Genomic DNA, 54,713 nt, shown 5'->3' on the forward strand with positions numbered 1-54,713 from the left:
CGCCATCCACTGGTCGACGCCGCAGGCGACGCGGCTGGTCAACGCCGCCACCGGCCGCGACGACGGCATGGAAATCGTCACCAGCCATATCGGCCGCTGGCTCGCAGAACGGGCGGCGGCGGAAACCGGCCGCGACGTGCCGCTGACGATCACCGAGGCCGGGCGGCCCGCCCTGCAATTGTCCTTCCTCGGCGCCATGGGGCCGGATGAATTCCTCTTCCGCCTCACCGCCGCCAATGAGAAATCCGGCGACCACCTGCTGCGCGAGCATTTTTCCCTCACCGCCCGGGAATCGGAAGTGCTGCTGTGGATCGCCAGGGGCAAGTCCAACCGCGATATCGGCGATATCCTCGGCCTTTCCGCAAGAACCGTGAACAAGCATCTGGAGCAGATCTATGTGAAGCTCGGGGTGGAAAACCGGGCATCGGCGGCCGTGAAGGCGGCACATATATTGCATCAGGAGTGACGACAGCGCTGAGTGTGGTAAGGTTCGGCCAACATATATTTTCTGCTTGAGCGCAGCGTCCGCTCATTGGTCGAGCGGCGGCCCCTCGTTTCTTCTCCCCGAGGGGGAGAAGTCCGCGGCAGCGGGATGAGGGGGCAAGGGTAGCGATATCCGGCAACGTTGCCCCCTCATCCGACCCTTCGGGCCACCTTCTCCCCCTCGGGGAGAAGAAACAGGCGGCGACGCCGCACCCCATTCCCCCATACATGCCTCGCATCCCCCAACAAGAAGGACGTTCCCATGGACCGTTTCATCATCCTTTCCGGCTGCTCCGGCGGCGGAAAATCCACGCTTCTCGCCGAGCTTGCCCGACGCGGTTTCGCCACCGTGGAAGAACCCGGCCGCCGCATCGTCATTGAAGAAACCCGCAAGGGCGGCACGGCCCTTCCGTGGATCGACATCGAAGCCTTCGCCCGCCGCGCCATCGCCATGGCGCTCGAAGACCGGCAAAAGGCCCCGCCGGAAGGCCCGGTCTTCTTCGATCGCGGTCTGATCGACGCCGCCTCCGCGCTTCGCCATATAAATGGCGATGCCTTCATCGAGACGCTGGTGGCTGCACACCGCTATAATCGTCTGGTCTTCCTCACCCCGCCATGGCCGGAAATCTACAGGGGCGACAGCGAGCGCAAGCATGGCTTCGATGCGGCGGTCGAGGAATATGAGCGTTTGCTCCGCGACTATGACGAGCTTGGTTACGATATTTCCGTGCTTCCGAAATCCGGCATAGGGGAACGCGCGGACTTTATTCTGACGCGAATCGACTGAGGCGCTCTGGCAAGAGAATGGGCTTCAGCGGTTTTCGAGCAATTGCGAGACGGTGACAAACTCAAACCCGCGTTGACGCAGACCGTCGATGATCAAGGGCAAAGCGTGCCTGGATATCTCGCGGCTTCGATACATGACGTGCATGATGATTACGGAGCCGTTTCCGGTCCGCTCGATGACGTGCCTGGCGAAGGCGGCCGCATCCTCGGCGACATCGGGAAAGGATTCCGGTTCGACATCCCACATGATGGTTTTCCGGTCATGCCGGGAAAGATACCAGGGCAAGGTGAGCAGCTTCTTGCCATAGGGCGGGCGAAACATGATCTCGCCTTCGTAACCCGCAGCCCGAATGGCCGCATCGGTGCGCTCGATCTCTTGCCCGATCCGCGCCGGCCCCATCAGCATCATGTTGGAATGCGTGTAACTATGGTTGCCGATCTGATGCCCGTCGCTGACGATCATTCGCGCCTGCGGTAGAGTCTCTTCGGTCTCCTGACCGGTCAAAAAGAAAGTCGCTTTTACCCCGCGCTCCCTCAGGATCGCCAAAACATCAGGCGTGAAACGCACCGACGGCCCGTCGTCGAAAGTCAGCGCCACCATCGGCCTTGTTGTTTCGACCCTTGCGATGATGCCGCCGAATAATTGCGTCGTCCGGGATTTGCTGAAGAAATGCAGGCCGACGAGCGCTGTCGCCAGCACGGCGAGAACAAGGAAGAGCGACACGGCTCGCTTTGTCGTCATTGCCATCCCTCATTGCAGTTCCCGAGAGGATTAGTTTCCTGCCTTGTTGTCCCTAGTGTGGCCGAGACCGCAAACAAAAAGCCCGGCATCGCTGCCGGGCTTCGAGAGGGTGTCGCAGAAGGGCTTAGCTGCCCTGCTGGATGTAGGTGAACTTGCCGTCCGGACCCTTCTTCCATTCGTACATGACGTAGCCGGGAAGCTTCGGGTCGCCCTTCTCGTCGAAGGAGATCTCGCCGAGCGCGGTCGGGAAGGTGCCGGACTTCAGGGCCTCGGCAACCTTTTCCGGCTCCACGGAACCGGCGGCCTTCGCCGCACCGGCAATCGCCTGCATCGCGGCATAGGAGTAGAGCGTGTAGGCTTCCGGGTTGAAGCCGGCAGCCTTGAACTTCTCTACCAGTTCCTTGTTTTCCGGGCGCAGCGTCGGATCGGGGCCGAAGGTGTTGAGCGTGCCTTCGACGGCGTCGCCGGCGATGGAAGCAAGTTCGTTCGAGACGATACCGTCGCCCGAAACGAGCTTGGCCTTCAGGCCCTGGTCAGCCGCCTGGCGGATGATGAGGCCGGCTTCAGTGTGCAGGCCGCCCCAGTAGATGATGGAAACGCCGGCTTCCTTCATCTTGGAGATCAGCGCGGAGAAGTCCTTGTCGCCGACGTTGACGCCTTCATACATGACTTCCGTCACGCCAGCCGCATTGGCAGCCTTCTTGGTTTCATCTGCAAGGCCCTGACCGTAAGGCGTCTTGTCGTGAATGATGGCGACCTTGGCGTCCTTGAAATGATCGGCCAGGTACTTGCCGGCAATGCCGCCCTGCTGGTCGTCACGGCCGCAGGTACGGAACGTGTTCCACAGGCCGCGCTCGGTGAAGACCGGGTTGGTTGCGGCGGGTGTGATTTCGAGAATGCCGTTTTCGGCGTAAACTTCAGAAGCCGGAATGGAAACGCCGGAGTTGAAGTGACCGACAACGAATTTCACGCCGTCAGCGACGAACTTGTTGGCAACCGAAATACCCTGCTTGGGGTCGGATACGTCGTCGCCCAGCACGATCTTGATCTGCTCGCCATTGATACCGCCGGCGGCATTGATGTCTTTCGCGGCCTGTTCGGCACCCTTCTGGATCTGAGCGCCGAAAGCAGCGTTCGGGCCGGTCAGCGGTGCGCCGACAGCGATCACGACATCGGCCCAGGCCGAACCGCCAAACGCGACCATGGCGGTCAGCGCAACAGCGGAAAGAAGAGACTTCTTCATTACTTTACTCCCAGTTCCTTTGGATGGGTTGATTGCAAGGACCTGTTCAGTACCCACCTTCACTGAACAGGAAACTGTTCCACTCTGACGAGCATTGTGCAGCCGGAAAAATCCGCCTGTCAATCTTTCTTCTTGTAGGAAAATGCCGATGTCCGGTCGTAAAGCCAATAGTAGTTATTGACCATCTGGCTCGTCCGGCGCGTGCGGAAACCGACGCTGGAAAAAACCAGAAGAAGAACGACGTCAAACACGTAATAGAAGCCGTTGATGAACGGCCCGTTGAACAGCGCGTGATGCAGAAACCGCATCACCACACCCAGAGCGAGCGTGTAGATCACCACCCGCGTATAACCGCCCCAGCCATCGGCCACGGACTTGCCCGTGCGCCATGCCGTCCAGAAACCCAGAAGAACAACCAGCGCGCGCAGAACATACCGCACGCCGTTATCCGTTTCGAAAAAAAGGCCCTGCATCTCTTTCCCCATCAGTGCCGGGCTGAAACGCCCTGACCCTGCCTTGTCTGTCGTCCCGTCGTTTTCCCGCCGGGCATTTTATTGTTTGCACCCCGCCATGGTTCCTTAAGGTTTGGCCGAAAGGACGACAGGCCGCCGTTTGCAGTCTTGCGCCGCAAAATTTCCGGCGCAAGTAAAATCTTTCAGTGCCGTCCGCCTTCGAGATAGGCGGCGCGCACCTGCGGATCGGCGAGCAGTTCCCTGCCCGAACCGCTCATCGTCACCTTGCCGTTGACCATCACATAAGCGCGGTCGGAAAGCTTGAGCGCGGCAAAGGCGTTCTGCTCCACGAGGAAGACAGTCAGCCCCTCTTCCTGGTTGAGTTTCTTGATCGCCTCGAAAATGCCCTTGACGATCAAGGGTGCGAGACCGAGCGACGGCTCGTCCAGCAGCAGGAGCTTCGGCCGTGCCATCAGCGCGCGACCGATGGAGAGCATCTGCTGCTCGCCGCCGGAAAGCGTGCCGCCGCGCTGGCTCTGGCGCTCCTTCAGGCGCGGGAACATCACGAAGATCTTCTCGACGTCTTCCTTGAAATATTTCAGGTTATCGAGATTGGCGCCCATCTGCAGGTTTTCCAGCACCGTCATGCGCGGGAAAATCCGGCGGCCTTCGGGCGACTGGGCAATGCGCTTGCGCGCGATCAGATGGGTCGGCAGATGGGTAATGTCCTCGCCGTCGAAGATCACCTGGCCGGCACGCGCCTGCGGGCTGCCGCAGATCGTCATCATCAGCGTCGACTTGCCGGCGCCGTTGGCGCCGATCAGACTGACGATCTCACCCTTTTTGACCTCGACATCGACACCGGCCAGAGCACGGATATTGCCATAATAGGTTTCGACACCCTGGACTTTCAGAAGCGGTTCACCGGACATCAGGCCGCTCCTCCGTCGAGTTCTTCCGCAATCACGTCTTCCACTTCATCATCCTCGACACCCAGATAGGCGGCGATGACCTTCGGGTCGTTCTTCACATGGTCCGGCGTGCCGTCGGAAATCTTCTGGCCATATTCCAGAACCACCACATGGTCGGAAATCTGCATCACCACGGACATGTCGTGCTCGATGAGGAGCAGCGATGTGCCCTCGTCGCGGATGCCGCGCAGGAGCGCGTTGAGCGCCAGCGATTCCTTCGGGTTGAGGCCGGCGGCCGGCTCGTCGAGGCACAGCAGCTCCGGCCCCGTGCACATGGCGCGGGCGATTTCCAGACGGCGCTGCGCACCATAGGGAAGGTCGCCGGCCGGGTCGTCGGCGCGGTCGATCAGATCGGCCTTTTCCAGCCAGTATTTGGCCTTTTCGATAGAGGCATCCACCGCCCGCCGGTAAGCGGGCAGGCCGAGAAGACCGAGGATCGTGTAACCCGAGGCCTTCATCAGCGCATTGTGCTGCGCCACCAGCAGGTTTTCCAGAACCGTCAGCCCCGAAAACAGGCGGATGTTCTGGAAGGTGCGCGCCACCTTGGCCTTCTTGGTGATTTCGAAATCCGGCAGGCGCTCGAGAAGATGCGCCTCGCCGCTTTGCTGGCGCATGGTAATCATGCCCATGGTCGGCTTGTAGAAGCCGGTGATGCAGTTGAAAACCGTGGTCTTGCCCGCACCGTTGGGGCCGATCAACGCCGTGATCTCGCCGCGCTTCGCCTCGAACGAGAAGTCGTTGATGGCCATCAGGCCGCCGAAGCGCATCGAGAGATGTTCGACCTTGAGGATCGTATCGCCAGTCGTATTGGGTGTCATTGTTGCCGTTCCGGAAGCCATCAACCGTGACCTTCCTTGGTAAAGCTGCCGGAGACGGCCTTGCGTTCCTTGAGGAAGGCCGTGGGTTCACGCGAGCCGACGAAGCCGCGCGGCTTGAACAGCATGACGATGACCATGGCAAGGCCGAAGAGCAGCATACGGTAAAGTTCAGGCGTGAAGTCAGGCCCGAAGACATGCTTCAGGAACTCCATTTCGCGCAGAAGCTCGGTGCCGCCGACCATGACCAGCGCCGCAATGGCGATACCCGTCAGCGAGCCCATGCCGCCAAGAACGACGATGGCGAGAATGACGGCGGATTCGAGGAACACGAAGCTTTCCGGCGAAACGAAACCCTGGCGCGCGGCGAAGAAGGAGCCGGCGAAACCGCCGAACATCGCACCCGTCGCAAAGGCGGTGAGCTTGGTGATGACGGTATCGATGCCGAGCGAACGGCAGGCGATCTCGTCCTCGCGCAGCGCTTCCCACGCACGGCCGATTGGCATGCGGCGCAGGCGGATGGTCACATAGGCCGTCAGCATGCAAAGCAGCAGGATCACATAGAACAGAAAGATCTTGTAATAGGCCGATGACATCGACAGGCCGAAGGCCTTGGCGAAATTGTTGGACGCGCCGACATCGAAGGACCAGATGCCGAAGACGGACGCCTTGGCGATGCCCGAAATACCGAAGGTGCCCTTGGTCACATCCGTCCAGTTCAAAAGCACGAGGCGGATGATTTCACCGAAGGCGAGCGTCACGATTGCCAGATAGTCGCCGCGAAGACGAAGCACCGGAAAACCGAGAATGATGCCCCAGAAACCCGCGAGAATGCCGGCGACCGGCAGGAGCACCCAGAAGGACAGGCCGAAATGGCTGGAGAGCAGCGCATAGGAATAGGCGCCGACCGCATAAAAGGCCACGTAACCGAGATCGAGCAGGCCGGCGAGGCCGACGACGATGTTGAGGCCCCAGGCCAGCATCACATAGATCAGGATCTGGATGCCGAAATTGTCGACAAATTTCAGCGAACCCTGAAAGCCGAACAATTGCACGGCGATAACGGGATAAAGCAGCAGCAGGACCAGCGCCAGCTTCAGGAAGTGCTTGTGGAAAAAGCCCTTCTCTTCGGAAATCTCCAGCACGCCGCTCTTGGCCTTGGCCAGCTTGCGACGATCGAGCGACGGCTTGATGAAGCCGACCACGAGGAAACGGCCGACAGCGGCAATGCCGACGAAGACCGCCAGAAGCCCCCAGCGGGTGCCCCAGATCAGCTGGTTGTTGATATCCTGATAGGTGACGATGCCGACATAAAGAATGAACATGCCGAACGAGATGAGGCCCGCAATCAGGCCCTCCTTCACAGCCGCCGCCATCAGGCTCGGGCTGGAAGCAGCGTTGTCGGAAGCGATATTGGTCATGGGATCACACCTTCTCGACTTCCGGACGACCGAGAATACCGGTCGGCTTGAAGATCAGCACGAAAGCCAGGATGCCGAATGCCGCGACATCCTTGTAGGCGATGGAGAAATAGGCCGACCACAGCGATTCGATGAGGCCGATCAGGAGACCACCGAGAACAGCGCCCGGAAGCGAGCCGATGCCGCCGAGAACGGCCGCCGTAAACGCCTTGACGCCGGGAATGAAGCCATCGCTGAAAGAGGCAACGCCGTAATACATCAGATACATGGTGCCCGCGACAGCGGCGAGCGCCGCACCCATGATGAAGGTGATGGAGATCGTCTTGTCGACATCGACGCCAAGCAGCGCCGCCATCTTGCGGTCCTGTTCGGTGGCGCGCTGCGCCCGGCCGAGCGGGGTCTTGTTGACGATATACCAGAAGGCGAAGAGCAGCACCGAGGTAACGACCATGATGATCAGCTGCTTCAGCGACACGGTAATGGCGCCGAAATGATAGCTTTCCGTCACCATCGACGGGATCGGCTTGTTGCGCGGACCCTGCGTCACCTGGATGAAGTTGGACAGCGCGATCGACATGCCGATGGCCGTGATCAGCGGTGCAAGACGGAAGGAGCCTCTGAGCGGGCGATAGGCGACGCGTTCGATCACCCAGTTCCACAGGCCGGTCATCAGCATGGCGACGACCATCATCAGAAGCAGAAGAAGCGCCACCGGAATGCCGGCGACAAAGGATGTCACGATCAGGAAAACGATCAGCGCGGCGAAGCCGCCGAGCATGAAAATATCGCCATGGGCGAAGTTGATCATGCCGATGATGCCGTAAACCATCGTATAGCCGATAGCGATGAGGCCGTAGATCGATCCAAGAGTCAGCCCGTTGATGAGCTGCTGGATAAAATACTCCATGTCTTTCCCCCGGGCACGACCTCGAATGGGCCACGCCTCGTTATGTTAATTATAGGAGCGCCCTTGCAGGCAGGCCCCCACCCCCAAAATGCATATCGTGTTCGTTAAAAATGTGAAGTCAAAAACGGGCGATCCTGCACAAAATTTGGAATTTCCACATGGACTGCCGCTTTCCCGGTCAAAAGAGCCATGATTTTGGCAGGAAGTGCTGAAAAAATGACGGCTGGATGCTTATTTCAGCATTGTCCGACGCCATTATTTGACGGGCAGCGGGCAAAGGAGTAGCGAAGATCGGAACGGCGATATCCCGCAGACGGGATCAATTGGCAAAGAGATGATCGACATATTGACGAAAGCGGCGCTGGACGCCGGGCAGGCCATCATGGCGGTCCACCGTGCCGGCCCGCATGTGTCGTATAAGGACGACTGCTCGCCGGTGACCGAGGCCGATCAGCGCGCCGAGGCGATCATTCTTGCGGCGCTGGCCGCCCATTTTCCCGATATCCCCGTGGTTGCCGAAGAGGCGGTATCGAGCGGCATCCTGCCGGAAACCGGTGCGGAGTTCTTCCTCGTCGATCCGCTGGATGGCACCAAGGAATTCATTTCCGGCAAGGACGATTTCACCGTCAACATCGCGCTCATCCGCAACGGCGTTCCGGTGGCCGGCGTGGTTTACGCCCCCTGCCGCGGGCAGGCATGGACGGGCGAGGACAATGCCGCCGAAAAGCTCGCCATTTCCGGCGAAGGCGCCATCCTGTCGCGCCACCCCATCCGCGCGCGCCAGCGCGGCGCTTCCCCCGTGGCGCTGATCAGCCGCTCGCATTGCACGGCGAAAACGGAAGCCTTCGTGGCCGAACACGGGCTGAAGGACTGCATCTCCGTCGGCTCCTCGCTGAAATTCTGCATGCTGGCCGAGGGCGCCGCCGATATTTACCCCCGCTTTAGCCGCACCATGATGTGGGACACGGCGGCCGGCGACGCCGTGCTGCGCGCCGCCGGCGGCAGGACGCTCGATTGCGAGGGCAGGCCGCTTGCATATGCGGTGAGGGGCGATGGCGAGGATGCACTGGCCAATCCGGATTTCATTGCCGAAGGGGCGATGGCAGTGGAGCACGCGGGGTAGCGGGCGCTCGGCGTTTGCTGTGGCTCTTGTGACGTGCGGATCGGATTTCTGTCTCGGTAAGCTTTGGCATATGCGGCTTACCTCCCTCTGCCCTGCCGGGCATCTCCCCCTCAAGGGGGGAGATCGACTCGCGGGCGGGTTTCGCCCATCTCAACGCCCGGCGGGGCAGAGGGGGGTGAAGCGGCATACGCCGAAGCCCCCCAAAAAATAATCCCATCCCCACTCATCCCCACCCCACGCCACCGCCCCACAATGCCCCGCAACGAAACACCGCAGCGCGGAAGGCACATCATGACGGAACAGACGGCGAGACTTCGGCTTCCCTATATCCTCCCCTCTCAGGCACAGAAACACGTCACCCACAACGAAGCCCTGCAAAGGCTGGACGCGATCGTGCAACTGGTCATCAAGGCCATCATCACCGCGCCGCCCGATAACGCTGCCGAAGGGGATTGTTTCCTCCTCTCCGCCGATGCCGCGGGCGACTGGGCCGGCAAGGGCGGCAGGCTCGCTTTCCGGCAGGATGGCGCCTGGCTCTCTATCGCGCCGCAGCCGGGCTGGACGGCATGGTTTGCGGCCGAAAGCAGATATCGCATCCTGCGCGACGGCAACTGGCGCGACATGCCGCTGCCGGCCGCCGGGCGGCTGGAAAGGCTGGGCATCGGCACGGAGGCCGACGCCACCAACCGGCTGGCGCTCACCTCCCCCGCCAGCCTCTTCACCCATGCCGAAGAAGGTGGCAGCCACCGCATGACGATCAACAAGGCGGGCAAGGGCGATACCGCCTCGCTGCTGTTCCAGTCCGGCTGGAGCGGCCGGGCGGAAATGGGACTCGCCGGCACTGACGGGTTTTCGATCAAGACCAGCAAGGATGGCGCCTCATGGCACACCGCACTTCTGTGCAGCGGCGATGGCCGGGTCTCGATGCCGAACCGCCCGCTCGCCGTTGCCGGCCTGCCGGCGGGCACGACGAAACCCGCCAATGGCACGGCGGCAGGTTTTTCCGTGCTCTCCATCGCCGAGGGCGGATTTGCGCTCGGCGATGCGGTGAGCGGCGGCGGACGTGAACTCGTGGTTCCGGCAAAGGGCCCTTATCTGGCGGCCCTGACGCTCGCTGTGGCTTCCTCTTCCGGCCACCGGGTGACGCTTTTCATCAATGGCGCGGCGGCCGGCTTCGGCATCGCCGGCAATGCATCGACGTCAGGCACGTCGCAGTCGGCAACCTCCATCCTTTCCCTCGACGCCGGCGACCGCCTGCGGCTGCAGCATGAGGGAACGGCGGAATTTACCCAGGGCAGCGGGAAAACGTGCCTTTCGCTTGCGGCACTCTGACGGAAACAACCGATGAGAGAGAAAAATTGCGATTTTTGGAAAAATTTTTTCCCGGCAAAATAAGGCGACTCGAACAAATCAGGCGAAACCGTTCAAATTCTTAATAAATTGTCACGAGCTGCTTAGGCAATTTTTAAAGGTACCGGGATAGAGTTCCCGTCATATGGTCTTGAGTTTGTATAGAGTGTCCAATGACCGAAATGATACGCCCACGAGTTAAATATGTCATCGGCCCCGATGGCAGCCCTCTGACGATCGCGGATCTTCCGCCTGCCAATACCCGTCGCTGGGTCATTCGCAGAAAGGCGGAGGTGGTTGCAGCGGTACGCGGTGGACTGTTGAGCCTCGAGGAAGCCTGCGAGCGTTATACGCTCACCGTCGAAGAATTCCTGTCCTGGCAGTCCTCGATTGCCGATCATGGCCTTGCCGGCCTGCGCACCACGCGCATTCAGCAATATCGCCACTAAAACAGTGCGCCGGCGCGAAAACGCGCCCAGACCGAATTTCCAGAACACCCCGCCGGATTATCGACGGGGTTTTCGGTCTGATTTCGGATTCCCCCTGAAAACTGCCCGACAAAGCCGGCGATTGTCGCCGGTTTGTGTCCGCTGCGTTCGCTATCCCGCTGTTTCAATTCAGGCTGAAGCCGGTACAGTGGCGACAACGAACAGCAATGCGGAAGGCGCTCATCATGGACATCAAGACAACCGAAACCGGATCGCACGGCGAATATTCGGCGACCATCGACGGCCACAAGGCGGAGATGACCTATTCGCGCACCTCCCCTTCCCTCATCATCATCGACCATACCGGCGTGCCCGATGCGCTGCGCGGCAAAGGCGTCGGCCAGGCGCTCGCCGCCCATGCGATCGATGAAGCCCGCAAGGGCGGCTGGAAAATCATTCCGCTCTGCCCGTTCTTCAAGGCCCAGACATTGCGCCATGCCGAATGGGCGGATGTTATTCAGGGGTAAATGGGCAGACATAACGAGCGTTATGTCAGTTATCTACGTATCGACGGATGTTTTGGCCAAAACGGAGCATCCACACGCCGTCACCCCGGCCTTGAGCCGGGGTCCAGCAAGCTCAAGTCATTGAGCTGAAAAGACTCTTCTCGTCGCGCAGACGCGCGCCGACTGGATGCCGGATCATCCTCGGGCTTGTTCCGGGGACCGGCATGACGGCGGAGATATTCGGGTGTGCCAGCAATCACGCCACCTTCAATGGCGGCGTCCCGGCATGCATGCTCCGGCGGACTTCTTCACGGAATTCGAGCGTATCCTTTGCGCCATGCACGGCCACGGCGTGTTGCACGGCCGCTTCCATAAGCTCCTCCGGAGAATCGGCGGAGATGGCGACGGTGCATCTGCTGTCACTGGGGAATTCGCGGCAATCGATATATTGGCGGGCCATTTTTTCCTCCCTGCAAGTGCCGCCCGCACCCGCACGGGGTGCGTGCGCGTAAAAGCCTCCGGCTCACGGTCGGAACCTCCGTAAAATACGCCTTTCCCCACCTCCGGACAATCGAAATCAGGCCTGACCGTCCCGGCGGGAAACACCGGCGACGCGGCAAAACAAAAGGCCGCCCTTAAGGAGCGGCCTTTCGAAAAAATGCATGGCGTCCCGTCATTGAAAGCCGCCTCCTGATCCACCGGCAGCCGTCAATGAGGACGATCTTCGTAAATTCCTGCGCCTATAGGTCAGGCGCGGGCGCGGATGGCTCCGTCGCGGTTTTCCAGTGCGGCGGCCTTTTCATATTCGGCCTGCACTTCTTCCAGCGAAGCTTCGGCGGCTTCCTGCTGGGCCTTCAGCTCACGGATCGAGACCTGAAGATTATCCGCCCGCTGGCGCGCGGCCTTGGCGAAGGTCGGATAGGCGAAATGCGTCGGATCGGTAATGCCCGACTTGCTTTCTTCCAGAGATATCTGATGCACCAGTTCCTTTGCCATCCGCTCGAACTCGGACATCATCTGCTGCAGCTGGTTAAGCTGCCGGCGTTTTTCATTGACCTGAAATTCCTTCAGGCGAACCAGGCTGTCACGCGACTTCATACGCAATACTCCATGGATAGCGAGACCCGGATCAAAAAGGCACTATGCCACCCTGATCGGCCCGTTTAACCCGCCCGTTTTTCCGTAAGGGTTACCCCCTGTCCCGGAATGATTCCCAAAAGTTACCCGACGTTAATAAAAAACCGCCGTCGTTAACCTTTCGTTTACGGGCATCGTTAATGATAACGACGATCATTTAAGGGTCGGTAAATGCCAGGTCCAAAAAAATGGACCCGACGATGTAAGAGTCGATTGAATCACTTAACGGGATTTCCTCACGTTAAGCTTCAATTTTGGCGATGGTGGATTCACGTGCAAAAACAGCGAAATGCCTACTTTGCTTAATAAATTCGATACACCTTGCCAAAGGCAATTAGAATTTGTTAACCATTTGGTGGCAGCCTGCAAATCAGGCAACGTCTGGATCCGCATCGCGCGAGGCAATGATTTACCGGTTCGCGGGCGGCAAAGGGGATAATTATGCGGGTTCTACTTATTGAAGACGACAGCGCGACAGCGCAGAGCATTGAACTGATGCTCAAGTCGGAGAGCTTTAACGTCTACACGACCGACCTCGGTGAGGAAGGCGTGGACCTCGGCAAGCTCTATGATTACGACATTATTCTTCTCGACCTCAACCTGCCCGACATGTCGGGTTACGAGGTTCTGAGAACGCTTCGCCTCTCCAAGGTCAAGACGCCGATCCTCATCCTGTCCGGCATGGCCGGCATCGAGGACAAGGTTCGCGGCCTCGGCTTCGGCGCAGACGATTACATGACGAAGCCGTTCCACAAGGACGAGCTTGTTGCCCGCATTCACGCCATCGTCCGCCGCTCCAAGGGCCACGCGCAATCGGTCATCGCCACCGGCGAGCTGATCGTCAATCTCGATGCCAAGACGGTTGAAGTGGGCGGCCAGCGCGTTCACCTGACCGGCAAGGAATATCAGATGCTCGAGCTGCTTTCGCTGCGCAAGGGCACGACGCTGACCAAGGAAATGTTCCTGAACCACCTCTATGGCGGCATGGACGAGCCGGAACTGAAGATCATCGACGTCTTCATCTGCAAGCTGCGCAAGAAGCTCGCAAACGCCGCCGGCGGCGCAAACTACATCGAAACCGTCTGGGGCCGCGGCTATGTTCTGCGCGAGCCGGATGGCGCGACGGAATTCCTCGAAACCGCCTGATCCATTCCGGAACAGGACAGTTTTTAAAAGACCCGCTGGAAACGGCGGGTTTTTTGTTGCGATTTGAAGATTTATTCTCCCTCATTCCTGTGCTTGTCACAGGAATGAGGGGAGAAAACCTGGCTACGCACCGCCAAGGGACAACGGCAGATGAACCACCCCATCCCCACCCTCAGGACCGAACGCCTGACGCTGCGCCCGCTGGCGATCACGGATTTTCCCGCCTATCGGGATTTCATGACGTCACTGCGCTCCATCGGTGTCGGCGGTCCTTACGACCTACCCTCGACATGGGGCGTGTTCTGCCACGATCAGGCCAACTGGTATTTTTTCGGCCATGGCGCACTGATGATCGAGCTTGGCGAAACGGGACAATGCGTCGGCCAGGTCGGCATCAATCACGGTCCGCTGTTTCCGGAAAAGGAACTTGGCTGGCTGCTTTACGAAGGCCATGAAGGGCGCGGTTATGCGGCGGAAGCCGCCTCGGCACTGCGCGAATGGGCCTTCAAGACCCTGAACCTGCCCACGCTTGTCAGCTACGTCTCGCCGCAGAACCGCAAATCCGCGGCCGTCGCCGAACGAATCGGCGGCAGGCTCGACCCGGCGGCACCCCGCTCCGATCCCGAAGATCTCGTTTATCGGCACCATCCGGCAAATGCCGTTTGAAAAAGGGACGCCTCAGGACCATCCGGCCACGAGGCGTCTGGAAAACCCGACCTAGCGCATTTCCGCTTTCAGAAAGCCGAGGATAATCTCGGCAATCTGCGTATGGATGGCCGCGCGGTCCCTGCCGCCGCCATCCCGGCAGACGAAACCTTCGCCCGGTGAAAGCTCCTCCACGATCTTTTCGCCGTTCGGCCTGCAAATCTGCATGAAGCTGAAATGGCTGGCATCCGGTATTTCCCGATAAACGGTCGTCGCCTTTGGCAGATGCCGGGCGATATAGTCGGAATCGGCCTTGATGGCAGCGATCTCCGGTGTTTCCACACCCGCGGCCAGAACCAGAACCGGCACGCCGACGGCTTGCAGCGTCTCCGGCAGGAAACCGGCGGCCGGCCCGAGATCCAGCGCGATGGCGGCGCGGATGCGGGTATCCTTCAAATCCATCGAAAGCCGCGGATCGGCCTTGCCGTCACCGACTACCCCGACTTTGGCGAGCAGCCGCGGAGCCTTGCATTGCGGCGGGCGCTTCTCCCCGCTGCAATCCTTCAACGCAAGATCGGCGCTGTATCGCGCGCCAACCAGCTCCATTGCGGTCCAGCCGCCGAGGGAATGGCCGATTACGGCGATGCGCGTCGCGTCGATCCTGCCCGCGAATCGGTCATCGCCGAGCAATGCGGTCAGCGTTCTGCTGATGTCGCGCGGCCGTTCCCACAATGGAACGATCTCGGTCGCATTTTCTTCGGTGAACGATTCGCCGCCGTGATCCGGGGCAGCCACGACATAACCTTCCCGAGCAAGTTCACCGGCAATCCAGTTCAGATTGCGCCAGCTTCCGCCGAAACCGTGCGACAGCAATATGAGAGGGCGTGAGCCGTCAGGAAGGGAAGCGCCCGGTTGAACCTCAAGGCCGTAAAAGGCGGCATTTTCGCCGACGATCTCGCTTTTGCCCAACGGTGCGGCCGGGTACCACAATGAAACGGCTAGCGTTCTCGAACCGGCCTCATCCGGCAATTCGATCTGTTTAAAACCGATACCGCTTTCCGCCATTGCGGACTGGACAGTGGAGAAAATGACGATGACCGCCAGAAGAAGATAGCGCATGGGATGCTCCGGAGTTGATATGGACCAACTCCTGGTTCAATCCGCCGCCCGCCGAGACCTCGAACAGGTTTCAGGTCGTCCTGAAACGCGATTCGAGACAGCAACACCGGGCGCTGGAGAAACCCGCGTCGAACTCTTACTGGAAATGCTCTGCCTCTTTGTTTTCACGCATTTTCCGGACGTAAAACCGCTTCGCACTTTTACTGGAAATGCTCTAGATATCCGCGATCCGCTCGAAAAGCTGAACGGGGCTGTCGCGGAACGCCGTATCGCGAAATGGCCGGAAGCCGAATCGGGCGGCTATAGCCAGCGACGGGCTGTTGAGCGGATTGATCATGCAGACGGTCCGCTGCGAAATCCCGCGACCATCGAACCATCGCAGCGCCGCCTCCACCGCCTCGGTCGCGACACCCTTGCCCACCAGTGCCCCGTCGATTTTCCACATCGCCTCGGGCACGCCGTCGAAATCCTCACCGTTGCCACGGCGCATATGGGCAAAACCCACCTCGCCCACGATGCGCCCCGTGGCAAGCTCTTCCACCACGAAAGGGCCGAAGCCGAACACGGACCAATGGCCCAGAAAACGCAAAAGCCGGGCGAAGGCGAGTTCCGGGTCCAGCGGCGCAATCGATACGACCCCTTCGATCTGCGGAACATCCGCGCCCCAGAAGGCGCGATAGAGCGCTTCATCCGCGATGGCATGCGGCCGCAGGACAAGGCGAGCGGTTGTCAGACGTGTCATGAACATGCTCCCCAAACGAAAAAGGCCGGCGCGTCGGCAGACGCGGTCCCGGCCCTTTCACAAATTCAGATCGGCGATTGAACGGTCACTCGGCAACCGTCTTGGCGGTAAACACGATGCGGTCGTCATGCACCTTGTATTCCACCGCCATATTGGCCTCCTCGGCCAGAAGCAGCGTGTAGTAAGGCTGGACGGAATGGGCGTCGACCGCCTCTTCCAGCCTGCCCTCGTAAATTTCCACGAACTTGGCCGGCACGCGCATCATCCGGCCCTTGACGGTGATTTCGAACCTGGCGTCGCCGTCGGGGCTTTCCAGCAGCACATCCACATTGCCGCCGCGCGGAATGGCGCCGTAAGCCACGAGGAAGAGATTGAGCAGAAGTTTGACACGATTCTTCGCAACGATGGCGCGCGGGCCGTTCCAGCTCACCTCCGCCTTCTTTTCGGCGGCGGCGAAATCCTGGGCGGCTTTTTCGGCCTCGCCGGTGTCGATGGACGCGCCGGCGGAGCCGGAAGCGCCGAAAGCAAGGCGGGCGAACTTCAGCCGCACGGATGCGTTAAGGGCTGACGTGCGGATGAGATCGAGCGCATCGTCATCCGTGCCGCCCTCGTCCAGGAGTTCGAGGCCGTTATTGATGGCGCCGACAGGAGAAATCACATCATGGCACACACGGCTGCACAGAAGAGCCGCCAGATCGGGACCGGACAGCGTGATATTGAGTTTGCTGGTCATAAAATTCTCTCCTGCGCAAGGGAGGCGCGGACGGTGTGGAAATTGTTAAGCCATAATGACACCATATTTGGTAAACCGATTGTTAATAGGATGGTTTCAAAATGCCAAATGCCTTAACAGGCCACACTGGAGCCCCGTGTATCCGCAAGGATGCGCGAAACATGCTGTAGAACTTTGACTCTGCGTATCGGCCCTTTCGAAAACCGATTCGGATTTTCGAACCGATGCGCTAACGAAACAGACGGACGGACATGACGATGCGCCTTACGAAAACCCGCACCATTGCACGCCTCGGACTGGGAAAGATTGTCGCGCTCCTTGCGAGCCTCCTGATATGGGTCGCACCGGCCGCGGCCCAGAACAGCGATCAATATTCTTTCCAGGAAGTCGTGGATGCAGGCCACGGATTCTTCGGTGAAACCACCGGCGGCCTTGCCAAGGTGGTGGAGCGCGCCTTCCAGCAATACGGTCTTCCGAACGGTTACATTCTCGGCCAGGAAGGCTCCGGCGCCTTCGTCGCGGGCCTCACCTATGGCGAAGGCACGCTTTACACCAAGAATGCCGGCCAGCACCCCGTCTTCTGGCAGGGCCCCTCCCTCGGCCTCGATTATGGCGGCCAGGGCACCCGCGCCATGATGCTGGTCTACAACCTGCCCTCCGTCGATGCGCTTTACCGCCGTTACGGTGGTGTGAGCGGCTCCGCCTTCATCGTCGCCGGCGTGGGCATGACCTATCTGAAGAGCAGCGATGTCACGCTTGCCCCCATCCGCACCGGCATCGGCGCGCGCCTTGGCATCAATGTCGGTTACCTGAAGCTCACCCAGCAGCCGACCTGGAACCCCTTCTGATTCGCTAAAGCCGGGGCGGGAGGAAATAACGGGCCGGTTTTGACGGTGCGACACCCCTCCCCACGGTTGCAATAATAGCGTAACGTGCTTTCGCGCCCCTCTTTCCGAATGCGCGCGTATCTGAGTTTCGGAGACTGTCCCGCGTGATCGAATATGCCATTCTCTTCGGATTGGGTTTTCTCACCGCAACCCTGCTGGCCCTGCTGATCGCACCCGCGATCCACCGCCGCATCGTCGCCTATACGGAAAACCGCATACGCGCGACGATGCCCATCAGCCCGCAGGAAGTGCGCGCCCAGAAGGACATGGCGCGTGCGCTCTACGCCGCCGAAAACGCCAAGGTCCGCCAGGAACTGGATACGGAACGGGAAAAGAACACCTCGCTGCGCCTCGCCAACGAGGCCGCCTCCAGCGATGCCTATCGGCTGGGCGAGCAGAACCGCAGCTTCTCCCTGAAAATCGAGGAGCTGACGCTGGAAATCGGCGAATTGCGCGCGGCCCTCGATGCCGCCGAAGAACACGCCGGCATCATACAGGCGAACCTCGCACAGCAGGAGCAGGCCGCCAACGAGCGCGCCAGCCAGATGTCCGATCTCACCGCCCGCCTCACCAATCTGACGCGCGAGCTGGATGATTCGAAAATCCTCGCCGCCATCCGCGATCTGGAAGCCGAGCAGGCCAAGCAGAGCGCCACGCGTTTCCGCAAGGAAGGCGAGACCGCGACCCGCGAATTGCAGGATGTGGCGGCCCGCAACAAGGAGGCGATGACGGCGGTTGCGCGCGAAAGCCGCAAGGTCACCCGGCTCGAGGAACAGGTCGCGACCGTCATGGCGAAAAATGCCGATCTCGACACGATGCTGACACTGCGCAACCAGGAAGTCGCCCGCCTCAAGGAACAGCTTGCCGCAACCGGCGGCCGCGCCAACGACATGATCATCCGCCTGCCGAACCCGGCCGTGCCGGTCGAGAAAACGGTTGGCCCATCGCAACCGGCGGCCCCTGCCCCAGCCGCCGCGCCTGAAACCGCACCCGCCACCGAAGAAGAGGCGGCACCGGCGGAAGCAGCCCCCCCGGTCGTGACGGAGCCAGCGGCGTCGCAAGGTCTGGAGCAGGAAATCGAGGATATCCGCAATCAGGGCACCGCGCTCACCGAACGCCTGCTGAACGTGCGCGGCACCGGCAATGACGAACCCATCCGCCGCGAAGTCGCAAGGATCGCCGCCGAGATGATCGCGCTCACGGCCGCGCAGGAGGGCGAGAAATCGCCCATTCCGGCGCTGCTCGCCAAGGCCTCCGGCTCATCGGGGCGGGAGAGCCTTGCGAAGCGGGCGAAGGTGGTGATGGAGAAGCGGGAACATTAGGCCTTCGGTGGGTGTGGTTTACCCCCCTCTGCCCTGCCGGGCATCTCCCCCACAAGGGGGGAGATCGACAAGCGGCCAGGTTTCGGCCATCTCGACGTTTGAGAATGAAGTGATGTTAGTGCTTCTTGCCGATCTCCCCCCTTGTGGGGGAGATGCCCGGCAGGGCAGAGGGGGGTGAAACCGCATATGCTGCGGCCCCCCCTAAACCCGCCCCATAACCCCCGCCATCTGATAAAGCGCCAGCCCCGAAGCCGTCCCCGCATTCAAGCTATCCAGCTGCGGCGACTGCGCAATCCGCGCCGTATGGAACCGCGAGAGCACCGATTGCGGCAGCCCCTCGCCTTCCGTGCCGATCACCAGCGCCATGCGCTCGGACCGGGGAATATCGCGGATCTCGGTCTCACCACCAGGCGAAAGGCTCCAGATAGCAAACCCGGCCTCGGAAAGCCGCTCCAGCATCTCCACCGCCCCGCCGCCGCGGTGCCAGGGAACCGAAAGCACCGAGCCGACGGAAACGCGCAGCGCCTTGCGATAAAGCGGATCGCATGAGGTCTCGTCCAGCAGCACCGCATCGGCATAAAACGCCGCCGCATTGCGGAACATCGCCCCCAGATTATCGTGATTGGAAATGCCGCAGCCCACAAGCACCAGCGACGAGGCGGGAAGTGCCGCCGTCATCTCTTCCAGTCCGCGATCCTGAACCCGCCGCCCGAGCGCCAGAATGCCGCGATGCAGGTGAAAACCGACAATGCCATCCAGCACCGGCGCTTCAGCCACATAAACCGGCACATCCGGCGGGAAATCGGCAAGGATATCCGCGACGCCCGAAAGCCGGTTTCTGAGGATGAGGATGCTCTCGGCCGCAAAGGCGCCGCCCGCTTTATGCGCGGCGGCGAGCATGCGCAGCACCACCGTTCCTTCGGCAATGAAGCGGCCCTGACGCCCGGTCAGGTCGCGCTCGCGAATATCGCGAAAGGCGGCGATGCGCGGATCGGCCGGGTCCTCGACCGGGATCAGCGCCCGCCCGTCCAGCAGCTTATTGGCCTCACTGGCCATCGACCGTCACATCGGCGAGGAACCGGCCGGCCGCGACGTTGAAGACCAGCGCCTTGCGGGTGCCGTTGGCAAGCCGCCCGTAAAACAGCATGTCGCCGCCGGAATAGCTGACATTGTCGATCGTGAAGCCTTGCGGCAGGCTGGCGGTGACGGCAACCGGCCCGTTACCGGTGGGAACGGCGAGGTTCGGCGCTTCGCTCTGCGTCTGAACCGCCTTCGACGGTCCCATCGCCTTGTAGACAACCGCACCGAAGACGGCCATAAGGCTGATAAACATCACGGAGCCCGACACGATCTGCAAACGGATCATCTTGCGGCGAACTTTTTCCATGGCCGGATCAAGCGGCTTGTCTTCCTGTTCGTCTTGCTCGATCTGCGTCATCGGGTTCCCTGAAATGCTGATGGATCGGAAAAATAAGAATGAACGACCCCTTTAAACAAGGCGGAGACGCAAGGAAAGTCCTGATTGCCGGGGAAAACGCCGAAGGCCGTCTCGATTCCTGGCTGGCAGGCGAAGTGGGCGGCGACTTCTCCCGCAGCCGCTTGAAAGCGCTGATCGAGCAGGGCGCGGTCTCCATCAACGGCCAGCCGGTGACGGAGCCGAAAAAGAAGGTGCATCCGAAGGACCGCATCGAAATCGTCATGCCCGAGCCGGAAGACCCGGAACCCAAGGGCGAGGACATTCCGCTCGACGTGGAATATGAGGATGAAGACCTGATCGTGCTCATCAAGCCCGCCGGTCTCGTCGTGCATCCGGGCGCCGGCAACTGGACCGGCACGCTGGTCAACGCCCTCATCCACCATTGCGGCGACAGCCTCTCCGGCATTGGCGGCGTCAGGCGGCCGGGCATCGTGCACCGGCTGGACAAGGAAACCTCCGGCGTCATGGTCGTGGCGAAGAACGACAATGCCCACCGCCATCTCGCCGCGCAATTTGCCGATCATGGCCGCACCGGGCCGCTGGAGCGCGCCTACAAGGCCGTTGTCTGGGGCCGCCCGCGCACCCTGCGCGGCACCATCGACGCCGCACTCGGCCGCAGCGCCGACCGCACCAAACGCGCCGTCAAGCACGAGGATTCGGACGATGCCCGCGAGGCGATCACCCATTACGAGGTGATGGAGCGTTACCATGAACGGCCGGACGCCACCTGCCTCGCCTCCATGGTGGAATGCCGGCTGGAAACCGGCCGCACCCACCAGATCCGCGTTCACATGGCCCATATCGGCCATCCGCTGATCGGCGATCCCGAATATGGCGCGGCCTTCCGCACCAAGGCGAACCTTCTCGAAGAACCGGCAAAGAGCACCGTCCGCGGCTTTCCGCGCCAGGCCCTGCATGCCTATCTGCTCGCTTTCGAACATCCGCGCACCGGCGAGGTGATGGAATTCGAAACCGACCTGCCGGATGACATGGAAGCGCTGACCGCCGCATTGCGTGGCTGAAAACCTGCATGGCGCGGTCAAAAAAACTGCGCGATGCATTTCGCCGGAAGCCCCGGATAATAAAAAAAGATTAGCGGATAGCGATATTCCGCAGTCGGTCCTTTTTATAGACCGCCCCAATTTCGCTTCAATCGTCACACCTCCTCGGCCCCGCAAAGCCTGAAATCGCCACCGTTAAACCGTGGCGATTTCAAGCCAGCCAAATAAAGCCGCAGGGACGCCATTCGTTCGATCCGCCCCCCGAACGGAACCGGCATGATGACGGGATCTATCGCATGAATATCGAAGACCGCCGGTTTATCTTTCAGGAGTTGCGCAGCGTCGAAGGCTATATCGACCCGCCCGATGCGCTCGTCTTCAAGGCGCTGTTGCAGGCCCAGACGAAAAGCGGCCTCCACGGCGGCATGGCGGAAATCGGTGTCTATTACGGCCGCTCCTATTTCCTGCTGCGTAAATTCGCCGGGAAGCAGGAAAAGGTGCTGGGCGTCGATCTCTTCGATCTCGATCCGCCCGAAGATGGCAGCCTCGACCAATATGAACGCCTGATGGAAAACGGCCGTCGGCTGGGTTTCGCCATGGATGAGGACCTGATCATCAGGGGCGACAGCACGCAGCTGGCGCCCGCCGACATCACCTCCCGCATCGGCCCCGCGCGCTTCTTCAGCATCGATGGCGGCCACAACCTGCACCACGTGCTGGCCGATGCGAAACTGGCGATGGAGGTGATCGCGCCGCATGGCGTCATCGTCTTCGACGACACTTTCAATCCCGCCTGGCCGGAAGTGACGGTCGGCGTCGCCGATTTCCTGCGCACCCATGGCCACAGCCTCGTCTGCTTCGGCATGACGAAATACAAAACCTATGTCTGCCGCCGGGAATTTCACGCGACCTATGCGGACGCGATTGCCGCCGATCCCGATCTGCAGGCGCTTGCCCATGTGGAGACGCAGTTCCTCGGCTCGAAGGTGGTGCGCCTGCACAATCCCATGCGCCGGCGGGTAATGTATGAGCTGATGGTGCGCTCCGGCCTTGGCGGTTTTTCGGAACGAATCTACCGTTCGAAAGTTAAACAGGTCAAAGAAGGTGTCGCCTCGACATAACGCATGTGTGAACGCAGCGTTCGCTTGAAACGCGGCGCTCGCGTACATATCTGTCACATGGGTTCGTGCGGGGTCGGTAACGACCCGCAGCTTACGGTGTGCCTCCGGCGGGTCAGTCGCCGATCAAAGAGGGTGCCGTTCCAGACCATAGATAAGGGGGTGCTTTATGGCCCGCAATAGTTTGCCTACGATTACAGCCGGCGAAGCCGGTCTCAATAGATATCTCGACGAAATCCGTAAATTTCCGATGCTGGAGCCGCAGGAAGAATACATGCTTGGCAAGCGTTATGCCGAGCATGGCGACCGCGACGCCGCGCATAAGCTCGTCACCAGCCATCTGCGCCTCGTCGCCAAGATCGCCATGGGTTACCGCGGTTACGGCCTGCCGATCGGCGAAGTCGTCTCCGAAGGCAATGTCGGCCTGATGCAGGCGGTGAAGAAATTCGATCCGGAGCGCGGTTTCCGCCTGGCCACCTATGCCATGTGGTGGATCAAGGCCTCGATCCAGGAATATATCCTGCGCTCGTGGTCACTGGTGAAGATGGGCACGACCGCCAACCAGAAGCGTCTGTTCTTCAACCTGCGCCGGCTGAAAGGCCGCATCCAGGCAATCGACGATGGCGATCTGAAACCGGAACACGTCAAGGAAATCGCGACGAAGCTTCAGGTGTCGGAAGAAGAAGTCATCTCGATGAACCGCCGCCTGCATGGCGACGCCTCGCTGAATGCGCCGATCAAGGCCTCCGAAGGCGAGTCCGGCCAATGGCAGGACTGGCTGGTGGATGACCATGACAGCCAGGAAGACGTGCTGATCGAACAGGACGAGCTGGAAACCCGCCGCCGCATGCTGGCGAAAGCCATGGGCGTGCTGAACGACCGCGAACGCCGCATCTTCGAGGCTCGTCGTCTGGCGGAAGATCCGGTAACGCTGGAGGAGCTCTCCTCCGAGTTCGACATCAGCCGCGAACGCGTGCGCCAGATCGAGGTTCGCGCCTTCGAGAAGGTGCAGGAAGCGGTGCAGAAGGAAGCGCTGGAAGCTGCGCGCGCCTTACGCGTGGTGGATGCGTGAGTGGACGCGCTCCTGACGCCAATGCGCTGACCGTGAATCATCCTCGGCCTCCGGCCGGGGATTTTTTATTTGTAAAAGGCGGGCGATGGCAAATGGTCTGTCTCTGAGACCCGTGATTGTTCTGGAGGAAAAGCGGTAGGGAAAATATCCGCGCTTCGGAGTACGCCGCTTACCCCCCTCTGCCCTGCCGGGCATCTCCCCCACAAGGAGGGAGATTGGCAAGACGCTCTACCGCCGCTTCATCCTTGACCGTTGAGTTGGCCGCGACCTCGCGGCATATCGATCTCCCCACCTGTGGGGGAGATGCCCGGCAGGGCAGAGGGGGGTAAGCCACACCCACCAGCACCAACTAACCCACCCATCACCTGCCAACGCAAAAACACCGCCGCAGCCATTTAACAAAAAGGGCGGCCTGAGCCGCCCTTAAATCATCACTGCCCGGTCGCCGGCGTTGCCGCCGCCCATTCGCTGAGCGCCTTGTCGAAGGCGGCGATGCCGTCATTGCCCTTTTGCAGGGTCAGCAGCGCACGCCGGCCGTTGCGGTAGGAAACCGGAATGTCGATCCAGTTGCGGCTCTTCAGAAGCTCCAGATTGGTCTTCATCGCGTCCGGGAAGTCGTTGAGCGCGATCATGTGGAAATCGTCGGTGATCTTGGCCGGAACCGCGATCAGCGCGTTGCCGCGATCCTGCTCGGTGCTCTTCATCGCGATGCGCTGGACGCTGTCGATAGCGCCGCCTTCGAAGCCGGGCGAAACCGAGAAGACGATCTCGATAAGATGGCTGGCCGGCAGCGACGGGTCGGTATTGCGCTTGAAGGTGATCAGCGCGCTGAGGCCACGGCCGGGAACGGTGATCTGGCCCTGCACGGTCGGAGAAGGTTTGCCCTCACCGTCGTTTTCCTGCTGCAGCGACCAGGAAACACTGCCCTGAATGGCGGTCGGCACCGTCTGGCCCAGCACTTCCTCATAAAGGAACATGCGGTCGCCGGCAGCGGCGGCAGGCTGCTGCGCCGGCGGCGTGCCGGCAGGGGTTCCAGCGGGCGCACCGGCATTATTGGCCGGAGCCTCGCCAGCGGGCGGCGGCGCGACATTCTGCTCATAGACCGACTGGCCTTCGGCGGTGACCGGCTGGCCGTTCGCACCGGCGGCAGGTCCCTCGTCACGCTCGGTGCCGTCGGCCAGAAGCCGCTGGGTGAACTTGGTGCCGGTGACGGAGCCGTCATCGCCATGGGTCGGGGTCTGATGGTTGGTCGGGGTTGTCGGCTGCTGCCCCGTGGCGGGCGGCTGCTGGGTCGCCGGCGGTGTCGAGGTCTGCGCCTCACCCGTGCCGTTCGAAGCCGTCTGGCCGGTGCCACCGTTCTGTGCGGAACTGACCAGCCCGCCGACCATATCGTTCAGCGCATCGCGGTTCATCCACACGGCATAACCGCCGCCGGCAAGCAGCGCCACGCCGACAAGGGCCAGAACCAGCGACGCATAATTGCGGCGCGGCTTCTTCTTGACCATATAGGCGGGCGTTGCGGCGGCAGCGCCCACGCCATTCGTTTCGCCCGAAGCCTGACGGGTGGAGGACGACGCGCCGTCATAACCGATCAGCTCGTCCAGATCGTCCCAGGGCGTGCGTTCCTTATTGTCCTTTGCCGCTGCCTGATCGCCGAAGAGATCGTTATCCGCGCGCGGCAGCGCCGGCGCGTCCTTGGCGGGAATGGCAATATCCGCATCCTGGAAATAGGACGAGAAATCCTCGACCACGGCCGCCTTTTTCGGAGCCTGCTCTTCCGGCTGGCGATGGTCGTCAAAATCGTGCCGACCGCCAAACGCCGGAGCATGCTCCACGGCGGCGGGGCCGAAATGGTCGTCCGTCTCGCGCCGCTCATCCTTTTCGTAAGGGGCCGGCTCGAAACTTACTTCCGGCTCCTGGTAATGCTGCGCGGCATAACCGGCAACGAGCGGACGTTCGTCGGTCTCGTTGCGAACCTCTTCATATTCCTCGGCGGCGGGACGCACATCGTCGTCCTGCGCTTCATCGAGCTTGCGCCAGTCATCCTCATCCACCGGCTGCGCCCAATGGGAGGGAACGGAATCATCGGCAGCGCCGAGCGCCGTTTCAGGCTCCGGCTGGTGAGCCGGCTCTTCATCCGCCCGTGTGAAATAGGTGCCGACGGCTTCATCGGAGCCGTGTGCCGGGGCGGGAGCGGCATGAACCGTTTCCGGCGCATCATAAAGCTCTTCCGGCGCGCGGTCGCCGTGATGCTGCTCCTCATCGGCAGCGGTGTCAGCGTGCCGGGGCTCTTCCTCTTCGGCCGCTTCTTCGTAAACCGGCTCCGATTGCGCGGGCTCAGCGGATGCCGGCTCTTCGTAGGCCGGCTCGTGCCGCGCCTCTTCCCGGTCGGCATCCTCTGCCGGCTCGGCGGCGCGGGCCTCGTCTTCGTCGGCAGCATCCTGCTGGTAGTAGGATGCCACCGTCTCTTCCGCGGCGGGAGAGACAGCGTCATCATCCTCCAGCGCCGGAAGCGCCTCGGCATATTCGCTGTCCACCTCGGCTATGGCGGCGTCCAGCTTGGCGATCTGCCGGCGCAACAATTCTTCCGGCGGACGTGGCTTCATATTCTCGAGTTGGCGCACAACCGCACTGCGCGCCTTGTCGTAAACCTTCGCCCGGTTTTCGGGAGTATTGTTCGCCAAGCCATCCACGGCCTTGCGAATGACTGCTACAAAATCCGCCATAAGCACTTTCTCGTCGTGACCGGCGACGTACCGGCCCGATATGGTTTATGAATCTAGATCGCCGAGGACATTAATCCTCAAACGGATCAGTCACAAGTATGGTGTCGTCACGCTCCGGACTTGTCGACAGAAGCGCGACAGGCGCCCCGATCAATTCCTCGACCTGACGGACATATTTGATTGCCTGAGCAGGCAAATCCGCCCATTTTCGGGCACCGACGGTAGATTCCTTCCAGCCTTCCAGCGTGACATAGATCGGCTCGACGCGCGCCTGCGCGCCCTGGCTGGCCGGAAGATGGTCGATTTCCTGCCCGTCCAGCTTGTAGCCGACGCAGATTTTCAGCTCGTCGAGACCATCCAGAACATCAAGCTTGGTGAGCGCGATGCCGGTAATACCATTGGTGGCGACCGACTGGCGCACCAGTGCGGCGTCAAACCAGCCGCAGCGGCGCTTGCGGCCGGTGACGGTGCCGAATTCATGGCCCTTTTCGCCCAGGAACTGGCCGATCTCATCGTTCAGCTCGGTCGGGAACGGACCTTCGCCGACGCGGGTGGTGTAGGCCTTGGTGATGCCGAGAATATAACCCAGCGAACCCGGACCCATGCCCGAACCGGCGGCGGCCTGGCCGGCAACCGTGTTGGAAGAGGTCACATAGGGGTATGTGCCATGGTCGATATCGAGCAGCGAGCCTTGAGCACCTTCGAACAGGATGCGCGCGCCGGCGCGGCGCTTCTTGTCGAGCAGCAGCCAGACGGTTTCGCTGAACGGCAGGATGCGCTCGGCAATCGAGCCCAGCTCTTCCATGATCGTCTCATGCGAGACTTCGGTTGCACCGAAACCGCGGCGAAGCGCATTGTGATGCGTCAGGATGCGATCGACCTTGGCGGAAAGCGCCTCCATGTCGGCCAAATCCATGACGCGAATGGCGCGGCGGCCAACCTTGTCCTCATAGGCCGGGCCGATGCCGCGGCGGGTGGTGCCGATCTTGGTGCCGCTGTTGGAGGCCGCGTCTTCGCGCATGCCGTCCAGCTCGCGGTGCAGCGAAAGAATAAGCGTGGCATTATCGGCGATACGGAGGTTTTCCGGGGTAACCTTCACGCCCTGCGCTTCCAGACGGCCGATTTCGGCGATCAGCGCATGCGGATCGACCACGACGCCATTGCCGATGACGGCAAGCTTGCCGGGACGCACGACGCCGGACGGCAGAAGCGAAAGCTTGTAGCTGATGCCATCGATGACAAGCGTATGGCCGGCATTATGGCCGCCCTGATACCGCACGACGACATCTGCCCGCTCGGACAGCCAGTCGACAATCTTGCCTTTGCCTTCGTCGCCCCACTGCGAGCCGACCACCACAACATTCGTCATTTCTTGCTTTCCTGCTCATGGCGCTTGCGCGCCCGATAACCCGATGGGAAACCCAAACCCGCGAATGTATACTGTGTTGTTTTACGGAAAGCGACCCTGTTTCTTATGGAGAATTTTGCTTTTTCCGTGACAAGGCGCGGATTTCCCGCATTATCTCGCCCCGTGGGGGCCAAGCGCGGGCGCAAGACCGCCATTCACCCCTTAGCCGTTTTCCCGCCCCGTGAAGAAGCGAAACATCAGCGTGCCCTCCAAAGCCTATATCGCCCTCATCATCGCCACGCTCTGCTGGGGCGGCAACACCGTCGCCGGCAAGCTGGCGGTCGGCCACATCAGCCCCATGGCCTTCACCTTCCTGCGCTGGGTCTTCGCCGTCGCCATCATCTTCGCCATTTCCGTGCCGCAGCTCATCAAGGACTGGCCGGTGGTGAAAAAACGCCTGCCCTATTTCCTCGTGCTCGGCAGCGTCGGTTACACGGCCTTCAACGTGTTTCTCTACACGGCCCTGCAACACACCTCGGCCATCAACGCCGCCGTCATCCAGGCCGGCATTCCCATGGTCATCTTCGTGCTGAATTTCATGCTGTTCCGCACCCGCGTGCTGTTCGGCCAGATCGCCGGCTTCTGCCTCACCATCGCCGGCGTCGCGCTTCTCGCCTCGCATGGCGATCCGGTCTCGCTGCTGCAACTGGAAATGAATGTCGGCGACGCGATCATGCTGCTCGCCGTGCTGGTCTATGCCATCTACACCGTCATCCTGCGCTGGAAACCGGCGGTGGACTGGCGCACGCTGATGGCCATCCCCGCCTTCTTCGCCCTCGTTACCTCGGTGCCGCTGATCTTCTGGGAAATCTCACGCGAGAGCGTCGTCTGGCCGGATCAGAAGGGCTGGGTGCTGGTGGTCTATGCCGCCATTTTTGCCTCTCTCGTCGCGCAGATTCTGTATATCAAGGGCGTTGAACAGATCGGCGCCAACCGCGCCGGCCTCTTCATCAACCTCGTGCCCGTCTTCGGCACCCTGCTATCGGTTATCGTTCTCAGCGAGACGCTGCACACCTATCAGATCGTCGCTCTTATCATGGCGCTGGCGGGCATTGCCGTCGCGGAACGAAAAAAATCGCCGGCTTCCTGAACCAACAGGGTCAGGAAAACCGGCGCAGTCTGGCAGGCATGAAAGAATGGAGCATCGGATCGAAAATCTTTCCGATGCTCGAACGAAAGGTCAGAGCGCGGTTTCGCGCTCGGCCGGAGAAAAGACGGCGTTGCCAAGGACGATATCGCCCTTGTCGGTGGTGACGATCAGCACTTTTTCGAGCGATCCGTCATTGTTCAGCGAAAAGGCAAGGCGCAGCGCGCTGGAGGACCAGCCGGCGCCGGCAAGGGCCGTGCGCTTGATGGCGGCGCAGTCACCGCAATCGCCAAGGCTCAACGACGGCGTTGCCGGAACATCGGTTGCAAAACCGGAGAAATAATCGTCGAGCGCGCCCATGGTGGCGTTCACATCGCGGTTGACGCGCAGCAGTTCCTCACGGCGCTCGACCGTCAGCGGCGCGGCGATGGTGGAGACGCATTGGCCGGCGGAAAGAACGCAGCCATCGAAACCGCCCGGCGCGGAAACACCGATCTGCGTCACCGTAGACTTCTCGACGGCGGCAAAACCACGGGCAAAACCGGCAGCGCCAGCCGCGTCGGCATGATTGGACATGGAAGCAACGGCAATTCCGCAGATGGCGGCAGCAATAATCTTCTTCAGCATTTCATACCCCGTTTGCGATCCGCCGGCTTGTGCCGGTCTCGATTTCTGTTGTGTAGAGCGTCTCTTTAAAAGGCCGCTCCCCGTCTGTGATCCCACAATGGCACAGCACTGTTTTCAGCCGCTTTAAGCCGATTGCTACAATTTTATCGGTTTTCATTTTTGTACAGCGGACGCTTTTTTTCGAATATGCGCCGACACCGTCACCGCGAATTCCGCGGCAACGTTGGGAAGCGATATAGGGGCCGCATCGCTGCGGGGGTATCAAAGGGTATTGCAGGGTTTGCAGACGATGCGGCCCCGGCTTGAAACATATGACCCGCCCGCCAAACCGGTTTCTGTTTGGAGGATGGGCATATGCCGGCCGCCTCAACCGTGACATCGGGAAACTCCCCGGTTTCGGCCGCCTGCCCCGCCCACCTTGCGCCGCGCGCACGCCTGATGACCGGGATGAGCCAAGTATAGCCGGGCCGGCGGGACCGTGGACGTGCGGGGATGAACGCTTCTTAAAAAAGGCGCCCGGGAGGCGGCCCTGCCCCATCCCGGCCACAGGAATTTTCAGCGGGTTAACGGCCGGCCGATCGGCGGCATTTGAATTAACCTTGTCTTAAAACCCGACGTTAATGGTTAGCAATTTAAGAATAGCGGAACGAAAGGGTTCCGTTATGCGTGGCGTATTTGCCGTTGTTTTTCTGATGCTCGTTCTGGCCGGCTGCGCCACCGCACCGTCGCAGGTGACCAATGCCTGTGCGATTTTCGAGCAGCGGAACGGCATCTTCAACAATTGGCGGCGCGATGCGAAAGCGGCCGAGCGCGAATTCGGCGTACCCGTGCCTGTCATGATGGCGACGATCTACACCGAATCCGCCTTCCGCCCCTATGCGCGGCCACCGCGCACCAAGCTTCTCGGTTTCATTCCCTGGACACGCCAGTCGAGCGCGTATGGTTATGCACAGGCGCTGGACGGCACATGGAGCGTTTACCAGCGTGAAACCGGCCGCTGGTCGGCAAGCCGCACCGATTTCACCGATGCCATCCACTTCGTCGGCTGGTATCACGCCAAGAGCCGGCGCGAAAACGGCATTTCGCTGAACGACCCCTATAATCTCTACCTCGCCTATTATTCCGGCCATGCCGGTTATGCGAAGGGCAGCTGGCGCAACAATTCCGCGGTCCAGAAGGCCGCCCGCCGCTCCGCCAACATGGCGCTGCGTTACGAGGCGCAGTTGCAGCAATGCGGATATCGCTGAGGCGAAAGCACAGGCGAATGCCAGCTTAAAAGCCGACATAATGCAGACATTCAGCTAAGCGTTATAAGCCGCCAGAAAACCCCTGACCGCATCGATCTCGCCGGAGCGGATTTCATGCCCGCCCGGATGCCACACGGTTTCCACCGTGCCGCCCTGTGCCTTGAGGCTCTGTTCCAGCGCCCTCGTCAGTGGCACCGGGCAGATCGGATCGCGCTCGCCGGCCGTGATAAGCACCCGGCGCGAGGCCTTGGCGGGGGAGATCTTCGGCTCGAACGGGATGAGCGGATGCATCAGCACCGCAGCGTCGAAAAGCCCGGGTTCTTCGATCAGCACATTGGCGAGAATATTCGCGCCATTGGAAAAGCCGAGGCCGATGACCGGACCGGCCTGATAATGCTCCCGGTTCGCCCTGATGAAATCCGCCATCTTGCCGGTCGCCCGTTGAAGGTCGGCCATGTCGTAGACGCCCTCGCCCGTGCGCCGGAAAAACCGCGCCGCGCCATGTTCGGAGACATCGCCGACGGGTGAGAGAATGGTCGCCTCAGACAGCAGGCGCGAGCCGAAATCGAAGAACTGGTTTTCATCGCCGCCGGTGCCGTGCAGCAAAACGAAAAGCGGTGCACCGGCAACGCCGGCGCGGGATTTGTGGAAATAGCTGTCCCTGGTCATGGGAGGATCCTTTCTGAAAGGAAGAGGTTCAACGGCTTCCGCAAGGTCTCTTCGGCCAAGCGGAGCAGTCATATGGAGCGAACGGACGCGGCTTGTTTCTTCTCCCCGAGGGGGAGAAGTCCGCGGCAGCGGGATGAGGGGGCAAGGGCACGGTCTGTCGTGAGCGTTGCCCCCTCATCCGACCCTTCGGGCCACCTTCTCCCCGATGGGGAGAAGAAACGGGACGCCACGTCCTGCCAAACTCAATGGCCAAGCCCGGATGATCAAACCCCCTTCTCGTCCCCCAGCGGCTCCAGATGCTCTTCCAGCACGGAGCGCAGATGCGCGTGCTGGGTCGGCAGCTTCAGCGCCTCGCCGAGATGGGCGGTGTCCTCGTCGCGGTCGAAACCGGGCTCGTTGGTGGCCACTTCGAACAGCACGCCGCCCGGCGTGCGGAAATAGATCGCCCAGAAATAATCGCGGTCGATCACCGGTGTCACCTGATAGCCGGTATCCATCAGCGCCTTGCGCACCTCCAGCTGCTTTTCACGGTTTTCGACCGCAAAGGCGATGTGGTGCACGGACCCCGCACCCAGCCGCGCGCCAGAAATATTCGGCATGGTTTCGATGTCGATGAAGTCGGCACCGTTGCCGCCGGGAATGCCGAGGCGCAGAACGCCATCCTGACGATCCACTTCCTGATAGCCCATGAATTTCAAAAGCTCGGCGGTCGCACCTTCATCGCGAAGCCGCAGCGAGGCGCCCTGAAAACCATGGATTGCCTGATCCGCGCCGACGCCATTGCCGATCCATTGCGCACGGTTGTCATCCCTGACCTCGACCAGCGCAAAACCGTCGCCATCGGGGCCTGCGAAATGCAGGCGCTTGTTGCCGAAGGCTTCATCGGCCTTCAGGCCATCCACGCCGGCCTTGGAAAGGCGGTCCTGCCAGTAGCCGAGCGATCCTTCCGGAACGGAAAACAGCGTCGTGCCTACCTCACCGGTGCCGGGACGACCGCGGGCGATATGCGGGAACGGAAAATAGGTCATGACGGAGCCGGGCGTGCCGACTTCATCGCCATAATAGAGATGATAGACGTCAGGCGCATCGAAATTGACCGTCTTCTTCACCCGGCGCAGGCCGAGCGTATCGGTGAAAAAACTGTTGTTCTGGCGCGCGCTCGCCGCCATGGACGTGACGTGGTGCAGGCCCTTGATCTGGTTGAGCATGATAAACCCCTTTTGCCTGGCGGGCCTCACGGTTGGGGCCTGCCCTGTTCATGGCGTAAAGATGGGGTAACAGCGCTCTCAGGCATAGAGAGGACAACGGGAACGGATTGTTCCCGAATGATGAACGATAAAACCGACTGTTCAACGAGCCCGATAGGGCAGCTCAATGATCGTCGGCGACGCCCAGGGTCCAGTAGCCGACAGCGCGCAGCGATGCTTTCGGGAAAGCAATCTCGTCGGTAAGGAAGGATTTTGCCGCCCTCGCCTCGGATTTTTCGCAGGCGACAAAGACGTGCAGGCCGTCATGATCCGCGCTCCAGCCATGGTCGCGCAGCGCCTTTTCGATGAGGCCGGATGTGCCGGCGGGCTTGCCGCGGCGATAAAGCCATGTCCACTCGACATTTGCCGCGCAGACGATTTCCTGCCGTTCGGCTTCATCGTCGATCTCCGCATAGACGCTGAGCTTTTTCCCGGCCGGCATTTCGGCGGCCATGCGCAGCATCACCGGCAGCGCCGTCTCGTCGCCGGCAAAGACATAACGCTCGGCTTCCGGGCAAACACCGCTCGGGCCGATGATGCCGAGAACATCGCCGGGTTTCGCCGTCGCGCCGAAGGTCGCGCCCGGCATGTGGTCGCCCTCATGCATGACGAAATCGATATCGACTTCACCGCGCGCGATATCGCCGGAACGGATGGTGTAGACACGCCGTGTGAGAAGATCGTCGCCCGCCGGCCAGACGATGGCGCCGGTGGGCGCAAGATAAGGCCAGACCGGCGCGCGGGCCTGATCCGGCACCAGAAGCAGGCGCACATGCATGCCGCCGGTCAGCAGCCTTTCGATGCCGCTTTCGACGGAAACCACCAGCCGGCGCATATGCGGCGTCAGATTATAGGCGCGGGCGACCTTGCCGACGAAGAGATTGGGCAGCTCACGCTGTTGCGCGCCATGGCCGCTCCAGCGGAAATCCAGCCCCGTCTCGCCGGAAAACTCGACGATATGCTCGGCGACCATCGCCTTTACCGACATCAATATATGTTCGGAAATGCAGCTCACCCTTGCCGCGAAACGCCCGCCCTCGGCACTGAAGCTGCCATGGCCGTATTCCGTCTTGAACCGCACTGTCGCGCCTTCGCGTTCCATCTCCATATGCTCGGAAAAATGATCCTCGAAAGCATCGACGATCGAAAGCGGATCGGGCAGCGAGACGGAGGTTTCGGCAGACAGGAGAGACACGGGCATAATCCTTCACTTTGCAGTCCGGTTATCTTTAATCCCGACAACCACGAAGCGTAAAGGTATTTTATGAGTGTCTAGAGAAGGTTTTTGTCGCTTCCCACCGTTTCCGGCAATTGCCAGTCGATCGGCTGGCGGCCATGGGAGGCAAGAAAGGCGTTTGCCTTGGAAAAATGGCCATTGCCGAAAAAGCCGTTATGGGCCGAAAGCGGAGACGGATGCGGCGAGCGCAGCACGAGATGCTTGCGCTGGTCCACGAAGGCCGCCTTCTTCTGCGCATAGGAACCCCAGAGCAGGAAGACGACATGGTCGCATTCGTCGTTGACGGCGCGAATGACGGCGTCGGTGAACCTTTCCCAGCCCTGCCCCTGATGCGAGGCGGCGCGGGATTCCTCCACCGTCAGCACGCTGTTGAGCAATAGCACGCCCTGTTTCGCCCAGCTTTCCAGAAAGCCGTGACCCACCGGGCGAATGCCGAGATCGCTCTGCAATTCCTTGTAGATATTGACGAGCGAAGGCGGAATGCGCACGCCGGGCTGGACGGAAAAGCACAGCCCATGCGCCTGACCGAGCCCGTGATAGGGATCCTGGCCTAAAATGACGACCTTGACCTCATCGAGAGGCGTGAGATCCAGCGCCCGGAAATATTCTGCACCCTTCGGGAAGATACGCTTGCCGGCGGTCTTTTCGGCAAGCAGGAACTCTTTCAGCTTGAGCATATAGGGGCTGGCGAATTCGCCGGAAAGAACGCGTTTCCAGCTATCCTCGAGTTTGACGCCTGCCTCTGCCATGCCCGCCTCTCCCATAATCGCGCTTATTTGAACCGGTTGCCGCGTTGCAGCACTTCGATCTTGTAACCGTCCGGATCGCAGATGAAAAAGTATTTCGCGAAAGGCTGGCCCTTATAATCGGCCTCGATGATTTTTCCGGGGGAAAGGCCGATCTCGGTGAAGCGCTGATGCTCGCCATCCACATCGGCCACGCTGACCGCAAGGTGACCATAACCGTCGCCCAGCGCATAGGGCACTTCGCGACCCCGGTTGACGGTCAGTTCCAGCTCGAAATCGCCCTCGGCATTGCTGAGATAGATCAGCGTGAAATTCTCGAACTCGGCGCGTTCCGCCACTTCAAGCCCGAAAGCCTGTTTGTAAAATTCCACCGAACGCTTTTCGTCCAGCACCCGGACCATCGAGTGGATCAGCTTGGCCATGGTGTTTTCCTTCTTCTTAACCTTTGACGGCCCGGTTATGCTCCGGGCATCGCGGCCCAAGGGGATAAAGACTGCGTGCTTCGCTTTCAACCCTAAAGGCACTCTGCGACAGGACGTAACGGCCCGATCACGGCAAATGTGATGGCAAAAACCTCTTAGTTTTTTCGGTGCGGTTGGGACCTGCGGCAACGAGACCGCAGGGTTTTGGCTCTGCCGCTCTATCCTGAGTGGTGAACTCATGATACCGGCTAGGCATGCGCCTTTTATACCTCTGTCTTGGCTGGCTTATGGTCGCGACCGGCATTGTCGGCGCGTTTCTTCCCGTTTTGCCCACCACGCCGTTCCTGCTTCTGGCGCTCTGGTGTTTTTCCCGCTCCTCGCCAAGACTCGAGGCATGGCTGCTGGCCCACCCCAGATTCGGCCCTTCGCTGCGGCGATGGCGCGAACGCGGCGCAATCGCCCGCAATGCCAAGGTCGCAGCACTTTCTGCCATGTCCGTCAGTTACGCCGCTTTCTGGTTTCTGAGCGAGCCGCCGCCGCTGCGGGCCGCCATCGTCGCCACCGTCATGCTCGGCTCTGCGCTCTTCATCGCCACCCGGCCGGACAGCTGAGACGAAGGACAGGTCCTTAACGGTGGCGCGACTGCGGCAGCACGTAAGGAATATGCCGCGCCGGCAGCCGGCCGACGACACCGCCAATGCCATAGACCCTTGCAATCGTCTCGTCGCTGATCGTTTCCAGCGAGGGGCCGCTCGCCGTCACCCGGCCGCCATGCATGACGATAAGTTGATCGGCAAATTCCGCCGCAAGATTGAGATCGTGCAGGATGGCGAGCACCAACCCGCCGCCGCTTGCAAAATCGCGCGCCGTTTCCAGCACGGCGATCTGGTGGCCGATATCGAGACTTGCGGTGGGCTCGTCGAGGAAGAGCGCCCGCGCTTCGCCATTTTCCATCGGGTTCGGCACCTGCGCCAGCGCCCGGGCAAACTGCACCCGCTGCTGCTCGCCGCCGGAGAGCATGTTGTAGGACCGCTGCTCGAAACCGCGCAGCCCGGCCCTGGCGAGCGCGCGGCGTGCCTGCTCTTCCGGCGCGCGCGACCCCTGTGCGACAGCCCCCATCCGCACGATTTCGAGCGCGGTGAAAGGGAAAGCAAGCTGGGTGCTCTGCGGCAGCACCGCCCTGAGACGGGCGAGCTGGACCGGCGTGAAGGCCGGCAGGCCGATGTCGTTATAGGTCACCGAACCGCCCTCGGCGCGCATCTCGCCCGAGAGAACCTTCATCAGCGTGGATTTGCCCGCACCGTTGGGGCCGATGATGACGTTGACCTTGCCGGGCTTCAGATCGACGCTGACCGCATCGAGAAGCCGGCGGCCGGAGCGGATGACGGTGAGGTTTTCGGCCCGGATCATGACATGTTCCGCATGGAAAAACCGCCGCGTCCCAATAGCAGGAACAGGAAGACCGGCGCGCCGATGAGCGCCGTGACGACGCCGATGGGCAGTTCCGCCGGTGACGCGACGGTGCGGGCGAAACTATCGGCCAGAAGCAGAAGTGCTGCCCCGCCGAGTGCGGAGGCTGGCAACAGGAAGCGGTGCGACGGGCCGATGGCGAGCCGCAGAAGATGCGGCACGACGATGCCGACAAAACCGATGGAGCCGGCCGCCGCCACGCTTGCCCCGCAGGCGGCGGCAACGGCCAGAATGACGATCCGCTTCAGCCGCTGCACCGGAATGCCCATGTGAAAGGCGGCGGCATCGCCGAGAATGAGCGCATCCAGCCCGCGCGCAACGAAGGGAATGAAGGCAAGCACGATGACGATGAAGGGCAAGGTGGCGAGCACCTTGGCGGGCGTGGCTCCGCCAAGCGAACCGAGCGACCAGAAGGTAATGTCACGCAGCGCCCGGTCATCGGCCATGAAAATCATCAGCCCCGTCAAAGCACCGCTGATCGCCGCCACCGCAATGCCGGCCAGAATGAGTGTGGTGGTGGAGGTGGCGCCATCCTTCGTGGCGATCAGGTAAAGTACCCAGGTGTTCAACAAGCCGCCGAAAAACGCCATCAGCGGCAGAAAATGCGGGCCGAAAAACACGGCGACGGTGGCAAGCGCACCCTCCCCGAGAGAAATGGCCGCGACCGCAAACAGCGCCGCACCCGAGGTGACGCCGACAATGCCGGGATCGGCCAGCGGATTGCGGAACAGGCCCTGCATCATCGCCCCCGAAACGGCAAGCCCCGCGCCGATCAACATGCCGAGCGCCGTGCGCGGCAGACGAACCGCCTCGAGAATGACCCTGTCGCGCGCATCGAGCTGATCCGCGCCGCCAGTGAAATAAGCCCAGAGTTCGGACATGCCAACGCCCGTGGGTCCGCTGACCAGCGACACGCCACAGGCAAAAAGCAGGATGCCGACGAGCACGGCGAGGGTGACGACCCCCTGGCGGGATCTGTCGCCCGCAACCCTGCCTTCAGCGGAACCCAAGGCGGCAAGGCTCACGGCTTCACCACCTCAGGATAGAGCTTGGCTGCCAGCTCGCGGCCCGCAGCGGGCGTGCGCGGGCCAAAACCGATGAGATAAAGCCCATCCATGCTGATGAGCGCCTTGCTGGCGGCGGCCGGCGTGGACTGGAAGGCCGGCAGCGCGAAGATCTCTTCCGCCTTGGCGGCATGATCGCCGCGCGCCATGGTCAGCACCAAATCGGGTGCTGCGGCAATGACCGCCTCATCCGTCAGCGGCTTGTAACCATTGATCTCCTGAGCCGCATTGATGCCGCCCGCCATTTCGATGATCGCGGCCGCTTCGGTATCCTTGCCCGCCGCCATGATGCGGCCGCCGGCGGTGGAAAGCACGAAGAGAACCCGCTTCCTGCCCTTTTCCGGGACGGCGGCGACATCTTTGGCGAGCGCATCGAGCCCGGCCTTGGTCTCGGCAGCCAGCGCCTTCGCCTTGTCAGAAAGACCGACTGCCGCGCCGATATCCTCGATCTTTTTGGGGATGGCATCGCCGCTCGGCGGCGTATCGACGGTGACGAAAGGCACCGCACTTGCCTTCAGGATGGCGATGACATCGGCCGGGCCGGACCCGTCTTCGGAAAGGATGAGATCGGGCTTCTGCGACAGGATGCCTTCGGACGAGAGCGCCCGCATGTAACCGATATCCGGCTTGGCAAATGCATCGGCCGGATAGCTGCTGGTGCTGTCACGCGCAACCACGCGGTCTCCTGCGCCCAGCGCATAAAGGATTTCGGTGACCGTGCCGCCCACCGCGACGATGCGTTTCGCTTCCGGATTGCCCTTGTCCGAAGCCATGGCGGCAGGTGCGGCAAAGGCGATTGCGGCGGGCACGAGGGCGGCGAAAACGAAGGAACGAAGGCGGGAATTCAACATGGCGCTATCCTGAAACACGACCCGGCGGGGCTTAGCCCGCGCCAATTAATCTTGAGTTCTTTACACATGTTTATGGGCGGTGCAATCGATAAGTGGAGTAAATTTGTTCGCTTTGTCGTGAACCCCTTTCCAACCTCCCTGCGGCTGGATATCCTGACTCAAACTGGAAACTTAAAGGGAGAATTTCATGTTTATCGCAATGAACCGCTTTCGTGTCGTGCCGGGTTATGAGGAAACCTTCGAATCCATCTGGCGCGAGCGCAAATCGCATCTGAGCGAATTGCCGGGCTACATCGAATTTCACATGCTGAAAGGCCCGAAGGCGGATGACCACACGCTTTATGCCTCGCACACCGTCTGGGCCACCAAGGACGATTTCCTCGCCTGGACGAAGTCCGAACAGTTCCGCGCCGCCCACGCCAAGGCCGGCGAAAATCGCGGCAAGGTGGAATATCTCTCCGGCCCGCATTTCGAAGGCTTCGACGTCATCATCCATGAAGACAAGAATGGCGAACGCCGTTCGATTGCCGCCTGAGGCCGCCCGATGAGCATTGCAGCCCAAAAGACCGACGACGACAGGCGGGCCCGCGCCGCCGCTGCGCTCGCCGAAAAGCCCGATGGCATCGTGGAGGCCATCGCCGCCAAGGCCGAGGTGACGCCGGCCGAAATTCTGGCGATCCTGCCGGAAGGTGCCGCCGTTTCCGCTGCCGCCGACCGCTTCGACGCCATCTGGAACGAGATGCGCGGCTGGGGCGAAGTCCTGATGATCGTGCAGACCGGCGATATCGTGTTCGAAGTGCCGGGCCACCTGCCGGAAGGCAGCGAAAGCCACGGCTGGTTCAACATCCATGGCGACAGCCCCATCGGCGGTCACATCAAGAAGGACAATTGCGCCGGCATCACCTTCGTCGATCGCGGCTTCCACGGCCGCCGCTCCTGCTCCGTCTGGTTCATGAACGCCGCCGGCAGCGCCATGTTCAAGATTTTCGTCCGCCGCGACGAGAACAAGGAACTGCTGGCCGGGCAGCTGGCGAAGTTCGAAGCGCTGCGGGACGGTTTCCGCGGCTGAGTGGGCGCAGGGCTGCCACATCGAGAGTGGCGGCCCTTCCTTCGGACGTTATCCGACGATACGAGAAACCCGCTTCGGAGCAAATAATTATCGTTTAACGATAAAAAATCTTGTAAAATCGATATTCCTGATCGAGATTGGCCGCCGTCGGCCGATCCAGCCGTCATTTGAAAAAGGAATTTCGATGATGAAGAAATTATTCACCGCCGCCATGGCGAGCGTGTTGCTGCAGACCTGCTTCGTCTTACTCCCCGCGCAGGCAGCGGGCGGTCAGGACCCTGTCGCGGCAGAACGTACTCTCAGAACCGTTCTTGAGGAGGCGCGTAGCGGCAACCTCAATCTCTCGCGCTTCGAAGATGACATCGTCGCCGATGTCCGGGCCAATGCCGGAGCGGTTTCGGGCGAAATCAAACGCCGTGGCAAGGTAACGGCGATGCAATATCTCGGAAGACAGGCGACCGAGGCGGGAGACCTTCACAAATTCAAGGTCACCTTCGAAAAAGGCCAGATGCTCTGGTCGCTCATTCTCAACGCGCGGGGTCAGATCGCCAATATCGATATGGAAGCTCCCTGACATCTTCGCCTTTGCCTTTATCTGTGCCGGTGGGATGCAGCGTGCAACCCGCCGGTATCTGACCTCGATTGACGTTATAAATTTATCGCCTTACATGAATTGAAAGAACAGGAACTTCGGGATCACTGATGACCGACCCATCCGTCAGCCGCCGCATCGGCCGTGTCAGCCGTATCCTGATTTGGCTCGCCTTCCTGCTTGCGGGCCTTCTCGTGGCCGGTTACGCCGCCATATGGGCCGATGCGGAAACCCTGCGGACGGTGATCGAAGACCAGATCCTGCCGCCCGCCACCCCTTACCGCCTGACGGACTTCGTTCGTATTACGGGTTTTATCATCGGGCTTCTGCCGCTTGTGGCCGCGCTCTGCGCCCTCTGGTTCGCCATCCATCTGTTCCGCCTTTTCGAAAGGGGCGAAGTCTTTATGCCGGCCTCCGGTAAAGCGATGATACGCATTGGCGTAGCACTCGCCGCCATTCTGCCGGCGCAGATCATCATGACCGGCTTCGCTTCCTTTCTGCTGACGATGGGCAATCCTGTTCCGAGCATCTCCTTTTCTTTTGAGAGCACGCAGATGCTCGTAGGCTTTGCGGGCGGGCTGATGATCGTCGTTGGCTGGGTGCTGGGAGAAGCGACGCGCATCGCCGATGAAAACCGCGAATTCATCTAGGAAACGCCCGTGCCGATCATCGTCAATCTGGATGTCATGCTTGCAAAACGGAAGATGCGATCAAAGGAACTCGCAGCGCGTATCGGCATTACGGAACAGAACCTTTCGATCCTGAAAGCCGGAAGGGCGAAAGGCGTGCGCTTCGAGACCCTCGAAAAGATTTGCGACGTGCTGGACTGCCAGCCCGGCGACCTTCTCGAATACAGGCATGGCCCCTCTGCCGTCGCGAATGATGCCGCGGGCGAAGTCTGAAGGCGACAGGCAGCCCCCTTCGGTTCATCGCCCGTTCAGTGCCGTTTTTTATCATCCGCTGAAATTCGAACGGAACCAGCACGGAGCAAGCACCATGACCAACCGCCAACCTCTTCTTTCGCGCCGCAGTTTCGCCGGGCTTGTTGCGCTTGCGCCGCTTTTTGCGGCGGGCGGTGCGGCTGCCGCACCGGCAAGCCTGCGCGGCAGCGTTTCCTATCGCGAGCGCATCGCTTTACCGCCGGGCGCGACCGTTACGGTGCGCCTGATCGACGTTTCGCTGGCGGATGCACCCTCGCAGACGATTGCCGAAACCACCATTCGCCCCCGTGGCCAGGTGCCGGTGCCCTTCGTGCTCCGTTATGATGACCGCGACATCCGTGGCCGCCGCTCCTATGCGCTGAGCGCCGAAATCCGCGACCGCGACCGGCTGCTCTTCACCACCACCCGCCGTTATTCGGTGCTGACCGGCGGTCGCGACGATACCGATCTGGTACTGGAGCGCGTCGGCGCGGGTCCGGGCCGGCCGGAGCCGGAAGCCGGTATTGATGGGCGCTGGCTGGTGCACGACATCCGTGGCGAGCGGGTTCGCGGCCGTCGTCAGGCGACGCTGGAAATTACCCGCGAGGGCCGCGTTTCCGGCAATGCCGGCTGCAACGGTATCGGCGGCGAGGTGAAGATCAGCCGCAACCGCGTCGATTTCGGCCGGATGATTTCCACCCAGATGGCCTGCGCGCCTGACATCATGCGCCAGGAACGGCAGTTCATCGAAGCGCTGGAAGGCGCCCGCTCGTTCAGGCTGGAGCCGCGCCGGGGCACGCTCGAACTGCTCGACGGTCGCGGCCGCACGGCGATGCGCCTGCGCCGCGCCTGAGGCCGGCAACCTGCCGCAACACCCTGCGTCGCCGTGCTGGCCCAAACCGTGCTGGCCATGGAACATTCCATGTCGCTTCCGGCACGGCGCGCTGCCCTTTCCCGCCCTATGACTTTGGCTGCGTTCGTCTTGACGCTTTGCTCCGCCGCGGAGCTGCGCTATGGAACGCGCCGAACTGCGCCGGTTGATGCCGGCGCGACGTCTTTGAGGGAAAACGAATGACATCCTATGTTCTGACCGTAGCCTGCAAATCGACCCGTGGCATTGTGGCTGCGATTTCCGGTTATCTGGCGGAAAAAGGCTGCAACATCGTCGACAGTTCGCAGTTCGACGACCTCGAGACCAGCAAGTTCTTCATGCGCGTCTCCTTCATCTCCGAAGAAGGCGCCACGCTTGAGGCCATCACCGACGGCTTCAAGCCGGTGGCAGAAAAATTCGGCATGGAGGCGGATATCTATCCGGACGGCCAGCGCATGAAGACGCTGTTGATGGTCTCCCGTTTCGGCCATTGCCTCAACGACCTGCTCTATCGCTGGAAGATCGGCGCATTGCCGATCGACATCGTCGGTGTCGTCTCCAACCATTTCGATTACCAGAAGGTCGTCGTCAACCACGACATTCCCTTCCACCACATCAGGGTGACGAAGGAGAATAAACCCAAAGCCGAAGCCCAGCTGATGGACCTGATCGAGACCAGCGGCACGGAACTCGTCGTGCTGGCGCGCTACATGCAGGTTCTGTCCGACGATATGTGCCGGAAGATGTCTGGCAAAATCATCAACATCCACCATTCCTTCCTGCCCTCCTTCAAGGGCGCCAACCCCTACAAGCAGGCCTATGAGCGCGGCGTGAAGCTGATCGGTGCCACGGCCCATTACGTCACCGCCGATCTCGACGAAGGCCCGATCATCGAGCAGGACACGGTGCGTATCACCCACGCACAGAGCGCTGACGATTATGTCTCGCTCGGCCGCGATGTCGAAAGCCAGGTGCTGGCCCGCGCCATCCACGCCCATATCCACCACCGCACCTTCATCAACGGCAACCGCACCGTCGTCTTCCCGCCAAGCCCGGGAAGTTATGCTTCCGAGCGGATGGGGTAAGCACCGGCGGTCTGGGCAACACTATCCTTAAGCGTTCCCCCTCCCACCGAACACCACCCGCGCCTTGAGCCCACACCCCTCCGCGCCATCCTCCAGCGTCAGCCGCCCGCCGAACAGCCCGGCGATCTCTTCGATGATGGCAAGGCCGAGGCCGGCGCCGGGGGCGGCGTTGGCTTCGCCGCGGGCAAAGCGCTGGCGCACCATGGCGCGTTTTTCCGGAGGAATGCCGGGGCCGTTATCTTCCACTTCCAGCCAGACCTCACCCGCCTGCCTGCCGACGCGGACTGTGACTTCCGCACCGCGACCGGCATAATTGATGGCATTGGAAACGAGATTGCCTATCAGTTCGCCGATCAGGAGCGGCTCGGCGGCAATGGTGACCTCGCCCTCGCCTTCGAAACCGAGATCGATGCCGGCTTCGGCCGCACGCGGCACGAAATCGGCTGTCACATTCTGCGCCACCGCCACGAGATCGATCGCGGAAAAATCATGTTTTTCGCTGGAGCCGGCGGCATCAATATTGGCCATGCGCAGCAGCTGGGCGAGGATATGTTCGGCATGGGCCACGGACGCGCCCCCCTTCAGCGCCGCCGCCTGCGCTTCCTCTAAACTTCCCGCACGGGCTGAAAGCGCAAGCTGGGTGCTGATGATGGCAAGCGGCGTGCGCAGCTGGTGGCTGGCATTGCCGGTAAAATGGCGGAGCGCATCGAGCGCCGATTGCAGCCGCACCATGAAGGAATTGACCGTTTCCACCAGGTTCTCCACCTCCACCGGCACGGATTGGCGGATGGGGTGCAGGTCATTCGGGCTGCGCTCGGCAATGGCTTCGCTGAGCCGGTAAAGCGGTCTGAGCGAAATCGTCACCGCGATCCAGACGATGATCGCCGCCCCCACAATCATCAACAGCAGGCGCAGCGCAGAGCGCAGGATGATCGCCTGCGCCAGCTGGCTGCGGGCAATGGTGGTTTCGGCGACCGTTACGGAAAAGGGCACGGAATTGATGCCGGTGGAAGCGAAACGGCGGATGGCGGCGATGCGGATCGGTTCATCGCGGAACACGGCATCGCGATAGGCGGGGGTATCGCCCTTCGGGTTCTCCACCGTCGGCAGGTTCTGGTAACCGGTGAGGAATTGCCCGTTCGGTCCGTCGACACGGTAAAACACCCGGTCCTGTGCGGCCGAGGTCAGCATTTCCAGTGCGACATAGGGAATATCGACTTCCAGCGAGCCGTCTTCTGCCACCACCACCCGCTCGGCAATGGCAAGTGCGGAACCTGATAGTACCCGGTCCGAAACGACATTGGCGGTATTGACCGCCTCGCGCCAGGTATCGGTCAGCGCAACACAACCGATAATGGCGGTGGAAATGAGAAGCCAGCCTAAAAGTCGCCGCCTGAGCGAATAGGCGGCCTGTCTCATTCAGCCATCTCCGGCAGCTTTTCGAGGTAATAACCGATACCGCGCGCCGTCTTCACCGTCAACCCGTGGGGCGCGAGCCGCTTGCGCAGGCGGCTGACATATTGCTCGATGGCATTGGCGGAAATATCGTCGTCGAAGCCGGTCAGCGACTGCACGATGGCTTCCTTGGCGACGACCTTGCCGGCCCGCATGAACAGCACTTCGAGCAGCGCCACCTCGCGCGCCGGAATATCGAGCGGACGCCCATCCGCCGAAAAGGTCCGGGAATTGAGATCGAACAGCACCTTGCCGAAACTCAGCGCCGAGGAGCGCAGCCCGGCATTGCGGCGCAGCAGCACCCGCACCCTCGCCTCGAATTCGGTGATGTCAAAAGGCTTGATCATGTAGTCGTCGGCGCCGAGATCGAGCCCCTTGACCTTTTCCTCCGGCGTGCCGCGCGCCGTCAGGATCAGCACCGCCGCCTTGTCCTGGCGCGAGCGCATGGAGCGCAGCACCTCGATACCGTCCATTTCCGGCAGGTTGAGATCGAGAATGACCAGATCGAAACTTTCCGCCGCAATCGCCGCATCGGCGGAAGCGCCATCGGACACCACATCCACGGCATAACCGCTGCCGCGCAGCAGCGCCGACAGCCCCTCCGACAGCACCTGATTGTCCTCGACCAGCAAAATACGCAAATCTTCCCTCCCACAGCATTGCCGAGTTTAACCAGACCCTTACCGCTTGTGAATGGCCAGCGCCTGCTGCATGATCTTTTCCATGCGTATCTGCCTTCTCCTCTCTCTCTGTCTTTGCACGGCCTCGCCGGCGCTTGCGCAAGTCGCCATCTTTCCGGCACCCTCCGGCAAGGCGGATGCCGAAACGCTGGTGGTCTATTCCTCGCTGGACGAACCGCTGGCGACACCGATGATCGAGGGCTTCCAGAAGGCCAATCCCGATATCGCCGTCCATTATGAGGATATGCTGACCGGCGAGATTTACGACCGCATCGTCAAAGAAACCGATGCGGGCAAAAGAACCGCCGATTTCGCCTTTTCCTCCGCCATGGATTTGCAGGTGAAACTGAGCAATGACGGTTATGCCCAGCGCTCGGATCTCGCCATGAGCGCCCGCTGGCCCGCCTGGGCGAACTGGCGCAACACCGCCTATGCGCTGACCTTCGAGCCGGCGGTTTTCGTTTATCACAAGCCGAGCTTCACCACCGAAGAACCGCCAGCCAGCCGCGCCGAATTCGTCGATTATCTCGAACGCCACGCCAGGCAAGTGCATGGCCGCATCGCCACCTACGACATCGAACGCTCCGGCGTCGGCTTCCTGTTCATGTCGCGCGATCAGGAGCAGTTCGGCGATATATGGAACGTCATCAAGGCCATGGGCGCGGCGGGCGTGAAGGTCTATTCCACTTCCTCGGCCATTCTGGAACGCGTTTCCGACGGGCGCTTCGTGCTGGGCTACAATATTCTCGGCTCCTATGCGGCCGACTGGGCCTCGCGCCACCCCGATGTCGGCATCGTGCTGCCGAAAGACTATACCGTTGTCATGTCGCGCATCGGTCTGGTGCCGGAAGCCGCCGCCAATCCCGCGCTCGGCCGTCGTTATCTCGAATTCTTCATGTCGAAGGAAGGCCAGACGATCATGGCCCGCCAGTTGCAGATCCCCGCCGTCAGCCCGGAAGTGGCGGGTGAAAACACCGCCAACACCATGCAGGCCATCCACGGCGCACAATTGCGCCCCGTGCCCGTCAGCCCCGGCCTGATGGTCTATCTGGACCAGGTCAAGCGCAGCCGCCTGATCGAGCGCTGGAACGAGGCGTTGCGGTCGCAGTAGGTTTGAGCGCGCCCACCATCCACAGGGATGAGGGAGCGGCGAGCTTTGAAAGCGCCACCCACACGCCACAGTAGACGTCCGATACAAATTAATAGAGAGTAAATGCGCAAGGACTTGCGTAGCGTCAGTTAGATGACAGCTTTCTGTGATGCTCTGCAATTCTTCTTCATTCCGTGGAGGCGGAAGAAGATGCGGGAGGAAATCCAGGATTGCCAAGGCCCCACGCTGAGCATTCAGCGCCGGCGCAGACGCGTCCGAAAAGCCCCCGCATAAACGAAAAACGACGCCCAAAAGGGCATCCTGAGGAGGGTTTTCCAAGTGAAGCATTTTCTTATCGGCACATTCCTGGCGGGCGTGATCGCGCTTCCGGCGGTTGCAGCGGATTACACCATCATCGCCCCGGCAAATCCCGGCGGCGGCTGGGACCAGACCGCGCGCTCCCTGCAGACCGTGCTGCAGGAAGAAGGCATTTCCAAGAGCGTTCAGGTGCAGAACGTACCGGGCGCCGGCGGCACCATCGGTCTTGCACAATTCGCCAGCCAGCAGAAGGGCAACCCGAACGCCCTCATCGTCGGCGGTTACGTGATGGTCGGCGCGATCCTCACCAACAAGTCGCCTGTCACCCTCAATGAAGTGACGCCGATCGCCCGCCTGACCGGCGAATATGAAGCCATCGTCGTTCCGGCATCCTCGCCGCTGAAGACCATCGGCGATCTCGTCGACCAGCTCAAGAAAGACCCGGGCAGCGTTTCCTGGGGCGGCGGCTCTGCCGGCGGCACCGACCATATCGCCGTTGGCCTGATCGCCAAGGCAGCCGGCGTCGATCCGACCAAGATCAACTACATCGCTTATTCCGGCGGTGGCGAAGCGCTTGCCTCGATCCTCGGCTCGCAGGTGACGGCCGGTATTTCGAGCTACGGCGAATTCGAAAGCCAGGTAAAGGCCGGCACGCTGCGCCTGCTCGCGGTTTCCAGCGAAGAGAAGCTGGAAGGCGTCGATGCGCCGACGCTGAAGGAAAGCGGTCTCGATGTCGTCGTCCAGAACTGGCGCATGGTCGCTGCTCCTCCCGGCCTGACGCCGGAGCAGGAAAAGGCCGTCAATGCCGACATCGAAAAGCTGGTAAAGTCCGCCAAGTGGCAGGAAACCCTGAAGACCAAGAGCTGGATGGACACCTATCTCGCCGGTGACGAATTCAAGGCGCAGCTCGCCAAGGATACCGACGCCACCGCCGCCATCCTCAAAGACATCGGACTGGTAAAATGAGCCAGGGTTCCAACCCTTCGCAGCATCAAAAGCGCCGTCCTGATTGGGCGGCGCTGGCGATCGCCATCTTCCTCGTCATCATCGCTTGCGTGATCTTCTGGGACAGCGCGCGTCTCGCCAGCGTCACCGGTTATTCGCCGGTCGGCCCGGCAACCGTGCCTTATGCCATCGGCTTCTGTCTCGTCGGCCTGGCGCTGTGGACAGCCATCGAGGCCTGGCGCGGTGATTTTCCAGAACGCGACAAACAGGAAATCGCCCCGGTTATCTGGGTCGTCGCCGGCCTTGCCGCACAGATGTTGCTGCTCAACGTCGCGGGTTTTTCCATCGCCACCGGCCTGCTTTTCGCCTTTACGGCGCGCGCCTTCGGCAAACGCAAGCTCTGGTATTCGATCCCCATCGGCATCGCCCTGAGCTTCTTCATCTGGTTCATCTTCGCGCGGCTGCTGCAGCTTTCGCTGCCCGCCGGGCCTCTGGAACGGCTGTTGTTCTAACAGCCATTCCGACCAAAATTTGAGATCACAGGAAACCGCAGGCGCGCAATGACGCATATGCCAGCCGTTCCGCCCGCCCATCGGGTCCACTTGGGGGACATCTGTCCATGAGTACCTTTGAATTCCTGCTGCACGGTCTTGAGGTTGCCGCCCAACCCATGAACCTGCTCTATGCGCTGATCGGCGTCACGCTCGGCACCGCCGTCGGCGTTCTGCCCGGCATCGGCCCTGCGCTGACCGTGGCGCTGCTTCTGCCCGTTACCTATAGGCTCGATCCCGCCGGTTCGCTCATCATGTTCGCGGGCATTTATTATGGCGGCATGTATGGCGGATCGACCACCTCGATCCTGCTCAACACGCCGGGTGAAAGCGCCTCGATAGTGACCGCGCTCGAAGGCAACAAGATGGCCCGCAAGGGCAGAGGCGGGCCCGCTCTTGCCACCGCCGCCATCGGCTCCTTCGTCGCCGGCCTTATCGCCACCATCGCGCTCGCCTTCATCGCGCCCTATATCGTCAAGCTGGCGCTGGTCTTCGGCCCGCGCGAATATTTCGCGCTGATGGTGCTCGCCTTCGTCACCGTTTCCTCCGCTTTCGGGGATTCGGCGCTGCGCGGCCTCACCTCGCTATTCATCGGCTTTGCGCTTGCTATCGTCGGCATCGACCAGCTGACCGGCCAGACCCGTATGAGCTTCGGCATTCCCGACCTGCTCGACGGCGTGGAAGTAACGACGCTTGCGGTGGCCATGTTCGCCATCGGCGAAACCCTGTTCATCGTCGCCCAGGGCAGCACCGGCCCGGACAAGGTCGAAGCCGTGAAAGGCTCCGTCTGGATGAGCGCGCAGGACTGGGCACGTTCCTGGAAAGCCTGGCTGCGCGGCACGCTGATCGGCTTCCCCATTGGCGCCATGCCGGCGGGCGGTGCTGAAATCGGCACCTTCCTCTCTTATGCCACCGAAAAGAAGCTGACCAAATATCCGGAAGAATTCGGCCATGGCGCCATCGAAGGCGTGGCCGGTCCGGAAGCCGCCAACAATGCGTCCGCCGCCGGTACGCTGGTTCCGCTGCTGACGCTCGGCCTGCCGACGACGGCGACCGCCGCCATCATGCTCGCCGGCTTCCAGCAATATGGCCTTCAGCCCGGCCCGCTGCTGTTCGCCACCAATCCGCAGCTCGTCTGGGGCCTGATCGCCAGCCTGTTCATCGCCAACCTGATGCTGCTGGTTCTGAACCTGCCGCTCGTCGGTCTCTGGGTGAAGCTGCTGACCATTCCGAAGCCCTGGCTTTATGCGGGTATTCTGCTGTTCGCGACGCTCGGCACCATCGGCGCCAACCCGTCGGTCTTCGAACTCGGCATGCTGCTCGCCTTCGGTATCCTCGGCTATATCATGCGCATCTTCGGTTATCCGATTGCGCCTGCGGTCGTCGGTCTCATCCTCGGCCCGCTTGCGGAACAGCAGCTGCGCCGCGCTCTTGCCATCGGCCAGGGTGACCCGACGGTGCTGTTCACCTCGCCGATTGCCGTTGGCCTCTTCATCGTGGCAGCCGCCGCCTTCATCATCCCGCTTATCATGCGTATCCGCGGCCGTGGCGAGGTGCTGACGCAGCTTGCCGCCAACGAGGACTGAGAAACCAAGAGCCTCCCAAGGCAACTGGCCCCGTATCTCCGGATACGGGGCCTTTTTTATTCACGCCAACGGGGATGTGTGATGCGCACCCGCCCATGATAGAATTGCGCCAACCGCAGGAGAAAGACATGCGCACGATCGCGATCATGATGGTTCTGGCGCTTGCCGGCTGCACCACCGCCCCCGATGTCGAGCCCATTCCCGGCAGCATCACCTATGGCGGACAGCCGCGCACCAAACTCACCAAATCCCCCATCGGTAGCACGCTCAGCAATGAATTCGTCATGGGCGACGGGCGGCTGGCGATCGAAACCTACCGCGTGCAACCGGACCGGTCGCTGAAACTGGAAAGGCGCGAAATCGTCGGCGACTGGCCGCCGGATTGAGGCGTGCGGACACAGACCGGGTTAGCGACGCGTGCGAAAACGGTGCTTCCGTCATCCTCGGCCTTGTGCCGAGGACCTGCGACCTGTCGATTTTGTTCAACGTAATTAGATCCTCGGCACAAGGCCGAGGATGACGTCCGGACAGATTGCAGGCCATGCTTTTGCACCCGCACATTTCCCGCTCACGGCAATTCAGAACCGTTCTAAAACATAATTTTGATTTCCGCCGACCTTGCCAATAAAGCTGATCGCCAACATCAAGTTAACCCGGTGGGATCGCTTCCGCCGGCTCGGAACCATATTGCAAGGGACATATAAGTGGCCATCAACTTCACCTTCCCCGTTCGGCTGCTGGCGGCAGCGGCCTTCAGCCTCGGCGCGATGACGGCAAGTGCCGAAGAAATGACGATCAAGCACGCACAGGGTGAGACCGTGCTGAAGGCGGCGCCGAAGAAGGTTCTGGTTCTCGATATTCCCTCGCTCGACAATCTCGATGCGCTCGGCGTCGAGCCCGCCGGTGTCGTCGGCTCCAACCTGCCCACCTATCTGCAGAAATATGCCGACGGCAAATATCTGAAAGTCGGTACGCTGTTTGAGCCCGATTATGAGGCGATCAATGCGGCAGAGGCCGATCTGGTCATCGTCGGCGGCCGTTCGCGGGCGAAATATCCGGACGTTGCGAAGATCACGCCCGCCATCGACATGTCGGTGGATTCCAAGGAATTCATCGGCAGCGTCAAAGCCAACATCACCAAGCTCGGCGATATCTTCGGCAAGCAGGAAGAAGCCAGGAAGCTCGATGCCGCCATCGATGAAAAAGTCGCCAAGCTGAAGGAAATCGCACCCAATTCCGGCACGGCGATGATCCTCGTCACCAATGCCGGCAAGGTCGGCGTTTATGGCCCAAGCTCGCGCACCGGCTGGCTGCACACCGAAATCGGCTTCAAGCCGGTTGCAGCCGACATCGACGACCGTTTCGACCGCGGCGATGTCGTCTCCTTCGAATATCTCGCCGAGGTCAACCCCGAATGGCTGTTCGTGATCGACCGCGACGCCGGCATCGGCCGCGCCACCGATCCGGGCAAAGCAGCCGCGCAGGTGCTGGATAACGAGCTGGTGCACCAGACCAATGCCTGGAAGAAAAAGCAGATCGTTTATCTCGATCCGCAGGCGGCCTATATCGTCAGCAGCGGTTATACGGCGCTCTCCACCCTGCTCGATCAGGTCTACAAGGCCGTCTCCGAGAAGAAATCGTAAAAGCCTCCAGGCATCCGCTTCTGAAGGCTGCTCCACGCGACGTCATCCTCGGGCTTGACCCGAGGATCTACCAAGGTATCGTAAAATCAATAGGTTGCAGATTCTCGGGACATCCTTGGGCTTGTTCCGGGGACCGAGGATGACGGAGAGAGGTTTGTAGCCTCACCGTAACCTGCGGGGTCGCCGGGAGCTTTCACCATTTTCGAAAAACCGCCAACGTGAAATCCCTGTCTCTCATCCTTGCCCTTCTTCTGGCTCTGGTGCTCGCCATCACCAGCCTGTTCGTCGGCGTGAGCAACGTTTCGCTCACAACGCTTTTCGCACCGGACACGAGTGCAGACGCGCTGCGTGTGTTGCTCGTCAGCCGCATTCCGCGCACGCTGGCGCTGATACTGGCCGGAAGCTCGATGGCGATTGCCGGGCTCATCATGCAGATGCTGGTGCGTAACCGCTTCGTGGAACCTTCGACGGCGGGCACCACCGAATCCGCCGGCCTCGGCCTTCTCACCGTCACCCTGCTGGCGCCGGATACGCCGATCTTCGGCAAAATGCTGGTGGCCGCCGTCTTCGCGCTCGCCGGCACCGCGCTGTTCCTGCGTATCCTGCGGCAAGTGCCGCTGCGCGACGTGCTGCTGGTGCCGCTGATCGGCATCATGCTGGGCGGTGTCATCTCCGCCGTCACCACCTTCTTCGCTTATCGTTTCGACCTTCTACAATCGCTCGGCGCATGGATGACGGGGGATTTTTCCGGGGTGCTGCGCGGCCGTTATGAATTGCTGTGGGTCGGCTTCCTCTTCGCCATCGCCGCCTATCTCGCCGCAGACCGCTTCACCGTGGCCGGCATGGGCCGCGACTTCACCACCAATCTCGGTCTGAACTATCGCCGGGTCATGGCGCTCGGCCTCACCATCGTTTCGCTGGTGAGCGCCGTCGTCGTCGTCACCGTCGGTATGATCCCCTTTCTCGGGCTGATCGTGCCGAATGTCGTCAGCCTGATGATCGGCGACAATATGCGCCGCTCGGTGCCCTGGGTGGCGACGCTCGGCGCGGTCTTCGTGCTTTCCTGCGACATCATCGGCCGGACCGTGCGTGCGCCTTACGAGATACCCATCGGAACCGTGGTCGGCGTCATCGGCAGCGCGCTGTTCCTCTATCTCCTGCTGCGGAAACGCCACCATGCCTGAGAGACATCCTGACCGGCGTGCAAAAACCGTTCTGCTCGTGCTTGCGGCATTCGCACTCATCTCCATGGCCGCCTTCATGACGCTGGGCGCCAAGGGCAGCTGGAGTTTCGTGCTGCCGTTTCGCGGCATCAAACTTCTGTCGCTCTTGCTGGTGGCCTATGCCATCGCGGTCTCCACCGTGCTGTTCCAGACGGTCACCAACAACCGCATCCTCACCCCTTCGGTCATGGGTTTCGATTCGCTTTACGTGTTGATGCAGACCGGGCTGATCTTCGTCTTCGGCTCCGCAACCGTCGTCATGATCGATCCGCAGCTGAAGTTTCTCGCTGAAACCAGCCTGCTCGTCGTCTTTTCCGCCCTGCTCTATCGCTGGCTTTTCGTGGGCGCGGAACGCAGCCTGCATCTTCTGGTGCTGGTCGGCATCGTTTTCGGCGTCTTCTTCCGCAGCCTCTCGGGCTTCATGCAGCGCGTGCTGGACCCCAATGAATACACGGTGCTGCAGGATGTGCTGTTCGCCAGCTTCAATTCCATCGATCCGACGCTTCTTGCGGTCTCCGCCATTATCATCGGCGTGGTGACCATCATCGGGCTCAGGCTGATGCACACGCTCGACGTCCTCTCGCTCGGCCGCGCAACGGCCATCAGTATCGGGGTCGAATATAAGCGCACGGTCACCATCATCCTCGTGCTGGTCTCGGTGCTGGTCGCCGTCTCAACGGCGCTCGTCGGCCCGGTCATGTTCTTCGGCCTGCTGGTGGCAGCCCTTGCCCATTATCTTACCGGCAATGGCAAACACGCCTATGTGCTGCCGGCGGCAATCCTTATCGCCGTGATCTGCCTCGTCGGCGGCCAGGTGGTGCTGGAGCGGGTTTTCGCCTTCGATACGGCGCTCTCGATCATCATCGAATTTCTCGGCGGCATCGTCTTTATCGGTCTTATTCTGAAGCGGGGGGCGCGATGATCATCGCCAGTCAGATCAGCAAATCCTATGGCGACAGCCTCGTCGTCGACGGCGTCTCCGTCTCCATTCCGGCAGGCGGCGTCACTTCCATCATCGGGCCGAACGGTGCGGGAAAATCGACCCTGCTTTCCATCGTCGCAAGGCTGATGTCGATGGATGCCGGAACAGTGACCGTCGACGGTCTGGATGTCACGAAAACCCCTTCCGATACGCTGGCCAAGCGGCTCTCCATATTGCGGCAGGACAACCACATCTCTTCGCGCCTGACGGTGCGCGATCTCGTCGGTTTCGGCCGTTACCCCTATTCCAAGAGCCGGCCCACCATCGAGGACAAGGTCCATATCGACCGGGCGCTGGAATATCTGCACCTCGAAGCCCTTGCCGGCCGGTTTCTGGACGAGCTTTCCGGCGGCCAGCGACAGCGCGCCTTCGTGGCCATGGTGCTGTGCCAGGATACGGATTATGTGCTGCTCGACGAGCCGCTCAACAATCTCGACATGAAACACGCCTCCAGCATGATGAAGATCATGCGCCGCGCCGCTGACGAGCTGAAGAAGACCGTGGTTCTGGTGCTGCACGACATCAACTTCGCCTCCTGGTATTCCGACACCATCATCGCCATGCGCGAAGGCCGCATCTGCCATCAGGGGCCGGCGGAAGAGATCATCCGTCCGGATGTCCTCAAGGACATCTATGACATGCCGATCCGCGTCAATGAGATAGACGGCCGGCGCATCTGCCTGTTTTACGAATGACATGATGATTGTGCAGGATTTTCGCTGTCCCAGTGCTTAGCATGGAACAGGGCCTCAGGCCCGGACGTTAAACGACGGACTTTTCCAAAGCGGCATTCCGTCCGCAACTTCAGGAGACATCGATGAAGACGCACAAGACGAAGAACGACCTGCCTTCCAACGCCAAGTCGACCGTGATCGGCATTCTCAACGAATCACTGGCCTCGGTTATCGACCTTGCGCTCATCACCAAGCAGGCGCACTGGAACCTCAAGGGCCCGCAATTCATCGCCGTGCACGAACTTCTCGACACTTTCCGCACCCAGCTCGACAATCACGGCGACACGATTGCCGAACGTGTGGTCCAGCTTGGCGGCACGGCGCTCGGCAGCCTGCAATCGGTCTCTTCGACGACGAAGCTCAAGGCGTATCCGACCGATATCTACAAGATCCACGACCATCTCGACGAACTGATCGAGCGTTATGGCGAGGTCGCGAACATGATCCGCAAGGCGATCGACGATTCCGACGAGGCGGGCGACCCGACGACGGCGGATATCTTCACCGCCGCCTCGCGCGATCTCGACAAGTCGCTGTGGTTC

Annotated in this window: 60 protein-coding genes (2 of these 60 running past the window's edge); 33 read left to right on the top strand and 27 right to left on the bottom strand. The window is 61.2% G+C overall.

Translation table 11 applies throughout. The features are described from left to right. Positions 1-466: the 3' portion of a response regulator gene (locus ACQZ5G_RS15155; RefSeq protein ID WP_448736456.1), read on the top strand. It extends 464 nt beyond the left edge of the window; only the last 466 of its 930 coding nucleotides appear in the window; its start codon lies beyond the left edge, outside the window; the stop codon is at positions 464-466. A 279-nt stretch (positions 467-745) separates the two neighbouring features. Continuing rightward, entirely contained in the window at positions 746-1,270 is a 525-nt protein-coding gene (locus ACQZ5G_RS15160; RefSeq protein WP_448736455.1) for an AAA family ATPase, read from the top strand. A gap of 24 nt (positions 1,271-1,294) precedes the next feature. Here the strand turns inward: ACQZ5G_RS15160 and ACQZ5G_RS15165 are convergent, their stop codons facing one another. The 7 genes from ACQZ5G_RS15165 to ACQZ5G_RS15195 form a co-directional block, all read right to left on the bottom strand. Next, positions 1,295-2,011 (bottom strand): polysaccharide deacetylase family protein, encoded by a 717-nt coding sequence (locus ACQZ5G_RS15165; protein WP_448736454.1) that lies wholly within the window; start codon positions 2,009-2,011, stop codon positions 1,295-1,297. Between the two features lie 124 nt (positions 2,012-2,135). Then, positions 2,136-3,254 carry a branched-chain amino acid ABC transporter substrate-binding protein gene (locus ACQZ5G_RS15170; RefSeq protein WP_003522916.1) on the bottom strand — a complete coding sequence of 373 codons (1,119 nt, stop codon included), beginning with the start codon at positions 3,252-3,254 and terminating at the stop codon, positions 2,136-2,138. A 119-nt stretch (positions 3,255-3,373) separates the two neighbouring features. Then, positions 3,374-3,727, bottom strand: a complete 354-nt coding sequence (locus ACQZ5G_RS15175) for a DUF6867 family protein (protein WP_003522917.1) — start codon at positions 3,725-3,727, stop codon at positions 3,374-3,376. A gap of 182 nt (positions 3,728-3,909) precedes the next feature. Next, positions 3,910-4,638 carry an ABC transporter ATP-binding protein gene (locus tag ACQZ5G_RS15180; protein WP_003522918.1) on the bottom strand — a complete coding sequence of 243 codons (729 nt, stop codon included), beginning with the start codon at positions 4,636-4,638 and terminating at the stop codon, positions 3,910-3,912. Further along, positions 4,638-5,516: an ABC transporter ATP-binding protein gene (locus ACQZ5G_RS15185; protein WP_003522919.1), complete on the bottom strand. Its 879-nt coding sequence runs from the start codon at positions 5,514-5,516 to the stop codon at positions 4,638-4,640. The genes ACQZ5G_RS15180 and ACQZ5G_RS15185 overlap by 1 nt, the downstream gene beginning before the upstream one ends. Next, positions 5,516-6,868, bottom strand: coding sequence for a high-affinity branched-chain amino acid ABC transporter permease LivM (livM, locus tag ACQZ5G_RS15190; RefSeq protein ID WP_371259707.1), 1,353 nt, complete (start codon positions 6,866-6,868; stop codon positions 5,516-5,518). The genes ACQZ5G_RS15185 and livM overlap by 1 nt, the downstream gene beginning before the upstream one ends. A gap of 49 nt (positions 6,869-6,917) precedes the next feature. After that, positions 6,918-7,820: a branched-chain amino acid ABC transporter permease gene (locus ACQZ5G_RS15195; protein WP_004430050.1), complete on the bottom strand. Its 903-nt coding sequence runs from the start codon at positions 7,818-7,820 to the stop codon at positions 6,918-6,920. Between the two features lie 334 nt (positions 7,821-8,154). Between ACQZ5G_RS15195 and cysQ the strand changes: the two genes are divergently transcribed. The 4 genes from cysQ to ACQZ5G_RS15215 all read left to right on the top strand — a co-directional run bounded on the left by cysQ (position 8,155) and on the right by ACQZ5G_RS15215 (position 11,248). Beyond that, entirely contained in the window at positions 8,155-8,943 is a 789-nt protein-coding gene (gene cysQ, locus ACQZ5G_RS15200; protein ID WP_065656759.1) for a 3'(2'),5'-bisphosphate nucleotidase CysQ, read from the top strand. Between the two features lie 291 nt (positions 8,944-9,234). Further along, positions 9,235-10,275: a DUF2793 domain-containing protein gene (locus ACQZ5G_RS15205; RefSeq protein ID WP_448736453.1), complete on the top strand. Its 1,041-nt coding sequence runs from the start codon at positions 9,235-9,237 to the stop codon at positions 10,273-10,275. Positions 10,276-10,466: 191 nt separating this feature from the next. Then, positions 10,467-10,742 carry a CtrA inhibitor SciP gene (sciP, locus tag ACQZ5G_RS15210; RefSeq protein ID WP_003491799.1) on the top strand — a complete coding sequence of 92 codons (276 nt, stop codon included), beginning with the start codon at positions 10,467-10,469 and terminating at the stop codon, positions 10,740-10,742. Positions 10,743-10,966: 224 nt separating this feature from the next. Continuing rightward, positions 10,967-11,248 carry a GNAT family N-acetyltransferase gene (locus ACQZ5G_RS15215; RefSeq protein ID WP_003522924.1) on the top strand — a complete coding sequence of 94 codons (282 nt, stop codon included), beginning with the start codon at positions 10,967-10,969 and terminating at the stop codon, positions 11,246-11,248. A gap of 235 nt (positions 11,249-11,483) precedes the next feature. Here the strand turns inward: ACQZ5G_RS15215 and ACQZ5G_RS15220 are convergent, their stop codons facing one another. After that, positions 11,484-11,687: a DUF1059 domain-containing protein gene (locus tag ACQZ5G_RS15220; protein WP_003522925.1), complete on the bottom strand. Its 204-nt coding sequence runs from the start codon at positions 11,685-11,687 to the stop codon at positions 11,484-11,486. A 287-nt stretch (positions 11,688-11,974) separates the two neighbouring features. Then, positions 11,975-12,325 (bottom strand): flagellar export protein FliJ, encoded by a 351-nt coding sequence (locus ACQZ5G_RS15225; protein WP_003491821.1) that lies wholly within the window; start codon positions 12,323-12,325, stop codon positions 11,975-11,977. 480 nt (positions 12,326-12,805) lie between these two features. Between ACQZ5G_RS15225 and ctrA the strand changes: the two genes are divergently transcribed. Next, positions 12,806-13,510 (top strand): response regulator transcription factor CtrA, encoded by a 705-nt coding sequence (gene ctrA / locus ACQZ5G_RS15230; RefSeq protein ID WP_003522926.1) that lies wholly within the window; start codon positions 12,806-12,808, stop codon positions 13,508-13,510. A 150-nt stretch (positions 13,511-13,660) separates the two neighbouring features. Then, positions 13,661-14,176, top strand: a complete 516-nt coding sequence (locus ACQZ5G_RS15235) for a GNAT family N-acetyltransferase (RefSeq protein ID WP_448736452.1) — start codon at positions 13,661-13,663, stop codon at positions 14,174-14,176. 51 nt (positions 14,177-14,227) lie between these two features. On the opposite strand, the gene ACQZ5G_RS15240 is transcribed toward ACQZ5G_RS15235, so the two are convergent. The 3 genes from ACQZ5G_RS15240 to chpT form a co-directional block, all read right to left on the bottom strand. Continuing rightward, entirely contained in the window at positions 14,228-15,274 is a 1,047-nt protein-coding gene (locus ACQZ5G_RS15240; protein ID WP_448736451.1) for an alpha/beta hydrolase family protein, read from the bottom strand. A gap of 214 nt (positions 15,275-15,488) precedes the next feature. After that, on the bottom strand, positions 15,489-16,016 hold the full coding sequence (locus ACQZ5G_RS15245; RefSeq protein WP_448736450.1) for a GNAT family N-acetyltransferase: 528 nt from the start codon (positions 16,014-16,016) through the stop codon (positions 15,489-15,491). 85 nt (positions 16,017-16,101) lie between these two features. Continuing rightward, positions 16,102-16,749, bottom strand: a complete 648-nt coding sequence (gene chpT / locus ACQZ5G_RS15250) for a histidine phosphotransferase ChpT (protein WP_003522930.1) — start codon at positions 16,747-16,749, stop codon at positions 16,102-16,104. Positions 16,750-17,000: 251 nt separating this feature from the next. Here chpT and ACQZ5G_RS15255 point away from each other — a divergent pair, with 251 nt between their 5' ends. Both ACQZ5G_RS15255 and ACQZ5G_RS15260 read left to right on the top strand, forming a co-directional pair. Next, complete coding sequence (locus tag ACQZ5G_RS15255; protein WP_003522931.1) at positions 17,001-17,597, top strand: DUF1134 domain-containing protein; 597 nt, start codon at positions 17,001-17,003, stop codon at positions 17,595-17,597. 143 nt (positions 17,598-17,740) lie between these two features. Further along, positions 17,741-18,958, top strand: coding sequence for a hypothetical protein (locus ACQZ5G_RS15260; protein ID WP_448742671.1), 1,218 nt, complete (start codon positions 17,741-17,743; stop codon positions 18,956-18,958). A 201-nt stretch (positions 18,959-19,159) separates the two neighbouring features. On the opposite strand, the gene ACQZ5G_RS15265 is transcribed toward ACQZ5G_RS15260, so the two are convergent. Further along, on the bottom strand, positions 19,160-20,014 hold the full coding sequence (locus tag ACQZ5G_RS15265) for a TrmH family RNA methyltransferase (protein ID WP_425646900.1): 855 nt from the start codon (positions 20,012-20,014) through the stop codon (positions 19,160-19,162). Next, positions 20,004-20,396: a hypothetical protein gene (locus tag ACQZ5G_RS15270; RefSeq protein ID WP_269830169.1), complete on the bottom strand. Its 393-nt coding sequence runs from the start codon at positions 20,394-20,396 to the stop codon at positions 20,004-20,006. The genes ACQZ5G_RS15265 and ACQZ5G_RS15270 overlap by 11 nt, the downstream gene beginning before the upstream one ends. A gap of 38 nt (positions 20,397-20,434) precedes the next feature. Here ACQZ5G_RS15270 and ACQZ5G_RS15275 point away from each other — a divergent pair, with 38 nt between their 5' ends. The 3 genes from ACQZ5G_RS15275 (at position 20,435) to rpoH (ending at position 23,626) form a co-directional block, all read left to right on the top strand. Further along, positions 20,435-21,457: an RluA family pseudouridine synthase gene (locus tag ACQZ5G_RS15275; protein WP_035259711.1), complete on the top strand. Its 1,023-nt coding sequence runs from the start codon at positions 20,435-20,437 to the stop codon at positions 21,455-21,457. Between the two features lie 275 nt (positions 21,458-21,732). Then, positions 21,733-22,557 (top strand): class I SAM-dependent methyltransferase, encoded by an 825-nt coding sequence (locus tag ACQZ5G_RS15280; RefSeq protein WP_448736448.1) that lies wholly within the window; start codon positions 21,733-21,735, stop codon positions 22,555-22,557. 166 nt (positions 22,558-22,723) lie between these two features. Then, positions 22,724-23,626 carry an RNA polymerase sigma factor RpoH gene (rpoH, locus tag ACQZ5G_RS15285; RefSeq protein ID WP_003522581.1) on the top strand — a complete coding sequence of 301 codons (903 nt, stop codon included), beginning with the start codon at positions 22,724-22,726 and terminating at the stop codon, positions 23,624-23,626. 431 nt (positions 23,627-24,057) lie between these two features. Here rpoH and ACQZ5G_RS15290 read toward each other — a convergent pair whose 3' ends face one another. Both ACQZ5G_RS15290 and ACQZ5G_RS15295 read right to left on the bottom strand, forming a co-directional pair. Continuing rightward, the gene (locus tag ACQZ5G_RS15290; protein ID WP_448736447.1) at positions 24,058-26,352 is read right to left on the bottom strand and encodes a hypothetical protein; all 2,295 of its coding nucleotides are present in this window, start codon (positions 26,350-26,352) and stop codon (positions 24,058-24,060) included. Positions 26,353-26,422: 70 nt separating this feature from the next. Beyond that, positions 26,423-27,721, bottom strand: a complete 1,299-nt coding sequence (locus ACQZ5G_RS15295) for an adenylosuccinate synthase (RefSeq protein WP_003522583.1) — start codon at positions 27,719-27,721, stop codon at positions 26,423-26,425. Positions 27,722-27,962: 241 nt separating this feature from the next. Here ACQZ5G_RS15295 and ACQZ5G_RS15300 point away from each other — a divergent pair, with 241 nt between their 5' ends. Further along, positions 27,963-28,850, top strand: coding sequence for a DMT family transporter (locus tag ACQZ5G_RS15300; protein ID WP_003522584.1), 888 nt, complete (start codon positions 27,963-27,965; stop codon positions 28,848-28,850). 90 nt (positions 28,851-28,940) lie between these two features. Here the strand turns inward: ACQZ5G_RS15300 and ACQZ5G_RS15305 are convergent, their stop codons facing one another. After that, complete coding sequence (locus ACQZ5G_RS15305) at positions 28,941-29,474, bottom strand: transglutaminase-like cysteine peptidase (RefSeq protein WP_448736446.1); 534 nt, start codon at positions 29,472-29,474, stop codon at positions 28,941-28,943. Between the two features lie 662 nt (positions 29,475-30,136). Here ACQZ5G_RS15305 and ACQZ5G_RS15310 point away from each other — a divergent pair. Then, complete coding sequence (locus ACQZ5G_RS15310; RefSeq protein WP_003522586.1) at positions 30,137-30,721, top strand: transglycosylase SLT domain-containing protein; 585 nt, start codon at positions 30,137-30,139, stop codon at positions 30,719-30,721. A gap of 54 nt (positions 30,722-30,775) precedes the next feature. Here the strand turns inward: ACQZ5G_RS15310 and ACQZ5G_RS15315 are convergent, their stop codons facing one another. From ACQZ5G_RS15315 to ACQZ5G_RS15335, 5 genes are all read right to left on the bottom strand, one after another. Further along, positions 30,776-31,390 (bottom strand): alpha/beta hydrolase, encoded by a 615-nt coding sequence (locus tag ACQZ5G_RS15315; protein ID WP_448736445.1) that lies wholly within the window; start codon positions 31,388-31,390, stop codon positions 30,776-30,778. A 263-nt stretch (positions 31,391-31,653) separates the two neighbouring features. After that, a complete protein-coding gene (locus tag ACQZ5G_RS15320; protein WP_448736444.1) occupies positions 31,654-32,598 on the bottom strand; it encodes a VOC family protein in 945 nt (314 codons plus the stop codon). A 163-nt stretch (positions 32,599-32,761) separates the two neighbouring features. Then, entirely contained in the window at positions 32,762-33,838 is a 1,077-nt protein-coding gene (locus ACQZ5G_RS15325) for a siderophore-interacting protein (RefSeq protein ID WP_059754569.1), read from the bottom strand. 71 nt (positions 33,839-33,909) lie between these two features. After that, on the bottom strand, positions 33,910-34,623 hold the full coding sequence (gene ung, locus ACQZ5G_RS15330) for a uracil-DNA glycosylase (RefSeq protein ID WP_059754572.1): 714 nt from the start codon (positions 34,621-34,623) through the stop codon (positions 33,910-33,912). 23 nt (positions 34,624-34,646) lie between these two features. Continuing rightward, positions 34,647-35,042, bottom strand: a complete 396-nt coding sequence (locus ACQZ5G_RS15335) for a VOC family protein (protein WP_003522591.1) — start codon at positions 35,040-35,042, stop codon at positions 34,647-34,649. A 254-nt stretch (positions 35,043-35,296) separates the two neighbouring features. On the opposite strand from ACQZ5G_RS15335, the gene ACQZ5G_RS15340 reads away from it, so the two are divergent. Beyond that, positions 35,297-35,653 (top strand): YbaN family protein, encoded by a 357-nt coding sequence (locus ACQZ5G_RS15340; protein WP_003522592.1) that lies wholly within the window; start codon positions 35,297-35,299, stop codon positions 35,651-35,653. A gap of 16 nt (positions 35,654-35,669) precedes the next feature. On the opposite strand, the gene ACQZ5G_RS15345 is transcribed toward ACQZ5G_RS15340, so the two are convergent. From ACQZ5G_RS15345 to ACQZ5G_RS15355, 3 genes are read right to left on the bottom strand one after another with little or no spacing between them, the layout of a single operon-like run. Continuing rightward, on the bottom strand, positions 35,670-36,452 hold the full coding sequence (locus tag ACQZ5G_RS15345) for a heme ABC transporter ATP-binding protein (protein ID WP_003522594.1): 783 nt from the start codon (positions 36,450-36,452) through the stop codon (positions 35,670-35,672). After that, positions 36,449-37,537 carry a FecCD family ABC transporter permease gene (locus ACQZ5G_RS15350; protein ID WP_003522595.1) on the bottom strand — a complete coding sequence of 363 codons (1,089 nt, stop codon included), beginning with the start codon at positions 37,535-37,537 and terminating at the stop codon, positions 36,449-36,451. The genes ACQZ5G_RS15345 and ACQZ5G_RS15350 overlap by 4 nt, the downstream gene beginning before the upstream one ends. Further along, on the bottom strand, positions 37,534-38,427 hold the full coding sequence (locus ACQZ5G_RS15355) for a heme/hemin ABC transporter substrate-binding protein (RefSeq protein WP_003522596.1): 894 nt from the start codon (positions 38,425-38,427) through the stop codon (positions 37,534-37,536). The genes ACQZ5G_RS15350 and ACQZ5G_RS15355 overlap by 4 nt, the downstream gene beginning before the upstream one ends. 187 nt (positions 38,428-38,614) lie before the next feature. On the opposite strand from ACQZ5G_RS15355, the gene ACQZ5G_RS15360 reads away from it, so the two are divergent. The 7 genes from ACQZ5G_RS15360 to purU all read left to right on the top strand — a co-directional run bounded on the left by ACQZ5G_RS15360 (position 38,615) and on the right by purU (position 42,964). Beyond that, positions 38,615-38,962: an antibiotic biosynthesis monooxygenase family protein gene (locus ACQZ5G_RS15360; protein ID WP_003522597.1), complete on the top strand. Its 348-nt coding sequence runs from the start codon at positions 38,615-38,617 to the stop codon at positions 38,960-38,962. Between the two features lie 9 nt (positions 38,963-38,971). Then, entirely contained in the window at positions 38,972-39,496 is a 525-nt protein-coding gene (gene hutX, locus ACQZ5G_RS15365) for a heme utilization cystosolic carrier protein HutX (protein WP_003522598.1), read from the top strand. Positions 39,497-39,680: 184 nt separating this feature from the next. After that, the gene (locus ACQZ5G_RS15370) at positions 39,681-40,070 is read left to right on the top strand and encodes a hypothetical protein (protein WP_448736443.1); all 390 of its coding nucleotides are present in this window, start codon (positions 39,681-39,683) and stop codon (positions 40,068-40,070) included. A gap of 128 nt (positions 40,071-40,198) precedes the next feature. Then, a complete protein-coding gene (locus ACQZ5G_RS15375) occupies positions 40,199-40,738 on the top strand; it encodes a DUF2975 domain-containing protein (RefSeq protein ID WP_448736442.1) in 540 nt (179 codons plus the stop codon). Positions 40,739-40,747: 9 nt separating this feature from the next. Then, entirely contained in the window at positions 40,748-40,990 is a 243-nt protein-coding gene (locus tag ACQZ5G_RS15380) for a helix-turn-helix domain-containing protein (RefSeq protein WP_078051666.1), read from the top strand. A gap of 94 nt (positions 40,991-41,084) precedes the next feature. Next, complete coding sequence (locus ACQZ5G_RS15385) at positions 41,085-41,861, top strand: YbaY family lipoprotein (RefSeq protein WP_448736441.1); 777 nt, start codon at positions 41,085-41,087, stop codon at positions 41,859-41,861. Between the two features lie 218 nt (positions 41,862-42,079). Further along, positions 42,080-42,964: a formyltetrahydrofolate deformylase gene (gene purU / locus ACQZ5G_RS15390; protein WP_003522600.1), complete on the top strand. Its 885-nt coding sequence runs from the start codon at positions 42,080-42,082 to the stop codon at positions 42,962-42,964. Between the two features lie 27 nt (positions 42,965-42,991). Here purU and ACQZ5G_RS15395 read toward each other — a convergent pair whose 3' ends face one another. Continuing rightward, positions 42,992-44,383, bottom strand: coding sequence for a sensor histidine kinase (locus tag ACQZ5G_RS15395; RefSeq protein ID WP_003522601.1), 1,392 nt, complete (start codon positions 44,381-44,383; stop codon positions 42,992-42,994). Beyond that, the gene (locus ACQZ5G_RS15400) at positions 44,380-45,060 is read right to left on the bottom strand and encodes a response regulator (RefSeq protein ID WP_003491888.1); all 681 of its coding nucleotides are present in this window, start codon (positions 45,058-45,060) and stop codon (positions 44,380-44,382) included. Before ACQZ5G_RS15400 ends, ACQZ5G_RS15395 begins: the two co-directional genes overlap by 4 nt. An 82-nt stretch (positions 45,061-45,142) precedes the next feature. Here ACQZ5G_RS15400 and ACQZ5G_RS15405 point away from each other — a divergent pair, with 82 nt between their 5' ends. The 10 genes from ACQZ5G_RS15405 to dps form a co-directional block, all read left to right on the top strand. Continuing rightward, positions 45,143-46,210 carry an ABC transporter substrate-binding protein gene (locus tag ACQZ5G_RS15405; RefSeq protein WP_003522602.1) on the top strand — a complete coding sequence of 356 codons (1,068 nt, stop codon included), beginning with the start codon at positions 45,143-45,145 and terminating at the stop codon, positions 46,208-46,210. A 318-nt stretch (positions 46,211-46,528) separates the two neighbouring features. Beyond that, positions 46,529-47,473, top strand: a complete 945-nt coding sequence (locus tag ACQZ5G_RS15410; RefSeq protein ID WP_003522603.1) for a Bug family tripartite tricarboxylate transporter substrate binding protein — start codon at positions 46,529-46,531, stop codon at positions 47,471-47,473. Then, positions 47,470-47,964: a tripartite tricarboxylate transporter TctB family protein gene (locus ACQZ5G_RS15415; protein ID WP_003522604.1), complete on the top strand. Its 495-nt coding sequence runs from the start codon at positions 47,470-47,472 to the stop codon at positions 47,962-47,964. The genes ACQZ5G_RS15410 and ACQZ5G_RS15415 overlap by 4 nt, the downstream gene beginning before the upstream one ends. A gap of 107 nt (positions 47,965-48,071) precedes the next feature. Then, complete coding sequence (locus ACQZ5G_RS15420) at positions 48,072-49,589, top strand: tripartite tricarboxylate transporter permease (RefSeq protein ID WP_020809148.1); 1,518 nt, start codon at positions 48,072-48,074, stop codon at positions 49,587-49,589. Between the two features lie 128 nt (positions 49,590-49,717). After that, the gene (locus ACQZ5G_RS15425; protein WP_003522606.1) at positions 49,718-49,975 is read left to right on the top strand and encodes a hypothetical protein; all 258 of its coding nucleotides are present in this window, start codon (positions 49,718-49,720) and stop codon (positions 49,973-49,975) included. Between the two features lie 318 nt (positions 49,976-50,293). Continuing rightward, a complete protein-coding gene (locus ACQZ5G_RS15430; RefSeq protein ID WP_078051662.1) occupies positions 50,294-51,232 on the top strand; it encodes a siderophore ABC transporter substrate-binding protein in 939 nt (312 codons plus the stop codon). Between the two features lie 218 nt (positions 51,233-51,450). After that, positions 51,451-52,416, top strand: a complete 966-nt coding sequence (locus tag ACQZ5G_RS15435; protein WP_065655558.1) for an ABC transporter permease — start codon at positions 51,451-51,453, stop codon at positions 52,414-52,416. Then, positions 52,409-53,377, top strand: a complete 969-nt coding sequence (locus tag ACQZ5G_RS15440; protein ID WP_448736440.1) for an iron chelate uptake ABC transporter family permease subunit — start codon at positions 52,409-52,411, stop codon at positions 53,375-53,377. Before ACQZ5G_RS15435 ends, ACQZ5G_RS15440 begins: the two co-directional genes overlap by 8 nt. Next, positions 53,374-54,132, top strand: coding sequence for an iron ABC transporter ATP-binding protein (locus ACQZ5G_RS15445; protein ID WP_448736439.1), 759 nt, complete (start codon positions 53,374-53,376; stop codon positions 54,130-54,132). The genes ACQZ5G_RS15440 and ACQZ5G_RS15445 overlap by 4 nt, the downstream gene beginning before the upstream one ends. Before the next feature lie 122 nt (positions 54,133-54,254). Next, positions 54,255-54,713, top strand: the 5' portion of a protein-coding gene (dps, locus tag ACQZ5G_RS15450) for a DNA starvation/stationary phase protection protein Dps (RefSeq protein ID WP_003522611.1). The gene runs 30 nt beyond the window's last position; 459 of the gene's 489 nt are visible here — the first part of the coding sequence; its start codon is at positions 54,255-54,257; its stop codon lies off the right edge, out of view.

Source organism: Agrobacterium sp. 22-214-1 (assembly GCF_053522465.1).

Excerpts from the sequence above, each read along its gene's own strand:
- ACQZ5G_RS15160 (WP_448736455.1), top strand. The coding sequence starts at position 746 with ATGGACCGTTTCATCATCCTTTCCGGCTGCTCCGGCGGCGGAAAATCC.
- ACQZ5G_RS15165 (WP_448736454.1), bottom strand. The coding sequence starts at position 2,011 with ATGACGACAAAGCGAGCCGTGTCGCTCTTCCTTGTTCTCGCCGTGCTG.
- ACQZ5G_RS15170 (WP_003522916.1), bottom strand. The coding sequence starts at position 3,254 with ATGAAGAAGTCTCTTCTTTCCGCTGTTGCGCTGACCGCCATGGTCGCG.
- ACQZ5G_RS15175 (WP_003522917.1), bottom strand. The coding sequence starts at position 3,727 with ATGCAGGGCCTTTTTTTCGAAACGGATAACGGCGTGCGGTATGTTCTG.
- ACQZ5G_RS15180 (WP_003522918.1), bottom strand. The coding sequence starts at position 4,638 with ATGTCCGGTGAACCGCTTCTGAAAGTCCAGGGTGTCGAAACCTATTAT.
- ACQZ5G_RS15185 (WP_003522919.1), bottom strand. The coding sequence starts at position 5,516 with ATGGCTTCCGGAACGGCAACAATGACACCCAATACGACTGGCGATACG.
- livM (WP_371259707.1), bottom strand. The coding sequence starts at position 6,868 with ATGGCGGCGGCTGTGAAGGAGGGCCTGATTGCGGGCCTCATCTCGTTC.
- ACQZ5G_RS15195 (WP_004430050.1), bottom strand. The coding sequence starts at position 7,820 with ATGGAGTATTTTATCCAGCAGCTCATCAACGGGCTGACTCTTGGATCG.
- cysQ (WP_065656759.1), top strand. The coding sequence starts at position 8,155 with ATGATCGACATATTGACGAAAGCGGCGCTGGACGCCGGGCAGGCCATC.
- ACQZ5G_RS15205 (WP_448736453.1), top strand. The coding sequence starts at position 9,235 with ATGACGGAACAGACGGCGAGACTTCGGCTTCCCTATATCCTCCCCTCT.
- sciP (WP_003491799.1), top strand. The coding sequence starts at position 10,467 with ATGACCGAAATGATACGCCCACGAGTTAAATATGTCATCGGCCCCGAT.
- ACQZ5G_RS15215 (WP_003522924.1), top strand. The coding sequence starts at position 10,967 with ATGGACATCAAGACAACCGAAACCGGATCGCACGGCGAATATTCGGCG.
- ACQZ5G_RS15220 (WP_003522925.1), bottom strand. The coding sequence starts at position 11,687 with ATGGCCCGCCAATATATCGATTGCCGCGAATTCCCCAGTGACAGCAGA.
- ACQZ5G_RS15225 (WP_003491821.1), bottom strand. The coding sequence starts at position 12,325 with ATGAAGTCGCGTGACAGCCTGGTTCGCCTGAAGGAATTTCAGGTCAAT.
- ctrA (WP_003522926.1), top strand. The coding sequence starts at position 12,806 with ATGCGGGTTCTACTTATTGAAGACGACAGCGCGACAGCGCAGAGCATT.
- ACQZ5G_RS15235 (WP_448736452.1), top strand. The coding sequence starts at position 13,661 with ATGAACCACCCCATCCCCACCCTCAGGACCGAACGCCTGACGCTGCGC.
- ACQZ5G_RS15240 (WP_448736451.1), bottom strand. The coding sequence starts at position 15,274 with ATGCGCTATCTTCTTCTGGCGGTCATCGTCATTTTCTCCACTGTCCAG.
- ACQZ5G_RS15245 (WP_448736450.1), bottom strand. The coding sequence starts at position 16,016 with ATGACACGTCTGACAACCGCTCGCCTTGTCCTGCGGCCGCATGCCATC.
- chpT (WP_003522930.1), bottom strand. The coding sequence starts at position 16,749 with ATGACCAGCAAACTCAATATCACGCTGTCCGGTCCCGATCTGGCGGCT.
- ACQZ5G_RS15255 (WP_003522931.1), top strand. The coding sequence starts at position 17,001 with ATGACGATGCGCCTTACGAAAACCCGCACCATTGCACGCCTCGGACTG.
- ACQZ5G_RS15265 (WP_425646900.1), bottom strand. The coding sequence starts at position 20,014 with ATGGCCAGTGAGGCCAATAAGCTGCTGGACGGGCGGGCGCTGATCCCG.
- ACQZ5G_RS15270 (WP_269830169.1), bottom strand. The coding sequence starts at position 20,396 with ATGACGCAGATCGAGCAAGACGAACAGGAAGACAAGCCGCTTGATCCG.
- ACQZ5G_RS15275 (WP_035259711.1), top strand. The coding sequence starts at position 20,435 with ATGAACGACCCCTTTAAACAAGGCGGAGACGCAAGGAAAGTCCTGATT.
- ACQZ5G_RS15280 (WP_448736448.1), top strand. The coding sequence starts at position 21,733 with ATGAATATCGAAGACCGCCGGTTTATCTTTCAGGAGTTGCGCAGCGTC.
- rpoH (WP_003522581.1), top strand. The coding sequence starts at position 22,724 with ATGGCCCGCAATAGTTTGCCTACGATTACAGCCGGCGAAGCCGGTCTC.
- ACQZ5G_RS15290 (WP_448736447.1), bottom strand. The coding sequence starts at position 26,352 with ATGGCGGATTTTGTAGCAGTCATTCGCAAGGCCGTGGATGGCTTGGCG.
- ACQZ5G_RS15295 (WP_003522583.1), bottom strand. The coding sequence starts at position 27,721 with ATGACGAATGTTGTGGTGGTCGGCTCGCAGTGGGGCGACGAAGGCAAA.
- ACQZ5G_RS15305 (WP_448736446.1), bottom strand. The coding sequence starts at position 29,474 with ATGCTGAAGAAGATTATTGCTGCCGCCATCTGCGGAATTGCCGTTGCT.
- ACQZ5G_RS15310 (WP_003522586.1), top strand. The coding sequence starts at position 30,137 with ATGCGTGGCGTATTTGCCGTTGTTTTTCTGATGCTCGTTCTGGCCGGC.
- ACQZ5G_RS15315 (WP_448736445.1), bottom strand. The coding sequence starts at position 31,390 with ATGACCAGGGACAGCTATTTCCACAAATCCCGCGCCGGCGTTGCCGGT.
- ACQZ5G_RS15320 (WP_448736444.1), bottom strand. The coding sequence starts at position 32,598 with ATGCTCAACCAGATCAAGGGCCTGCACCACGTCACGTCCATGGCGGCG.
- ACQZ5G_RS15325 (WP_059754569.1), bottom strand. The coding sequence starts at position 33,838 with ATGCCCGTGTCTCTCCTGTCTGCCGAAACCTCCGTCTCGCTGCCCGAT.
- ung (WP_059754572.1), bottom strand. The coding sequence starts at position 34,623 with ATGGCAGAGGCAGGCGTCAAACTCGAGGATAGCTGGAAACGCGTTCTT.
- ACQZ5G_RS15335 (WP_003522591.1), bottom strand. The coding sequence starts at position 35,042 with ATGGCCAAGCTGATCCACTCGATGGTCCGGGTGCTGGACGAAAAGCGT.
- ACQZ5G_RS15340 (WP_003522592.1), top strand. The coding sequence starts at position 35,297 with ATGCGCCTTTTATACCTCTGTCTTGGCTGGCTTATGGTCGCGACCGGC.
- ACQZ5G_RS15345 (WP_003522594.1), bottom strand. The coding sequence starts at position 36,452 with ATGATCCGGGCCGAAAACCTCACCGTCATCCGCTCCGGCCGCCGGCTT.
- ACQZ5G_RS15355 (WP_003522596.1), bottom strand. The coding sequence starts at position 38,427 with ATGTTGAATTCCCGCCTTCGTTCCTTCGTTTTCGCCGCCCTCGTGCCC.
- ACQZ5G_RS15360 (WP_003522597.1), top strand. The coding sequence starts at position 38,615 with ATGTTTATCGCAATGAACCGCTTTCGTGTCGTGCCGGGTTATGAGGAA.
- hutX (WP_003522598.1), top strand. The coding sequence starts at position 38,972 with ATGAGCATTGCAGCCCAAAAGACCGACGACGACAGGCGGGCCCGCGCC.
- ACQZ5G_RS15370 (WP_448736443.1), top strand. The coding sequence starts at position 39,681 with ATGATGAAGAAATTATTCACCGCCGCCATGGCGAGCGTGTTGCTGCAG.
- ACQZ5G_RS15375 (WP_448736442.1), top strand. The coding sequence starts at position 40,199 with ATGACCGACCCATCCGTCAGCCGCCGCATCGGCCGTGTCAGCCGTATC.
- ACQZ5G_RS15385 (WP_448736441.1), top strand. The coding sequence starts at position 41,085 with ATGACCAACCGCCAACCTCTTCTTTCGCGCCGCAGTTTCGCCGGGCTT.
- purU (WP_003522600.1), top strand. The coding sequence starts at position 42,080 with ATGACATCCTATGTTCTGACCGTAGCCTGCAAATCGACCCGTGGCATT.
- ACQZ5G_RS15395 (WP_003522601.1), bottom strand. The coding sequence starts at position 44,383 with ATGAGACAGGCCGCCTATTCGCTCAGGCGGCGACTTTTAGGCTGGCTT.
- ACQZ5G_RS15405 (WP_003522602.1), top strand. The coding sequence starts at position 45,143 with ATGCGTATCTGCCTTCTCCTCTCTCTCTGTCTTTGCACGGCCTCGCCG.
- ACQZ5G_RS15415 (WP_003522604.1), top strand. The coding sequence starts at position 47,470 with ATGAGCCAGGGTTCCAACCCTTCGCAGCATCAAAAGCGCCGTCCTGAT.
- ACQZ5G_RS15420 (WP_020809148.1), top strand. The coding sequence starts at position 48,072 with ATGAGTACCTTTGAATTCCTGCTGCACGGTCTTGAGGTTGCCGCCCAA.
- ACQZ5G_RS15425 (WP_003522606.1), top strand. The coding sequence starts at position 49,718 with ATGCGCACGATCGCGATCATGATGGTTCTGGCGCTTGCCGGCTGCACC.
- ACQZ5G_RS15440 (WP_448736440.1), top strand. The coding sequence starts at position 52,409 with ATGCCTGAGAGACATCCTGACCGGCGTGCAAAAACCGTTCTGCTCGTG.
- ACQZ5G_RS15445 (WP_448736439.1), top strand. The coding sequence starts at position 53,374 with ATGATCATCGCCAGTCAGATCAGCAAATCCTATGGCGACAGCCTCGTC.